A 57,671-nucleotide genomic window follows, 5' to 3' on the forward strand; every position below is an offset into this window, starting at 1 on the left:
CCAGCAGCACCTCGCCCGGGCCGGGCTCGGACGGCTCGACCGGAGCCGTGTCCAACGTCCGGGCAGCCGTATAACGGACAGCAAGCGTCATCGTGATTCCCGAGTCTCTTCGGTACGGGTGAGGCGGTAGAAGGCGGTTGCGGTGCCCGCGAGAATCGCCGAGGTCTCGTCGGCGGAGCACCCGTCGATCAGTTCGTGCACAGTGGCGGCCCAAAGGTTCCAGCCGCCCGCGAGGTTCGCCACCGGCCAGTCCGAGCCGAACATCAACCGCTCGGGGCCGAAAGCGGAGAGCAGGACGTCCCACACCGGCCGGATGTCGGCGATGGTCCACCAGTCGTGGTCGGCCTCGGTGATCAGTCCGGACACCTTGCAGACCACCTGGGGATGCCCGGCCAGCCGGCGCACCCGGCTCTCCCACTCCCTCAGTTCGCCGGCGGCGATGTCCGGCTTGCCCGCGTGGTCGAGCACCTGCGGCAGGCCGGGGAAGCGCTCGGCCAGCCGGATCGCCTGGTCGAGCTGGTGGCTGCGGACGAGCACGTCGTAGCCGAGCCCGCGCTCCTCGACCGCCGCCAACCCGCGTTCGACGTCGGCCCGTTGCAGCCATTGTGGGTCCGCCTCGCCCTGCACCAGGCTGCGCAGCGACCGCAGGAAGCTGCCGCCCGGTCCGGCGAGCAGCCGGTCGAGCTCGTCACCGACCGCGGGGGACGTGAGGTCCGCCCAGCCGACCACGGCCTCGATCAGCGGCTCCTGTGCGGCGAGCGCGAGCAGGTCCTCGGTCTCGGGCACGTCCGGGATGCACTGCACGACCACCGTGCTGTGCAGCCGGCGGCCCGCCACCTCCTGGGTGGCGGTGGAGCGCAGGTCGTCCGGGGTGAAGGTGCGGCGGATCGAGGCCAGGCCAGGCTCGTCGAGCCACGATTGCGGGCGCCGGGCGAGGTCCCACAGGTGGTGGTGGGCGTCGATGAGCACGGGCGGCGGGGTGGAGGTCACGGGAGGCTCCGGGTGGGGTCGGTCTGGAGTGAGCGGGTCAGTCGGCGGTGGGCTGCTCGCCGGGTTCGCTCAGGTGCCAGACCTCGGGGAGGTTCGTCCACTGGCGGGAGTCGCCCCGGTCGGGGAAGGGCTCCTGGCAGGGGTCGGTGTGCTTCCACCACTCCTGGGTCACCGGGTCGGCCTCCAGCTCCGCGATGTCGGCGTCGAAGTCCTCGCCGTGGTACTCGAAGTACGCGAACAGCACGTCGCCGTGGAGGTGGATGCTGTAGTTGCGGATGTTCGCCCGGTGCAGGGCCGCCTCGACCCCGGGCCACACGGCGGAGTGGAGTTCCAGGTACTCCTCGCGGTGCTCGGGCCGGAGCTTGATGGTCTGAGCGAAGCGCTTCATGCGGATTCCTCCGACGTTTCGGCGTTCGGCACGTCGGCCGAGGTTCCGAAGGGCGAACGGTAGCTGGGGGTACGGGTGCGGAGCTCCAGCCGGAGCGTCATCCGGATCCGGGTGGACGCGGGCAGCCGGGCCGTCAGGTACGCGCCGTCACAGGCCGTCTCCGCCTCGCCGACCACCGGCTCGGTGTGACCGTAGTCGTACATGTCACCGATCCAGCCCTCGTCCGTACACGTCGTGTACCGGACGGAGGTGATGGTGTGCTCGGCGAGAGCACCCGCCTGAATGATAATCGTCCGATCTTTGTCTGGCGAGAGGTTGACCAGTTCGACGGTGGTCGCCTCGGGGTCGATGGAGGTGACCAGGGCGGCCACGTCCTGCGGCAGCCCCGCGCGGCGGGCCTCGGCGTCGTGGTAGCGCAGCCGGGCCTGCTGGATGCCGCCGTTGTAGAGCACCTGGGGGCCGCCCCAGGTCAGCTGGACCAGGGCCTCGGTGGCCACCGGGTTGCACTGCTGCCACACGTGGATGTCGGCCTCGTCCACGTCCAGGTCGCGGTAACGCTCGACGCGCCGCAGGCGGTGGCGGACCTGGGCCTGCGCGGCGGCGAGGATCCGCTCGGGGTAGCCGGGGTCGTCGCCGGCGAGGAAGGCGAACCAGGCCTTCTCGTGCCCGGACTCCTCCTTGGCCCGGAACGAGCGCACGGTGCTCCAGTCGAGCGGGTCCGCCTCGCGCAGCTTCTCGATGCGGACGCGGTCCTCCTCGGAGGCGCTGTGGTGCCAGAGCGCGATCGGCACCGGCAGGGTGACGGGGTTGTAGTCGAACCAGCCCGAGTCGTTGTGCCGGAACGGGAGGTGCAGCGTCGGCTTGTCGAAGTCCCCGGCGAGTTCGACCGCCCACTTGGACGGGAGGCTGGAGTCCGCCTCGCTGTGCGACATCAGCTTGGCCCGGGAGATCATCTCGTCGAGCGTGGTCCCGACCATCGAGAGGTAGTCGTCCTCGCCGGTGGACACCGCCGCGGCGAGGGCCGCCACGCAGGCCGCGTGGCCCACGCTGTGCCAGCCGTGCGGCCAGGACCAGCCGTAGTGGCCGCCGTACCAGCGGCCTTCGAGCCGGCTGCCGACCACGCCGTCCAGGCCGACGTTGTCCGGGAGGAGGCCGCCGTTCGCCTCGGTGCGCTCCCGCCAGGCGCCGACGTACTCGACGATCCAGTCGCGGTAGCGCTGCTCGCCGGACAGGATCCAGGCGTTGAGCACCAGGCCGGCCACCGCGAGGTTGACCGCGGTGTCGCCGACGCCCATCCGCTCGCGCATCTGCGCGCCGAGCCGCGGGTCCGAGTCGAGCGGGTACGGGCCGTCCTGCGCCTCGGGGAGCCATTCGAGCGGGTAGCCGTACGTCGCCGCCTCCTTCGGCAGCCACGGGTAGACGTCGCCGTCGGACAGACCCTGCCGGTCGGGGTCACTGCCGTTGTGCGGGCGGGTGACGATGCGGGCCGAGGGGTCGTAATTGCCGTGGACCGGGTCGACGTACAGCTCGGCGAACCGCAGGGCACGCTCGGACCAGCGCTCGGGGTCGGCCATGCACAGGAAGTAGAGCAGCAGCAGGCTCTCGCCCTGGTGGAACCAGTCGTAGCCGCGCTCGTACTCGTCCTTGAGCATGTCCAGCTCGGTGAGGTGCTTGGTCACGCCCTCCCAGTGCTTCTCACTGGCGGCCAACAGGTCGTCGGCGCCGCCGAGCAGGTAGAGCTGGGGCCAGTTGAAGAAGACCTCGTAGAAGTCGTCCACACCGTCACGGGTGGTCAGTCGGCCGTTGTAGTTCAGCCGGCCGTCGGGGCCGGTGAAGTCCCGGGCGAACTTGCGCCAGCTGTGGTCGAGCAGGTCGAACAGCGCTCGCTGCGCCACCGCCCACCCGGGCGGTTCGAGCAGCGGCACCCCGGCCTGGATCTCGGGGAGGGGCGCCGTGGCGTCCCTGCCCGACGAGGGTTCGGTGGAGCTGTGAGACATGGGACGATCTCCGATCGGGGTGGAGCGAGCACTATTCCTTGGTGGCGCCGGCGAGCATGCCGCTGACCAGGAAGCGCTGGGCGAAGAGGAAGACCACGAGCACCGGGGTGATGGCGACCAGGGTCGCGAGGGCCAGCTGCGGGCGCTCGACCGCGGCCGTGCCGGCGGCCGGGTTGAACTGCGGCACGCTGCTCAGCAGGTTGCCGACGCCGACCTGGACCGGCATCTGGTCGCTCTCGGGGAGCATCACGTAGGGCAGGAAGTAGTTCGTCCAGTTGGCGACGAAGCTGAAGAAGCCCACCAGCGCGATCACCGGGGTCGCCAGCGGCAGGGCGATCAGGCGGAAGACGCCGAACTCGGAGCAGCCGTCCATCCGGGCCGCCGCCAGCAGGTCCTTCGGCACGGCGGTGGTGAAGTAGATGTACGTCAGGTAGACGCCGAAGGGGTAGAACGCGTACGGCAGGATGATCGACCACATGGTGCCGATCAGGCGCGCCGCGTTGAGCTCCAGGAACAGCGGCACCACCAGCGTGGCGGTCGGCATCAGCATGACGATCAGGGTGGTGACCAGCAGGGTCTTGCGGCCGCGGAACTCGGTCATGGCCAGCGCGTACCCGGCGGGCACCGACACGCAGAGCGTGATGACCAGGGAGACGACGGCGTACAGGGCGGAGTTGCCCAGCCAGAGCAGGATCGCGCCGTCCTGGAACCCGCTCAGCGCGTGCCAGTTGTCCGCGAGCGTGCCGAAGGAGCCGAAGGAGAGCGGGTGGTCGTGGACCAGCTGCTGGTCGGTCTTGGTCGCCGCGAGGAGCAGCCAGAGCACGGGCAGGACGAAGAACACCACGAACACCGTCAGGACCGCGCCGGCCAGCAGCCGGTAGGACGTCTGGCTCACGGACCGGGGGGCCCGCCGCGACGTCCGGGGGGCGGTTCGGCTCATGGCGCTCGGGTCCCGTTCGGTACGTGGCGCGGTGGCGGTCGGGGTGGCGGAAGTCTCAGTCGGCATCGAAGAACCTCGATCGTGCGACGAAGACGCCGGCGACCGACACGCTCACGACCAGGAGCTCCATCGAGACCGCGGCGGCGCCGTTGATGTTGTTCATCTGGAAGGCGAAGTCGTAGGTCAGCTGGTTGAGCGAGTAGTCGCGACCGGCCACGCCCACGCTGGCCAGGGAGAGCAGCTGCGGCTCGACGAAGAGCTGGGCGCCGCCCGCGAAGGCCAGGATCACCATGTAGACGATCCACTTGCGGAGCATGGGGATCTGCACGTGCCAGGCGGTCTTCCAGGCACCCGCGCCGTCGATCCGCGCGGCTTCCAGGACGTCGCCGGGGATGTTGTTCAGCGCGCCGTACATGACGACGATCCAGCCGCCCGCGCCGGTCCAGAACGCGATGACGGTGAACAGCACCGGCAGGTTGCCCGGTGCGATGACCGCGCCGAAGGTGTCGAAGCCCAGCGCCTCCAGCAGCGAACTGACCGGACTCACCGTCGGGTCGAGCATGAACAGCCACACCAGCACGCTCGCGGCGCCCGCCAGCGCCCCGGGGATGTAGTACAGGAAGCGGAGCGCCTGGCTGATCCGACCGGAGGACAGGCGGTGCAGCAGCAGCGCCAGCCCCACCACGAACACCACCAGCGAGACCAGCCAGAACAGCAGGTAGAGCGCCACGTGGCCGAGCGCGTCCAGGAAGCGGAAGTCCTGGGCGGTGGTGACGAAGTTGCTGAAGCCGGTGAACGTTCCGCCCGCGTCGGTGAACGCGAACCAGATCGCGTAGCCGATCGGGAGGACGCCGAAGGCGACCAGGAGGAGTACGTAGCCGGCGACGAAGGCCGGGCCGGCCCAGCTCCGGCCGGCGCCGCGGGGGCGCCGGCCGGAGCTGACCGCGGAGACGGTGGAGGTCACTTGGAGACCTTGTACCCGAACGACTCGGCGTGCTTGACGATCGCGTCCTGCCACGCCGGCAGCTGGGAGACGATGGTCTGCCCCTGGGTCAGGCCCGGCTTCACCGTGGCGGCCCAGATCGCCTCCTGGCTGAACTGGCCCGAGCCCCAGCCCGACCACACCTGGGAGGAGGCGTCCTTGAGAGCGCCGAGGTCACCGACGAAGTACCCGGAGGCGGCCTGCGACTTCAGCCAGTTCTCGGCGGCCGGAGCGTACGCCGGGAAGCCCGGGGCCTTCTCGCCCTGGTAGGCGTTGTCGGTGGTGACCCACTTCAGGAAGTCGGTGGCCGCCTTGAGGTGGGCGGAGTGCTGCGACAGCAGCCAGGTACCGCCGCCGACGTTGCCGGTGGACGGCGCGGTGTCGCCCTGCCACTGCGGCATCGGGGCCACGCCGATGGTCTTCTCCGGGGTCTTCAGGGTGTCCTTGAACACCGCGCCGCCGTACCACGCCGGGCCGGGCATCAGCAGGACCTTGTCGGCCTGGTTCTTGGCGAAGTCGGTGCTGAAGACACCGCTGACGGACATGGACTTGTTCTTGATCAGCCCGTCCATGAGGTTGGCCATCTTGGTGCAGTTCTCACCGCCGGTGTTCGCCGTGACGGCCTTGGGGCCGGTGATGTGGTTGGCCTCGCACTTGCTCGCCCAGAGGTAGATCTCGGGGGTGTAGGAGTCACCGGCGTCGCCCACCAGGTAGCCCGGGTGCTCTGCGGCCACCTTCGCGCCCAGCGCCTGGTACTCCTCCCAGGTCTTCGGGACGGTGTAGCCGAACTGCTTCATCAGCTTGTCGTTGTACCAGAGCACCGTCTGCGAGAGGTCGTTGCGCAGGCAGTAGACGGTGCCGTTGACGGTGCAGACGTCGTTGGCGCCCTTGGCGAACTTGCCCAGGGTGTCGGCCGGGATGAGGCCCTTGTCGAGCGGCGCGGCGAAGCCCGCGTCCACCGCCCAGGAGGTCTCGTTGTTCTGCGAGCTGAAGACGACGTCCGGCCAGCCCTTGCCGGTCCGGTTGAACAGCTGGACCTTGGTCTGGAGGTAGTTGGAGCCGTTGGCGTCACCGTCGTAGGTGACGATGTCCAGCTTCACCTCGGGGTGCAGCTCCTGGTACTGCTTCGCGGCGGGCAAGCGGGTCGCATCCACCCAGACCGTCACCGCCCCGTCGGTCTGCGCCACCTGGGCGAAGCCGTCCTTGGTGGTCTTCTCGGGAGACGAGCCGCTGCACGCGGACACGGTCATCGCCAGGGTCGCAGCGCAGGCCGCGAACAGTACCGTTCGTCTCTTGCTGGGCACGCTCATGAGTGACTCCACTGCAGTGACCCCGAACAGGGTCGGGAGGTGGGGTGGGGGTGACGCCGGCCGTCCAGGTCGCGCGTCGAGTGTTGAGTGTCGAGGACCGGCGTCCCGCTGCCGCCCTCGGGGATAAATTAGCCGCCCTATCGACAGGATCGTCAAGGGTTCAAGCATGCCGATTCGAAACAGCTTTGGGCCGATGGCCCGACTGTGAGGCGTCATTGCGTGGAGTTGGCCCTAGCTTGCCCGCTTTCATTCCACGCCTGGTGTCGCCACCTCCGGTGAAATGAGTAGCACTCATAACTCTCTGCGCTAGGATTGAGTCGGCTCCACAGCGATCAGTCGCCCTCGCGCACGTCATCCCGGAGGCAGGAACGATGAACGACACGCCCACGACCGAGGCCGCCCTGCCTGCGCAGGCCTCTCCCGCCGCCGCGGCAGCGGGGAACGGCCCAGGCGAGGAGCGCCGCGACTACCGCCCCGGCTACGAGATCGTCTCGGAGCAGATCCTCGAGTTCATCGCCGGAAAGGGCCTGGTGCCGGGCGACCGGCTGCCCACCGAGCACGATCTGGCCAAGACGCTCAACACCAGCCGGGCGGTGGTGCGGGAGGCCGTGAAGATCCTCTCGGCCCTCGGCCGGGTCCGGGCTCACAAGGGGCGCGGCCTGTTCGTCGCCGACGACGAGGGCATGCTCATCACCAGCCGCTGGGGCGGCTTCTTCCGGCCGGTCGACCTCGACCACGTCCTGATGCTGTTCGAATTCCGCAAGGTCCAGGAGACCGCTGCCGCCAGCCTCGCGGCCACCCGCGCCACCCCCGCCGAGCTGCGGACCATCGAGGTCGCCGCGCAGCAGTGCCGGCACGGGGTCGTCCACGGGCAGGTCGACGTGTTCAACCAGGCGGACGACGACTTCCACACCGCCGTGGCCACCGCCGCGCACAACGCCTTCCTGCTCAGCGCCGTCCGCGACGCCCGCCGCCTGCAGCGGCAGTCCAGCGCCATCGGCATTCACGACATGCTCGGCGCGGCCGCCGAGGCCGCGGTCGAGGAGCACGAGGCGATCTACCGTGCCATCCGCGACGGCCGCCCCGAGGACGCGGCCGCGGCCACGGTGATCCACCTCGACAGGACGCTGGGGGACTACCGGCGGGAGATCCAGCGACGCCTGTTCGGATAGAGGCGAACCGTGCCGGCGGAGGGCCGGCACGGTTCGCTCGGCACGGCCCGCCAGGTGTGGCGTCTCGGGCCTCGGTTACGCGAAGTCCTCGAAGGTGAGCTGCTGCGGGACGGCCGCGAGTGGTTCGGGCGGCTGGTCGAAGACGATCCGGCAGTCGCTTGCGGCGGTCCCGGCTGATGGGCGGTCGGCCGCCGAGCGCGGCCGCGAGTTGGACACCGCGGTCGGCTGGTGCCGGCGCACCAGGCTGGTGAGCCCCGGTGCCTGCCGGAGCCCGGCTCGTTCTCGCCGTACGTCGGGTCCACCGACCAACTGTTGGCGGGGTCCCGGTACTGACCGTGCTCCCGGAAGAAGGACCGTCCACGTCGGTGCCCTGCTGCGCCGGCCAGCCGCAGTCCCACCGGATGTCGTCGACCGCACCGTAGTCGGTGACCGGCTCCCGCACCGACCGGTGCACCTCGTTCTTCATGATCCGGGCGCTCTCGCGGTAGCCGAAGCCTGCCGGATCGGAGCCCTCGCAGTTCCACGGGTAGAGGCTGCCCGGAAGCACGCGGTCGGAGCTGAGCCCGGGTTCGGCGGCTTCGCCCCGGTCGCGTCGTAGTAGCCGGGGTAGCGCCAGTCGATCGGCGAGTAGTAGAGACCGGCCGCCCGCACCGCGTTCACGTGGGCCTTGACGAAGTCGGTACCGGCGGTGAAGGGTGCGGCGGCGGTCCAGGCGTTGGGGTGGCGGCCGGCCACAGGGCGAAGCCGTCGTGGTGACTGACCGTCAGCACCACCTCTCCGGCACGGAGGTCGCGTGCCAGCCGGGCCCAGGCGTCGGGATCGAAGGACTGCGACCGGGTCGCGAAGGAAGCGGCGTACTGCGCCCGGTAGGCGGCCGGCTTGGTATTCGAGCCGAACATGTGCCACTCGCCCTGCACCGGTGCGGAGTAGACGCCCCAGTGGATGAACATCGACAGCTTGTCGTCACGCATCCACTGGATACTGCTGTCCGGCTGCTGCCAGGCCCCCGGTCCAGGTTCCCCGGTCCAGCTTCGGGGTGCGCAGCGGAACGAGGGGCAGCGGGTCGCCCTCGGCCACCGCGGCGACGGCCGGGGCACCGCCGGTTCCGACCGCTCCGGCGACGGTCGCAACTGCCGAGCCCGTGGGAACGATTCCACGACTGACGGCTCGTGGCATGAATTGCTCCGATGGTCCTGGGACACAGGGGGATGGTCGCTGCGGTCAGTTACATGTATCGCGGCCTTGGAGTGGCGCGTCAAGAGAAGTGGCAGGGAGATGTCCGATGTTTCTCATCCGGCCAACCTTGCCCCATCCATCCCATCGGATGAGTTCGACTGCCTTCGACACCGAGCAAGTTCTTGCGCCGCCCAATAACTTGCAGGTCATTCCAGTGAAGTTCCCCTCTCCCCCGATCTCGACAGTCCACTCCGCGCTCCGATCGACATGGCGTCAATTCGTCGAACCCATACGAAAGGTGGGAGATTCATCGGATCGATCTCCGCGCGAGAAGCTTGACATGAACCCGGGCTCAGCGTTTTGCTGTACCGCGAGGGTGTTTGATCTCGATCGGTTCTGATCGGTTCCGCTCCCCTTGCACGATCAGCTCCTGGACCACCTGTCCAACCCCTGCTACGGCGCCGGCCTGCAGCTGTTGAAGATCGAGATCGGCGGCCGGCACCAGCCTTCCGATGAACCGCCGTGCGGCTCCACACGTGGTTCGCCGCAGCGGTGACCCGTCCGGTACGCCCGCCTTCAGGCCCACTTGATGCCCCGCACGTCTGCCGGCAACCGGTCGTGACGTGCCGCTGCAACACGTCCTCGTAGGAGAGGTGAAACCTTGTCCCCCGGTCCTTCACGCGACAGCCGGCCGGTCAGCCTGTGGCGAACCGCACTCGCCGGGCTTCTCGCCCTGCTCGGTGCTTTCGGGACGGTGCTGCTGCCCGCCGCACAGGCCCACGCGGCCTCCGTGGCATTCACCCTGGGAGCCACCCGAACCGACCAGAACGGCAACGCACTCCAGCTGCACGGGCTGGGCATCGTCAAGGTGGGGAGCACCTGGTACGGCTTCGGCGAGGACAAGACCGGCGAGACGTCGGCGAACACCTCGTTCCAGGACATCCCCTGCTACACCTCCGGCGATCTCGGCACCTGGACCTACCGAGGCGTGGCACTGGCCAAGCAGAGCAGCGGCGATCTGGGGCCGAACCGGATCGTCGAGCGGCCGAAGGTCATCTACAACGCATCGACCAATACGTACGTGATGTACCTGCACATCGACAACGCCGACTACTCCGACGCGAAGGCCGGTGTGGCCACCAGCAGCACCCCCTGCGGCCCGTACGACTACCGGGGCAGCTTCCGGCCGCTGGGCAACGTCAGCCGTGACCTGGGGCTGTTCCAGGAGAGCGACGGCACCGGCTACCTGCTGACCGAGGACCGCAACAACGGCGGCCTGCGGATCGACAGGCTCTCCGCCGACTACCTCTCGGTGGACAGCTCGGTCGCGCTCCTGGGCGGCGGCAGCATCGAGTCCCCGGCCATGGTGAAGGTCGGCGGCACCTACTACATGCTCGGCTCGCACCTGTCGGGCTGGTGGCCCAACGACAACGTCTACGCCACCGCCACCTCGCTGAGCGGACCGTGGTCGGCCTGGCGCGACCTGGCCGCCCCCGGCACCAACACCTACCAGAGCCAGACGGCCAACATCATCACCGTCCAGGGCTCCTCCGGCACCACGTACATCTACACGGGCGACCGCTGGAACACCGGCGACCTCGGCAATTCCCAGCTGATCTGGCTCCCGCTGACCATCCGGGGGACGACGGTGAACCTCGGCCAGTACCCCAACTGGTCCCTCGACACGGCCGCGGGCACCTGGTCGGCCGGCAGCGGCATCCCCTCCCCCGGCACCTACACCCTGACCAACGCGGCCAGTTCGATGCTGCTGGACGTGTCCGGCGCCTCCACCTCCAACGGAGGCGGGGTCATCCAATGGCCGTCCACCGGCGGCGCCAACCAGAAGTGGACGCTCACCAGGGTGGCGGACAACATCTACACCCTGACCGGCGTCAACAGCGGACTGTGCCTGGACGTCCCCGGCTACTCCACCAGCACCGGCCTGCAGTTGCAGCAGTGGACCTGCAACGGAGGCACCAACCAGCAGTGGGCGCTGGACCTCACCGGCAGCCTCACGGGCAGCAAGTACGTGCTGGTCAACGTCGCCAACGGCCTGACCCTGGGCACGGGCGGCTCGACCACGCAGGGAGTGGCCGTCGACCAGGAGACCGGCGGCAGCTCGAGCGCCGCCAGCGAGAGCTGGACCCTGTCCTGACCCCGGCTGACAGCCGCCAGTCCCACCCCCACCCATTGTTCAACGTCGAACAGAAGGACTCACGGTGCCAGATTCCATCTCGCGCAGGTCGGTTCTCGCCGGCATCGCGGCCATGACGGTCGCCGGCACGATCGGCTCCGTCGCCATGACAACGCCCGCCTACGCCGCGGCGGCCGCCGAACCGCTGCCGCTCCCTCCGCTGCGGATCCCGCAGACCGACCTGGGCCTCGAGCAGCAGCCCGACTCCAAGATCCAGTGGCTGATGGACGCCAAGCTCGGCATGTTCATCCACTGGGGGCCGTACGCGGGCCCGGCCAAGGGCGAGTGGTACATGCACAGCGCCGCGGTCACCCCGGCGAACTACCGGAAGTACGTCACCGACGCGACCAGCGAGCAGTTCACCGCCGACGCCTACAACCCGGCGGCCTGGGCCCAGTTGGCCAAGGACTTCGGCGCGAAGTACGCGACGCTCACCACCCGGCACCACGACGGCTTCGCGCTGTGGCCGCTGAACCACCCCAACGCCTGGTCCTCCGGTCAGGCACCGCTCAACCGCGACTTCGTCAAGGACTATGTCGCGGCGGTGCGCGCGGCCGGGCTGAAGGTCGGCCTGTACTACTCGCCGATCGACTGGCGCTACCCCGGCTACTACGACGTCAACGGCACCAACTGCGCGACCAACCCTTGGGGTTACACCACCGATCCGGCGCACAAGGAGAACGCGCGGATCATGAAGACCGAGGTGTACCAGTCCGTCAAGGAGCTGGTCACCCAGTACGGCGTGATCGACGACCTGTGGTGGGACGGCGGCTGGATCGCGGAGCAGGGCAGCGACGCGGACGGCGCGTTCTTCTGGGAGCCCGGCCGGTTCCGCGACAGCGCCAACCAGTGGCAGGTGGACGCCGCGTACGGCGAGACCGACGCCAACGGCAAGCCGCTGGGCTTGATGGGCATGGTCCGCAAGCACCAGCCCGACATCATCGCCACCTCGCGCTCCGGCTGGAAGGGCGACTACGAGAGCCAGGAGGGCTCGTACGTCCCGAGCGGGCCCGTCCGGAGCCAGCTGACCGAGAAGGTGTTCTCCGTCGGCAGCGCGTGGGGCTACACCAACGGCCCGACCATGAGCTACAGCGACGCGATGAACGTCCTGGTCAACTGCTGGGTGCGGAACATGACCGTGATGGTCAACGTCGGCCCGGACCGGCACGGTACGGTCCCCACCGCCCAGGCCAACCTGCTGCGCCAGATCGGCGCCTTCATGACCACCTGCGGCCAGTCGATCTACAGCACCCGCGGCGGCCCGTGGAACCCGGTCGAAGGCCAGTACGGCTTCACGTACAAGGACAACACCTTCTACGTCCACCTGCTGTCCGGCTACAGCGGCACCTCGTTCACCACCCCGGCGATCGGCGACGCCCAGGTCACCCGGGTCTTCGACGTGCGCTCCGGTGCCAACCTCTCCTTCAGCGTCGGCGGCGGCAAGGTCACCGTCACCGGCATCGACCGCACCACGCACCCCCAGGACAGTGTCATCGGCGTCGTCCTCGACCGGAGCGTGCAGCCCGGAGACATCGCCACCGGCAGGACCGCGACCTCCGACAGCGAGGAGAGCTCCAAGGGCAACACCGCGGCCAAGGCGGTCGACGGGGCCACCTCCACCCGCTGGTGCGCGGCCGACGGGAGCACCGGCCACTGGCTGAAGGTCGACCTCGGCTCGACCCGCTCGCTGACCGGCACCCGGATCGCCTGGGAGCTGGACAACACCAACTACCGCTACAAAATCGAGGGTTCCACCGACAACAGCGCGTGGACCACCTTGGCGGACCTCACCGCGACGACCGCCACCAGCCAGGTCCAGGTCGCCCAGTTCCGCACCCGGGCACGGTACGTGCGCGTCACCGTCACCGGGCTGCCGGACGGTGTGTGGGCGTCCATCCGCAACCTGGAGGTCTACGACCGGCCCTTCGGCGCGGACCTGGGCACCTTCAGGCTGGTCAACCGCAAGAGCGGCAAGGTGATGGACGTCAGCGACGCCTCCACCGCCGACGGCGCCGTTGTCATCCAGTGGCCCTGGACCGGTGGCACCAACCAGCAGTGGAAGCTGCTGCCGAACTCCGACGGCTCCTACCGGCTGTCCAACGTCAAGAGCGGCAAGGTCCTCGACAGCCCCGGCAGCTCCGCCCAGGGCGCGAACCTCGACCAGTGGACCGCCGACACCGGCGACAACCAGTCGTGGCAGCTCGTCCCCTCCGCGACCAGCGGCTACTACCGGCTCGTCAACGTCCGCAACGGCTGGTGCGCCGACGTGTCCGGCGCCTCGACCGCCGACGGCGCCAACGTCGTCCAGTGGCCCATCACCGGCGGCGCCAACCAGGACTGGCAGATCCTGCCCGTCTGACCAGGACCGCAGGGTCGATCAGGAGCGCGCGGATCTCCTGCTCGACCCCGCACGGATGCCGGGAACCCGGCGCGCGGGCGGCGGGCGGCGGACCCGCCGTCCGATCAGCGCCGGGTCAGCCGGAGCGAGAGGCCCGCCCCGGTGCTGACCGGGACGGCCCGGTAGCCCTCGGCGTCGACCGTCACGCTCGCGAACTCACCACGGATCGGACCGCCGCCGATGACCGGCACCAGCACCTCGCGTCCGAGCCCGCGGATGTCGGCCAGCCGGACCGAGAGCCGCGCGCCCTGTCCCAGGGTCACCCGCCCCCGGACGTCGAGCGCCGAAGCGTGCAGGTGGTGGATCGTCACCTCCAGCTCGGACGTGCCCGACTGCAGGTAGTCGCCGCACACCCGGGCCCCGCCCACGGGTGCGTCCACGTGCAACCTGCCGCCACGGACCTCGACGTCGCCGCGCCCCAGGGCGTCGCGCGAGGCGGCGGTGAGCACACCCTCCGCCACCACGGTGCCGCCCTCGTAGCGGTTGGTGCCGCTGAGGGCCAGCGCCCCGGTGCCCCGCTTGGTCAGGCTGCCGCAACCGTCGATGTCGTGGCGCCAGGCGTCGGCCGCCGCGAAGCCGCCGTCCGCGGCGTTCATGACGACGCACACGTCCTCGTCGAACGCGCCGTAACCGTCCGCCGCGGCGAAGAGGTTCAGCCGCCCCCACATCTCCGGGCCGTCCAGCAGGACGTAACCCGACGGCAGCGCGGTGGTGCGCAGCACCTCGCGGCGCTGCGCGGCGTCGAGGTAGGGCAGACGGCGAGTCGGCAGTCGTTCCACCGCACCCGCTCGAAGTCGTCGTCGCCGTAAGCCCGTCCGGAGAGGGTGTTGAGGCCGCTGCCGATGCCCGCGCCGCCGCTGGTCGCGGTGTGGTGGGGATGCGAGTCGGCGGCGTAGAGGGCGGCGTGGTGGTTGAAGTCCTCCTGGACGTGCACCAGGTCGTACGGCGTGAGCCGCCGACCGATCGCGGTCGTGCTCGTCTGCCGGTCGGTGGAGGCACTGGACAGCACCTGGGGCAGCCCGGCCACGTTGTACGTCAGCACCGAGAGCGACCCGCCGGACGCGGTCGGGGCGGTCGGCGCGGCATGCGCGGGCACGACCCCGAGGAGGCAGGCCGCGGCGGCCGCGGTGAGGGCCCGGCGAATCGGGTACCGACAGGACGGCGGAAGCGGTGCTCGTTCATCGAGCTCCGATCAGGAGGCGCGCATGGACCCGGCGCCCGGAGCGTACGAGCGCCAAATGTCCACGTCAACATCGCCGTCGAGCCGCCACCACCCTTGTGAGCTGCGGGTTTTCCGCAGAAGACCTTGCGATCACAGAAGCTTCTGTGAGCGTTAACAGAATGTTCTGGACGACGTGTCGCCGAGCGGCGATTCCGTCCCGACCGGGCGGGTCTGATTCGATGAGGGCCTGATCGTTGCACGTCGAGAAGGGATCGGGTCCTGAGTACGTCGTTCGCCGAGGCGCTGTCCGTCGGCCTGCTGGTGGTGGTGCTGGTCTGCGCGGTGGTGCGCCCGTTCGGCTGGCCGGAAGCGGTGGTCGCGGTCCCGGCCGCAGGGCTGGTGATCGGCACCGGCGCGATCTCCCTCGACCACGCGGCCGAGGAGGTGGCGCGCCTCGGCCCGGTGATCGGCTTCCTCGCTGCGGTACTGGTCCTCGCCCGACTGTGCGACGACGAGGGTCTGTTCCAGGCCTGCGGGGCGTGGATGGCCCGTACGTCGGCGGGTCGGCCGGAGCGGCTGCTGGTGCAGGTGTTCGCCGCCGCCTCGGTGATCACCGCGGTGCTGAGCCTGGACGCCACGGTGGTGCTGCTGACCCCCGTGGTGTTCGCCACGGCGGCGCGTCTCGGGGCTCGTCCGAAGCCGCACGTCTACGCCTGCACCCACCTGTCGAACACCGCGTCCCTCCTGCTGCCGGTCTCCAACCTGACGAATCTGCTGGCGCTTGCGGCCAGCGGGCTGAGCTTCACCCGCTTCGCGGCGTTGATGGCCCTGCCCTGGGTGGTGGCGATCGGCGTCGAGTACGCGGTCTTCCGCCGTTTCTTCGCCGCCGACCTGGACGCGGGCGCCACGGCGGAGGGTGCCGCGGCGGAACCGGAGATGCCGCTGTTCGCGCTGCTGACGATCGTGGGCACCCTGGCGGGCTTCGTACTCACCTCGGTCATCGGGATCGACCCGGCCTGGGCGGCGCTGGCCGGCGCGCTGGTGCTCGGCATCCGTGCGCTGGCCCGGCACCGCACCACCCCTCGGGCGGTCCTGCGGTCGGCGAGCGTGCCGTTCCTCGCGTTCGTCCTGGCGCTCGGCGTGGTCGTCCGGGCGGTCGTCGACAACGGCCTCTCCGACGCGCTCGGCGACCTGGTGCCGACCGGCCACGGCCTGGCGGCGCTGCTCGGCATCGCCGCGCTGGCCACCGTGCTCGCCAACGTCATCAACAACCTGCCGGCCACCCTCGTGCTGCTCCCGCTCACCGCGCCGGCCGGCCCGGGCGCGGTCCTGGCCGTGCTGCTCGGGGTCAACATCGGCCCCAACCTCACGTACGCGGGCTCGCTCGCGACCCTGCTGTGGCGACGCATCGTCCACGCGCACGACAGCGAGGTCGGCCTCGGGGAGTTCACCCGGCTCGGTCTGCTGACCGTGCCTGCTTCCCTGCTCCTGGCCGTGGTGGCACTGTGGGGATCACTTCACGCATTCGGAGTGTGACACCGTGACGGTCGTCGTGTGGATCACCGAGGGCACCTGGCCGGCCTGCGTCGACGCGGCCCGCACCCGCGTCCCGCAGGACGCGGAGATCGTCCTGCTGTACGTCGCGGGCGCGGAGGCCCCGGGCGCCGCGCACGGGGCGTTCGCCGGGCTGCTCGGCCGCGGCCACCCCGGCCCTCGGCACCCGGGCGCCGGCTGGGGCAGCGATCCCGGCGACCGGATGGAGGAACTCGCGTCCGCGACCGGCGAGGACCTGCTGCGGGCCGCCGCCGAACGCCTGGCCCGGCCGTGCACGGTCCGGGTGGCCCACGGCCGGGTCGAACGGGAGGTGGTCGCCGCCGCGGAGGGCGCCGACCTGCTCGTCCTCGCCCGCGACGGCTCCCGCACCCACCGCGGACCGCACAGCCTCGGCCCCGCCGCCCGCTACGTGCTCGACCACGCCCCCTGCCCCGTCCTCCTCCTCTGGCCCGACCGGGTGCCGGAACGTTAGGCGGAGGTCTCAGTCCTGCTTCTCGCCGGAAGCGAAGCGGGAGATGATCAGCCCGACGATGATGATCGCGCCGTTGAGGAACTGGTTCCACAGCGGCGGCACGCCGGCCAGGGTCTCGTTGCCGGTGGCGCGGCCGACCGCCCGGTGGAAGGCCGCGTCGTGCCGGTTCAGCAGCTCGACGTCGTCCCGTGCCGCGCGCATCGCCTCCAGGCGCCGTTCCACCTCGGCGAGGTCAGCGTCGGTGATCCGGGTCGCGGCCGGCGCGGTCGCGACCGGCTCGAAGAGCCTGCGCACCTCGGTGAGTTCGAGGACCGTGTCGCCTGGAGCAGGTCGACCGCGCCGCCGAGGCCCTCCAGCAGCAGGCCCGGCACCAGGCTGGTGACATGGGTGCCGTCGCCCCGCCGGATCTCAGGACCCGGGCGACGACGAGTGCCTTGACCGCCTCCCGCATCGGGTTCCGCGAGAGCCCGAGTTCGGCCGCGAGCTGCTCCGGGGGGCAGTTTGGTCCCCGGGAGCAGCTCAGCGTCCTGGATCGGCCGGCGAATCCGGGCGATGGCCTTGTCGGTCAGTGACACGGCGACGAACCAACAGGGAATCCGATGGATCTGCCTGCCCGGTCAGCCGGTGCACGCCGTCGCCGGAGTGGTTCGTCTTCGCAGGCTTCGTCGCCTTCATGTGCTTTCGCCCGGCACGCCACGAAGCGGAGGCAGCCGCGGACCGCGCCCCGGGCATCGGCCTGGTTCACAGCCCTTCGAGTCAGCGGGCCATGGCCGCCGAGACGGTGGGCAGGCCCGGCCGGGACTCGGACGTCCGGCGTCGACCCGCAGGCACAAGCGCAGCGCAGACGTCCTTCGGGGTCAGCGGTGCGTTCCGATGTCCCCTTCTGGTGGCGTTCCTGGACTCGGCGGCCGCGTTCACCGGGAGCCCCGGGATCTCAGGGCTCCCGCATGAGCGGCTGTGCGTGGCGTCAGCGTGCGAACTTCTCGATGGCCGCCGGGGTGACCGGGGTGAAGAAGTTGACGAGGTTGCCGTCGGGGTCGCGGAACAGCAGCGACCGGTTGCCCCAGGGCATCGTGGTGGGCTCGGTGACGAAGTCGGTGACGAAGCCGGTCAGGTTCTGGTGAACGCGGTCCACGTCGTCGACGAGGAACTCGGTGATCACGCTGTGGTTGTCCGCCGGGCGGGCAGAGCCCGGGGCGAACAGCGGGACGGTGCGGGTGCCGGCGATCGCGAGGGTGGCGCCCGAGGTCTTGAGTTCGGCGAAGTCCTCGGTGGCCCACGTCGCCCGCGCCCCTGTGGCCCGCTCGTAGAACTCGACGAGGCGCGCTACGTCGCTGGTGATGATGCGGATCGAGACGAAGTCCATGGGGATCTCCTTGGCTGTGCTGAAGGCGTGCACGTCGCAGGCTAGGAGAAATAGTGGACAGAATCGGTCCTGTATTCGCGTTAGGCTGCGGACATGTCTCGACCCACCGGCCGCGTGCTGACACTCCTGGAGCTGCTGCAGTCGGGCGGCACCCGGACGGTGGCCGAACTCGCCGACCGGCTCGGCGTCGAAGGGCGCACCGTGCGGCGGTACGTGGACCAGCTGATCGACCTGGACGTGCCCGTGGAATCGGTGCGCGGCCGCTACGGCGGGTACCGGCTCGCCCCCGGGTACCGCTTGCCTCCGCTCATGCTCGGCGACGACGAGGCGCTGGCCGTGCTGCTCGGCCTGGTCGCCGGTCGCCGAGCAGGGTTGACGACGACGGAGCGCACGGCGAGCGAGACGGCATCGGCGAAGATCAGGCGAGTGCTGCCCCAGCGCATCGCCCGCCGGCTCGACACGCTCATGGAGGCTCTCGCCTTCACGGATCAGCCCGATGATTTCGACACCCCGGACGCCGAGGTCCTGCTCACCGTCGCCGATGCGGTGCGCCACCACCGACCGGTCTCGATCCGCTACACCGACCGCGACGGACGGCGCAGCGAACGCACGCTGCACGCGTACGGGATCGTCGCCCATGCGGGCCGGTGGTACGTCACGGGCAAGGACGCCCGGATCGACGCGGACCGAACCTTCCGGCTCGATCGCATCGCAGACGCGCGGACCCTGCCCGGCTCATTCGAAGCGCCCGTGGGTCCCGATCCGGCACAGCGCGTGTTGTCAGGATTCGCCACGGCCGAGTACCGGCACGAGGTGACCCTGCGGATCCACGGGACGGTCGAGCAGATCCGCGCCCACCTGCCCGCCAGCATCGCGAACCTGGAGGAGTACGCGCCCGTGGCAGGCGAGGACCGGGCGACCGAGCGCTGGCTGCGCGTCGAGCTGCGGGCGGAGCGGCTCGACTGGTTGCCTCCGGTACTCGCCTCACTCGACCGGCCGTTCGTCATCGAGCGCCCCGATGAACTGCGCGACCTCGTCATCGCGCTCGCCGATCGCCTCGCGTCCTACGCCGCCGAGCCTGACCGCGAGGAACCAATGTCATGAGATGGCACAGCCAGGCGAAGATCAAGTAGTTCCCGGGCCCGGCTCGCACGGAACAGGCCGAGCTGTCCCTCGGCTCCCGCCGGGAGAGACGCCTCGAACAGTTCGGTCGATGATGTCCTCCACTCGCACCTCGGACGCCATTTCCCCAGGTCATCGCTCGCGCCTCCGCGGTTTCAGCGAAGCGGGGGCAACTCCGGGGCCTGCAGGCGGTCACCGGCGTAGCCGTGCACCTCGCCGAACCGGGTGCCGGCCTGCCAGACCTCGCGGGCCTCGGCGATCTCCTCGGCGGTGCGGCCGACGAAGTTCCACCACATACCACGTGGCTGGCGTTTCGTCCCAGCTCAGGGGCTTGATCGACCATCCCGAGTCAGCAAACCGTCAGCAATGCACTCGGGAGTCACACCGACCATGGCAGCCACGGGCACCACCCGCGGCATGGGTACCTTCTTCAAGAACTGCGAGCACCCGGAATCCCGATGGACCAGGTGCCCCCACGAGTACAGGATCCGCTACCGCAACGCAGCCGGGAAGCAGACCCAGGTGTGGGCAGTGCTCGAGGAATGTCGAGCGGCAACTGGTTCACAAATACCTTCGAGTAGCCCTCATCTCCCAGCGTCCGGAGGGCGCGGCGAATTGGGCTGCCCGGGTAGGTGCCGAAAGGACGGTCACTGCCCGAAACGGATGGCGCAGAGCGGACGGTCACCCGTTCTGGTTGACGGCGAGGATCGCCGCCTCAAGCCAGTTGTTAATGAGGAAGGAGCTGCGAGCGACGATCCGGGTCGCATCCTGCCCGGCCACCTGGGACGGGCGGTCCGGCCGGGCCAGTCCGAGGCCTGCAACCAGATCGGTGGTACCCCAGCGATCGGCGACGACGGTGACGTGAACCGAACCGGAAGCGTGAGTGTGCGTCAACCACGCGAGAGATCGCCCAGTCACCGACACGGCAGGGGTGCTCTCGGCCACCCTCATCCGTACACCGGCCCCAGCCTTTCGTCTTATGGCTGGATGTTGTTGCTCAGGTGGGTGACGAGGTGGTCGAGGCCAGCGTCGTGGAGTGCCTGGCGGACGGCAGGGCCAGCCCCGCGGACGGTGACGGGCACGTGGTCACGGGTGGCTTTGCGGGCGGTGGCGATCAGAGGGGCGGTGCCGGCGCGGGAGACGTTGATGACGCGGGTGAGGTCGATGGTCAGGCCGCTGGCGGTGGCAGCCTTGAGTGCGGTGTCGAGGTAGCGGGCGGTACGGTCGGCGGTGCGGGCGTCCAGGCTGCCGCGGAGTTTGACGACGACGGGCCGTCGGCGGGCGGCGAGGCTGAAGCGCCGCCACAGTTGCTGCAAGGTGATCCGGATCTCCAGGGCGGCCTGTCGCAGGGCGAACGGGATGGCGATCAGCACGGCGTACTGGAACCGGCGGTCGTCGGCGTAGCGGACGCCGATCCACGTCGTGGTGAGGGTGACGGCGCCGAACGCGACAGCGAACGCGGCCTTCTCGGTGCGGGTCCTCATCGCGCGGCCGGATTCGGGTCGGCCCCGGCCTGGGTCTTCTTCCGTCGACTGTCGGCAATGAACAGGACGATCAGGCCCGCGAGCATGCAGGGGCCGGCTGCCGCGGTGCACAGCAGCACGATGCCGGGTGCGGCGCCGGTCGCGCGGGGGATCGCGTTGAGCGCCATGGCGAGGTAGGACGCGAGCAGGAACCAGCCGCGGGCGCGGACGGGCTCCAGCCGCCGGCGCAGGCGGCGAGGCGCCCGGCCTGCGGTCAGGACGAGGCCCGGAAGCAGGAACAGGACGGTGGCCGAGGCCAGGAGGATCCACTGGAGGTTCACCGGTGCACCGTCACCGGGGCGGTGCGGGCGGGGTGGTGGTGCTGGTGCACGGGGCGGCTCCTGGGAAGGGGAGGGTCACGTGCCGACCAGACTTCCCGGCTCACCTGCGCCGATCGTAGCGGTAGACGGCGCCGGAGTCTGCCCTGTGCGTCCGTACGGGGAGAAGCCCCCTCGGTGGTCGACCCGCCAGGGACTGTCAAGAGACCGTAAACGTCGTATAAAGTCGGTGGCGGAGTGCCGGGAAGCCTGGTCGGCGAACAAGGGACATTTCTCTTCGTCGCCGGGGGTTTCCATGGTGCTCGTTGCTGTTTTCGGGGCCTCGTTGCTGGTCGCGGTCCTGTTGTCGGGTCTGGCCGCCCGCACCGTGCTGTCCACGTCGCTGCTGTTCCTGGCCGCAGGGGCGCTGGCCGGCGACGGCTTCCTCGGCCTGGTCCACATCGACGCCCACGACCCGATCGTGACCGCCACGGCCGACCTCGCCCTGTTCACCGTGCTGTTCACCGACGGCATGCACCTGGCCTTCCCCGCACTGCGGGCCGCCTGGCGTCACCCGGCGCGGGCCCTCGGGCTGGGCATGCCGCTGGCGTTCGCCGGCATGGCCGTGGTCACCCACTACCTGGTCGGCCTCGACTGGACGACCTCGTTCCTCGTCGGCGCCGTCCTCGCCCCCACCGACCCGGTCTTCGCCTCGGCGATCGTGGGCCGCAAGGAGGTTCCGGCCCGGCTGCGGCAGCTGCTGAACGTCGAGTCCGGACTCAACGACGGCCTGGCGCTGCCCGTCGTGCTGGTCCTGATCGCCGCCGCCGGGCCGACCGCCGCCGGCACCGAGTCCTCCCTCCCGGTGATCGGTGCCGAGCTGGCCGGCGGCCTGCTGCTGGGCCTGGCCGTCCCGCTGCTCCTGAACCTGCTGCTGCGGCTGCCGGGTCTGGGCGCGGAGGCGAAGCTGCAGCCGCTGCTGCCGCTCGCCGCCGGGACCGTCCTGTACGCCGCCTGCCACCTCACCGGTGCCAACCCCTACCTGGCGGCGTTCTCCGCCGGCGCCGTCCTGGCCGCGGTCGCCCCCGAGCCGAAGCGGGCCTTCGAGCCGCTCGGCGAGGCGCTCGCGGAACTCGCCAAGTTCGCCGCGCTGCTGGTCTTCGGCGCGCTGCTCACCCCGCAGCTGTTCGGTGACCTGTCCGTCGGCGGGTACGCGGCGGTGGTGCTGGCGATCGTCCTGATCCGGCCCGCTTCCCTGTTGCTGTCCCTGGTGCGCTCCCGGATCGACCGGCGCGAGCAGCTGGTCGCCGCGTGGTTCGGCCCGAAGGGCTTCGCGTCCGTGGTATACGGGCTGCTGGTGCTGCAGGCCGGCATCCCGCAGGGCGAGCAGGCGTACACCCTGATCGCGGTGTGCATCGCCGTCTCGATCGTGGTGCACTCCAGCTCGGACGTGCCCGTCGCCCGCCTCTTCCACATCGACGAGCCGGCCGCCGCCACCGCCGGGAACGTTCCCGCGCCGGTTTGCGACGGAGCAGACGCCGACCGTGCTGCGGTCCCGCCGGTCGGCACTCCCGCAGCCCTCGCCGACAACTGAACCACCAACCTTGCCGGTCGTCCGACAAAGCCCGGCGAGCCGCCCCTTCCCCACGACCGAGGAGACCTCCGTTGCGTGCCCGCGACCTCGCAGAGCCCTACCCGACCATCGCCCTGGACGACCAGGCTCTGGATGCGGCCCGGCTGCTGGCCGAGCGCCGCCTGCCCGGGGTGCTGGTCGTCGACGGCGACGGCCTGCCGAAGGCCGTACTGCCCGCCTCGCAACTGGTGCGCCTGCTCGTCCCGGGCTACGTACTGGAGGACCCGTCGCTGGCGGCGGTGATCGACGAGGCGCACGCCGACCGGATGTGCGCGGCACTGGAGGGCCTGCGGGTGCGCGAGTGCCTGCCCAAGGACGTCCCGCTCCCGGTTCTCGCCGATGCGGACGACACCACCGTCGAGGTCGCCGCCCTGATGGCGAGCAGCCGCACCCCGCTGGTCGCCGTCCTGGAACGCCCCCGCGACCGCCGTACGGCGGGCACACCCCGCCTGCTCGGCGCAATCACTGCTGCCAACCTCCTCCAGCACCTGCTGGAGGCCGCCCGATGAGCAACTGGCAGGCCTGGGCGGCCCTGGCGGTCTTCGCCGCCGTCTACGTCCTGATCGTCACCGAGTGGGTCCATCGGGTCGCCGCCGCCCTCGGCGGCGCCGCCCTCATGCTGGCCATCGGCGCGACCGACGACGAGGCCGCGTTCTTCTCCACCGACACCGGCATCGACTGGAACGTCGTCTTCCTGCTGCTCGGCATGATGATGATCGTCGGCGTGCTCCGCCGCACCGGCGTCTTCGAGTACCTGGCAATCTGGTCCGTCAAACGGGCCCGCGCGAAGCCGTTCCGGGTGATGGCGATGCTGGTGGTCATCACCGCGGTCGCCTCCGCCCTGCTCGACAACGTCACCACCGTGCTGCTGGTCGCCCCGGTCACCCTGCTGGTCTGCGACCGGCTCGCGCTCAAGGCCGCCCCGTTCCTGATCGCCGAGGTGTTCGCCTCCAACATCGGCGGCACCGCCACCCTCGTCGGCGACCCGCCGAACATCATCATCGCCAGCCGCGCCGGCCTCACCTTCAACGACTTCCTGGTCCACCTCGCCCCGCTCGCAGCCCTGCTGACCGTCGTGCTGCTGGCGATGTGCCGGTTCCTGTTCCGCGACGCCTTCCGCTACGACGAGGACCGCGCGGCCGAGGTCATGGCCCTCGACGAACGCGAGGCGATCCGCGACCCGCGCCTGCTCGCCCAAGGCCTCGCCGTCCTCGCCCTGGTCGTCGCCGGGTTCGTCCTCCACCCCGTCGTGCACTACGCCCCGTCCGTGGTCGCCCTGCTCGGCGCCGGCCTGCTCGTCGCCGTCTCCAAGGTCGAGGCCAAGGACGCCCTCGCCGACGTCGAATGGCCCACCCTCGCCTTCTTCGCCGGCCTGTTCGTCATGGTCGGCGCCCTCATCGAGACCGGTGTCATCGAAACCGTCTCCCAGGCGCTCGCCGACGCCACCGGCGGCAACCCGCTCGCCGCCACCATGACCATGCTCGGCGCTTCCACCGTGCTGTCGGCGATCGTCGACAACATCCCCTACGTCGCCACCATGGCCCCCATCACCGCCGACCTCGTCCATACCGTCGGCGAACCCCACGGCCAGGTCCTGTGGTGGGCCCTCGCGCTCGGCGCCGACCTCGGCGGCAACGCCACCGCGATCGGCGCCTCCGCCAACGTCGTCGTCCTCGGCATCGCCGAACGCAACCGCCAACCCATCTCCTTCTGGACCTTCACCCGCTACGGCATCCCCGTCACCGCCGTCACCATCGCCATCTCCGCCCTCTACCTGTGGATCCGCTACTTCGCCCTGGCTTGACCGTGCCGTGGCCCACAAGGGCGCACTCCGGGACGGTCACGCACGGTCTGCCCATACACGGTCCGGTCAGGCCCCACCTCTCCACCGCCCGTCGGGGCCTCCACCTTCCGGACGGACAGCCGCAATGACACCTCCCACCGGGCATCTGGTGCACGCCTGTGCCCACGCTGCCGGAATACCGGTCCCGGCCATCGCCCCCGTCGGGCCCGGCCGGCCGCAGCCCGTTCGCGCCCACCGCGCCGCCGATGGCACCTGGCGGTTGTTCGTGCGTCAGGGCGTGCCGACCGCCGACACCCACACCCAGGGCTTCCTGCTCGCCCGGGAGATCGCAGCGATCCGAGCCGCCCGGCCGCGCAAGCCGGCGCACCATTGGACGAACATCGCCGGCGTCCTGATCGTGGCCCTGCTGTTCGTCGCAGGCGCCGTCGTGGTGGCCGGCGACCTGTTCGACCTTCATCTGCTTCCCGCTCCGGCGCAGTCCTCGGCCCGTGCCGCGCTGAGCCTGGCAGGCCCGGCAAGCGTCGTGTACCAGGGGCTCTCCGCCGTACGGGAACGGCGCCGCGCCTACCACTTGGACACCGAGGCCGTACAACTGCTGTGCGACATCGACCTGCCGGGGCTGCTGTGTGCCCAGGCGGCCCTCGGCCCCGCAAACCAGGCCCCCGCCACCCGCCTGCTGCAGGCCGAACGGGTGAGCCTGCCCGCCCCGGCCCGCCGCCTGGCCCGCCTCACCAGCCGATCCGCCGCGTACCCGACCCCCTGATGCCCATCTGCCCCGCACAAGGACCGCGAACTCAACGTCAGAGCATGACGGGCTTGCCACGATCTTCGGGAAGACCCCTCCATCTACAGCATCGCCCCGCGCCGGACCGCGAGCACACCGCAGTGGCACCACGTCCGGAGCATCCACCGCCCATCCCCGACCCGCATCCCTGCAACCCTCACCGGCAGGTTCACCGGCCTGTCCTGCCAGCCCTTCCCGGAGCTGCCCGATGCCCACCCGACCCCGCTATGCCCTTGCCAGCCTCGGCCTCTTCATTACCGCCCTCGGCGCGGCCTTCCTCCGTCCGTGGGCCGAAGACCACGACCTGGGATGGCTGGAGGACCTGACGGTCTTCGGCGTCGGATTCCCCCTGGGCATCGGACTCGTGATGGCGGCCCGAGCCGTTCTCCCGGACCGCTGGCGCGCCCATGCCTTCCCACAGGGCCGGCTCCCTCATCAGCCCCAGATCCCGCCTACTCCAGTCGAAAGCGAAGCCGTATGCGCAACGACCGGCGACACCATTCCCGCCCCGCGGTGACCATGAGGGAAGCGGGCAGCCCGAAAGATCACAGCACCGGAAGCCTGGTGCTGTCCACGATCATCCTGCAGGGCATCGCACTTTCCCTGTGGGCCGTGATCGCCCTGGCAGCGTGGCCCTTCGGGCTGTGGCCCGGATATACCCCGGCCGCCATGACGACCGTGATGTTCGGCGGCCACCCGAGCGCCGAGCTTTACCGAGCGGCCCCGCCGCGGCGCAGGCCGGCTGCCGTCCTCGCCCTGGCCGTGCTGGTGGCAAGCGGCGTGCTCACAAGCACAGTGACAGAGCTGCTTCTTCCCGGCCGGTATGACGCGGAGGAGCTGGGCCACCTCATCGGCTTCCTGGTGGGCACCCCCGTCGGTGCCGCGGTGTTCTCCTGGACGACCCAGCAGCCCCCCGTGCCCGGCCCCGTGCGCGGACCGGACGAATGACCGCACAAGACCTGCGGCCGAAGACATCCAGCGGGAACGCACGCCCGCCTCCCCGTTCGAAAGGACCTCCTGTGCATCACGAGACCCTGCCTCGGTCCGCGGGCACTCGGCTGCGTCAGTGGTGGCACCACACCTGGACCCTCGGCGCTGCTCTGCTGGGCCTGGCCATGCTCGGCGGCAGCGTCCTCACCGCCGGCTTCCTACCGGAAACCCTCGCTCGGGAGCGCGCCTTCCGCGCCGCCCGGCCCTGCCCCGCCGACGCCGCGCCCCAGGCCGACTGCCTGCACACCCTGCACGCCCGGGTCCGCGGCACCGTGGTCGACACCCGCCCCAAACAGCAGCAGTACACCCTCCGTCTCCAAGGACCACCGCCGGTACCCGCCGAGATCGACTTCCAGAGCCCCACCCCGCTGCTTCAACACCTCCGGCCAGGTGACGAGGTGACGCTCACCCAATGGCGCTCCTACACCGTTACGGCCAGCCGCGCCGGGACCGCCCAGCACAGCACCGACACCCCCGTCGACGAACCCGAACTGGTCACCGGTCTCTCCCTGATCCTGCTCACCCTGGGCTCGTACACCCTGCACGCCGCCGTCCTGTGCCGCCGACCACGCCCGATCGGCACCGGACTGCCGCCCGTCCTGGCCTACCGGGGCAAAGCCGCCATGGCCGCTGCCGCCTGGGTGCTCCCTGCCGGCTTCCTGGGCGCCACCTGGGGCGGCCCACCCGTCGTGCTCCTCACCTGGGCCGCCGTCCTGCCCGGCCTCCGCTGGTGGCTGCGCCGCCGCGGGAAGCGCGCCCCTGCCTCGCGCCACCGGTCCTCCTGAGGGCGGTAGCGGCGACCACGACCAGCCCGGCCGCCGGCGCGGCAAGGCCTCATGAACCCCGACGGGCAGGCCCGGGCCGGACGTACATGACGGTCCCCGCACGGTGCCAAGAAGGATGACCCGCAAGGCCGTTGGGCCTTGGGCGAGGACGGAAGCCGGGAGGGCAACGGGCCCGGCCACGCCGGCGGGCGATGCAGCAGGTATTGTGTAAAGAGATAGTCAAGAGAAGTGGGGTGCGCCGGGAAGTCTGGTCGGCGTCGAAGGGGCCCTGTGCCCGCGTGTCGATGTCCCGGAGGTCCCGGATGCGTGCCGACCGTCGTGAGCGATCCGTCTTCCTGGGCTTGCTGCCGTGGCCGGAGCGGGTGCAGGTGGCCCGGGCTCTGCGCACGGAGACGGTCGGTGGACTGGTGCTGCTGGCGGCGGCCGTGGTGGCGCTGGTGTGGGCGAACACCCCGTGGAGCACAGCGTACGAGGGCGTACGCGATTTCCACCTCGGGATACCCGTGCTCGGCCTGGATCTGTCGGTGGGTCACTGGACCGCGGAGGGCCTGCTGGCCGTCTTCTTCCTGGTCGCCGGGATCGAGCTGAAGCGCGAGCTGGTCGTCGGCGAGCTGAGAGCCCCGCGCACTGCGGTTCTGCCCGTCGTCGCCGCCGTCTGCGGCATGGCGGTGCCGGCTGCTCTCTACCTGGCCACCACCGCGCTCGGCGGCGGCAGTCCGCAGGGCTGGGCGGTGCCCATGGCCACCGACATCGCCTTCGCGCTCGCCGTCCTCGCGGTACTCTCCACCCACCTGCCCTCGGCCCTGCGGGCGTTCCTGCTGACCCTGGCGGTGGTCGACGACCTGGGCGCGATCCTGATCATCGCGATCTTCTTCACCGCCGACCTGAATCCGGTCGCACTCGCCGGGGCACTGGTCGGGCTGTTCCTCTTCCACCTGCTCCAGCGGTTCAGAGTGCGCGGCTGGTGGTGGTACGTGCCGCTCGGGGTGGCGATCTGGGCACTGATGTACAACGGCGGGGTGCACGCCACGGTGGCCGGCGTGGCGATGGGCCTGATCCTGCGCGCCACCGGCGACGAGGGTGAGGACATGTCTCCCGGGGAGCGGACCGAGCATCTGCTGCGGCCCGTCTCGGCCGGTGTGGCGGTGCCGCTGTTCGCCCTGTTCGCCGCCGGAGTGGGTGTCTCGGCCGCTGCGGTGGGCGAGGTGTTCACCCGCCCGGAGCCGTTGGCGGTGGTGCTGGGGCTCGTGGTGGGCAAAGCGGCGGGGATCTTCGCCGGCACCTACCTGGCGGCACGGTTCACCCGAGCCCGACTCAACCCCGACCTGGCCTGGGCGGACGTGTTCGCCCTGGCGGTACTGGCCGGGATCGGCTTCACCGTGGCCCTGCTGATCGGCGAGCTCGCCTTCCCCGACCCGGCCCGGGCCGAGCACATCAAGGCCGCCGTCCTGCTCGGCTCGCTGATCGCCGCAGCCCTGGCCGCCGTCCTGATCAGGCGTCGCAACGGGATCTACCGCGGTCTGTGGGAGGCCGAGATACGCGATGACGACGCCGACGGCGTCCCCGACGTCCACCAACTGACCGGCCCCGGGCGCGGTCGCGCCGGGGGCGAAGACTGAAGGAGGCCCGGCCATGCGCGCACGGGATCTCGCCGAGCCCCACCCCTTCGCGACCACGGACGACAACGCTGCCGACGCGGCCCGCATGCTGGCCGAACAGTCACTGCCCGCCGTGCTGGTCCTCGACTCCGACGGCCGACCGAACGCCATCGTGCCCGGATACCAGCTCATCCGGCAGCTCGTCCCCGACTACATCGCCGAAGACCGGCTGCTCGCCGGCGTCGCAGGCGAGCGGCACGACGGCGAACTCGCCGAACGCCTCGTCGCGCTCTCCGTGGCCGAATGGGTGCCGTGCCACCTGCACCCGGTGCCCGTACTCGGGCCCGACGCGCACCCCATGGAGATAGCGGCCCTGATGGCCCGCGCCCGCAGTCCCCTTGTCGCCGTCATCGAACGCGACGGCACTCGGGTGACGCTTCTCGGCACCGTAACCTCTGCCCGCCTCATGCAACACTTCTTGACTTCCTCCCCGAGCTAAAGCGCGGGGATTCCGGCCGCGCGTGCCGCGCGGAGACTTCGCCCCGTGCGTGTGCGCGTTGCCGGTGGTTGACGCTTCACAGACCGGGCAACCCCGAGGTCTCCACGCCCTGACACCGCATGCCCTGCGGCGTTGAGGATGTTCTTCGCGGCGTTCACGTCGGCGTGATCCTTGTGCCCGCAGGCGGTGCACGCGAAGACCGCTTGGCTCTCGCGGTTCTTCGGGTCCACATGCGTGCAGGCGTGGCAGGTCTGCGACGTGTACGCCGGGTCGACCAGCACGATCGTCGTGCCGGTGGTGCGCGCCGCGTTGCGGAGCGCGAGTTCGAGCATGTGCCATCCCTTGTCCAGGACGGCACGGTTGAGTCCGGCCTTGGCACGGACGTTGCGGCCGGGCCGCTCGATGGTGCCGGCCGCCGAAGCGGTCATGTTCTTCGTGCGGAGGTCTTCCAGCACCACCACCGCATGGCGGGTGGCCAGGATGTGGGCGGTCTGCGCGCAGAAGTCCGCGCGGCGGTCGCGGACGCGACCGGTGATGGCGTTGATCTTCGCCAGCACAGCCCTGCGCCGGTTGCTGCCGCGCTTGCACCGGGCGAGCTGCTGCTGCAGGCGGCGCAGCCGGGCCGTCTCGCCCACGGTGGCGTAGGGCCGGTCGTGGAAAACTCCCTCGCTGGTGGTCGCAGCGACCTTCACGCCACGGTCGACACCGACCGCCGTGTTCGGCATGGCGTGACACTCGGGGGTCTTCTTGCCGTCCTCCACCAGGAACGACACGAACCAGTGTCGCCCCTGCCGGGTGACGCTCGCCGAGCGGACAGCGCCGTCGAGCGGGCGCGACCACCGGAAACGGACCCAGCCGAGCTTCGGCAGCTTCACCCGTCCCCACTTGCGGCCGACCCGCTCCACGACGATCAGGTCTCCCGCCGGGAACCGGAACGACGGAGACCACCGCGCCTTCGATCGCCACCGGACCTTGAACGTGCCATGCGTCCGGCATGCCTTGTCCAGGTCGCGCAGGGTCTGTTGCAACACGTGCGACGGGGCCTCGGCCAGCCACGGGAACTCCCGCTTCGCCTCCGCCAGCTCGGCGGCCTGCGGCACGTAGTTCATCCACGCCCCGCGCCGCCGGTACTCCCGGCGCTGCTCAAGAGCAATGTTCCATACAGCGCGGCAGATGCTGCCGAATCTTTCGCATAACTCGGCCTGCGCCGAGTCGAGTTCAAGCCGATACCGGCGGCCGGACAGCACCGCGGAACACCCCCTTCGGTTGCCGCCACCAACATAGAGCAGCTCACTGACAACGCAGCGACCTGCGCCGCTTCGCGGCTCCGGACCAGGGATCGCCTTGTCCCCGGCCTGAAGGCCGGGGTTTGTGGCGAAGAGTTACCGGATCACAATGGTGACGTGAACACCGGGTTCCGGGGGAAACCGCCTCGGGGCCGTCATCGAGGTGTGAACAACGGCGCCCGGCCAAGGCGACGGCCCTGAGACCCGCGGCCTGTTCCTCAACTCGCCGGGCCACCCGTCTACCGTCCGGAGCTACGGGATCGCCGCAGGAAATCCGGTCGGGAGCACGGGTGATGGCCGGCACGGTTGTGCAGCCCTGAACGAACGGCCGAGGCAGCCGACGGGAAGTCGGCGGCCTACGGTGTACCGGCTCGGGCGGCCGCAACGGTCGGCCCGTCACCCGCCCCAGGTGGGTTGGTGGCGGTTCGGGACGCGTGAACGTGTTTCATCCGGACTCCGACGAAAGTTCGGCGAAGCTTTCGACGGCCTGGGTGAGACCGGTGACGATGATGATGTCCCCGGCTTCGACGACGGTCTCGGCGGTGGCGTGCGTGAAGCCCTGGCCGGGGCGCTTGATGCCGACCACGGTCACCCCGTAACGGGTGCGGACCTGGGACTGCCCGAGGGGGAGGCCGGTGGCGACGGCGGGGGCGACGGTCTTGATGAGGGCGTAGTCGTCGTCGAACTCGATGAAGTCGAGCATGCGGCCGGTGACCAGGTGGGCGACGCGCTCCCCCATCTCGTGCTCCGGCAGGACGACGTGGTGGGCGCCGACCCGCTGCAGGATCTGGCCGTGCTGGCGGCTGACGGCCTTGGCCCAGATCTTGGGCACACCGGCGTCGGCGAGGTTGGAAGTGGCCAGAATGCTGGCCTCGAGGTCGGTTCCGATGCCGACCACGGCGCGGGAGAACTCGTTGACGCCGAGTTGGGCGAGGGCATCGGGGTCGGTGCAGTCGGCGAGCACGGTGTGGGTGAGGTCGTCGGTGAGCTTCTGCACGCGGCGCGGGTCGGAGTCGATGCCGAGGACGTCCCAGCCCCGGCGCATCAGCTCGCGGGCGAGCGAGCTGCCGAATCGGCCCAGCCCGAGCACGGCGACACGACCGTGCTCGGGCTGGCGCGGTACACCGGGAAGGGTCCGGCGCCGGCCACGCAGCTTGGGTCGGTTACTGCTAGCCAATGACGGGTCTCTCCTCGGGCAGCTGGTACAGGCGGGCGCGCTCTCGCAGGGCGAGGGCGGAGGCAAGGGTGACCGGCCCCAGCCGGCCGACGAACATCAGGGCGATGAGGATCAACTGTCCGACAGCGGGCAGGTCCGGTGTGATGCCGGTGGACAGGCCGACGGTGGCGAAGGCGGAGACAGCCTCGAACAGCACTGCCTCCATCGGGGCCTCGACCAGGGTCAGCAGCGCCAGGGTGGAGACCATGACCAGGCCGACGCCGAGAAGGGCGACGGTCAGTGCCTGGCGCAGCGCGGAGGCGGCCACCCGCCGGCCGAGCACGTTGACGGCCGGGTCGCCGCGGACCTCGGCGAGGATGGCGACCGCCAGGACGGCGAAGGTGGTGACCTTGATGCCACCGGCGGTGCCGGCACTGCCGCCGCCGATGAACATCAGCACGCAGGTGGCCAGAAGGGTGGACGGCTCCAGTTCGCCGATGCTGAGGCTGTTGAATCCGGCCGTGCGGGTCATGGCGGAGTGGAAGAAGCCGTTGAGGATCTTCTCGCCGAAGCCCATCGGGCCGAGGGTGCCGGGGTTGGTCCACTCCAGCAGCCAGGTCAGTGCGCTGCCGGCAGCGAGCAGGACCGCGGTGGTGATGACGGTCAGCCGGGTGTGCAGCGACCAGGGCTTGCGCAGTCGGCGGCCCGCGGGGCGGCGGCCGCGCATCAGCTCCAACAGCACGGGGAAGCCGATACCGCCCAGGATCACCGCGGCGGAGATCGGCAGCAGCACCCACGGGTCCTCGGTGAAGCCGACCAGATTGTCGACCCGCAGGCCGAAGCCGGCGTTGTTGAACGCCGACACCGCATGGAAGTAGCCGTGGTAGACCGCCTGCCACGCCGGCTGGTCGTAGCCGAGGGCGAAACGCAGCGCCAGCACGGTACCGATCACGAACTCCACCGCGAGCGTGGTCGCCGCGACGCCGAGCAGCACCCGGCGGACATTGCCGATGCCGAGACTCTTCGTCTCCGCCACCGCCGTCAGCTGGAGGCGCAGCCGCAGCCGCCCGGAGACCAGCAGGCCGAGCAGCGAGGCCAGCGTCATGATGCCGAAGCCGCCGACCTGGATCAGCACCATGATCACGGCCTCGCCGAAGCCGCTCCAGTACGTGCCGGTGTCCACCACCACCAAGCCGGTCACGCACACCGCCGAGGTCGACGTGAACAGCGCGGTCAACGGGTCCGCGGCCTGGCCGCTCTCACTGGCCACCGGCAGCATCAGCAGCAGCGCACCCGCTGCGATGGCCGTCGCGAAGGCCACGGACACCGCCCTGGCCGGATGCGCGCCGAGCGCCGACCACCACCGCCGTCCCACCGTGTGCACCGCCCCTCGTCCGAATCCCGCGCGTGCGGGCGGCCCGCCTCTTCGCCTCCACGTCACAGTCCCGCACCACGGTCGCGCCCGGGCATTCCTCAATATCACACGGTCAGCAGGACCTCGGCGCTCCCGGCGCCCGGACCGTCGCCGGCGCGGCCGCCCACCCCGGTCCGTACCCGGGCACGGGCTTCAGACGCCCCCGCACCACGGCGCTGCGGACACGCCCGTCGGATCGCCTGTGACCACTCGGCCGTCACATCCGGAAACCTGGGAACGTCCGGGTGGAGGGAACGGGGAGACAGATGCGCTGGCTGCTCAACGTCGCGGGTGCGGTCCTGGTGCTCGCGGCCCTGCGGGACGTGTTCCACACGCTGTGGCACCCCACCCGGCACGGCGGCCTCAGCAGGCTGGTGATGGCCAGCCTGTGGCGGCTGTCCGGCGCTCTGCCGGGACGGCGCCGATCCGCCGGACTCGCCGGACCGCTCGCCATGGTGGCCGTGGTCGGGATCTGGGCTCTGGCCGTGGTCCTGGGCTGGGCATTGATCTACTGGCCGCACATGCCCGACGCGTTCACCTACGCCGCAGGCCTGCGGCCCGCCGAACACGCCGAATTCGTGGACGCGCTCTACCTCTCCCTGGTCCACCTCACCACCCTCGGCCTCGGCGACATCGCGCCCGCCGAGGGCTGGCTGCGCATCCTCACTCCGCTGGAGGCCCTCGTGGGATTCGCCCTCCTGACCGCAACCGTCTCGTGGACCCTCGGCATCTACCCCGCACTGGCCCGCCGCCGCGCACTGGCACTGCGCCTGTCCCACCTCTCGCGTACGTACCCCACCGCGGCACGGGTCGACGCGGACGCGGACGCGGACGCGGCGATCCTCGAGGCCCTGGCCGCCGAGACCGCGGTGATCTCCGTCGACCTCATGCAGTACGCCGAGTCCTACTACTTCTACGACGGCGACGACCGGACGTCCCTGGCACGCCACATCGCGTACGCCCAGGACCTGGCCGAGCGCGCGGTACGGGCCCGCCACCCCGATGTCCGGCCGGCGGCCGCCGCGTTCCGCGCAGCGCTGGAGGATCTCGCGATCATCCTCGACCAGCGTTTCCTGCGTACCGGGGGAACCACGCGAGAGATCTTCGACGCCTTCGCCCGCGACCACGGACGGCACCACGGCCACTGACGCCGCCGGGCCGGCACCGTCCCGGACATCCACACCCACCGCCAGGCCGGGGATTGTCCCCGGGCTTGCCTCGGGAGAGGGCCTCGGCGATGCCCGGTCGCGGACGAGAAGGCGAAGCCGTAGAACCCGGGCCGGTAGGACCGGGCCCTGGGTGTCCGGTCGACGGACACGGAGCGGATGGCTGCGGGAGGGGGCGTTGACGTCACGGCCATACTGGAGTTAGCGTCTAACAAAAGTTAGTGAATAACGTAAAGGTGGTGCGGGCATGTCGACCGTGGTGGTTGCGGGGGCCGGCCCCACCGGGCTCGCCCTGGCGTGCGGGTTGCGGGCCGGCGGGATACCGGTCCGCGTGGTGGACAGAGCCCCGGGACCCGCGACGACCTCGCGGGCGCTGGGACTGCAGCCGCGCGGCTCGGAAGTCCTGGACCGGCTCGGCGCCCTCGGTGACCTCCCGCAGCGGTCGGTGCCCGTCCGGCAGGTGATCACCCATGTCGGGGGTGAGCCGGTGGCCCGGTTGAAGGTCGGCCAGCGCACCAAGCTGGTGACCCGGCCCGGGCTGCTCATGTCGCAGGCCGAGGTGGAGGCCCGTCTCCGGCACCGGCTCGCCGAGCTGGGAGGCGAGGTCGAGTGGGGTCAGGAACTGCTGGCCGCCGACCAGGACGCCGGGGGTGTGACTGTCCGTCTCACCGGCGGCCAGCTGCGGGCCGACTGGCTGGTGGGGTGCGACGGCGCGCACAGCCGGGTGCGCAGGACGGCGGGCATCGACTTCCCCGGCGTGGCCGTCATCGAGCGTTTCCTGCTCGCGGACGTGAGGGCCGACCTGCCGCTGCCCCGGGACGCGGTGTCGGTGTGGCTGCACGTCGACCGGATGGTCGGTGTCTTTCCCCTGCCCGGCACGGACCTGTGGCGGCTGATGGCCCCGGCGCCTGCGGACACCGCCGAGGATCTCGATACCGACGCCGTGCTGACCGCACTGACCGGGGTGTTGCGGGACGAAGCAGGTCTGGCTGCTGCGGTGCGAGAGGCACTGTGGACTTCCGCGTTCCGCATCCACCGCCGCCTGGCGTCCACCTACCGGAACGGGCGCATCCTGCTCGGTGGGGACGCCGCGCACATCCACAGCCCGTTCGGGGGGCAGGGCCTGAACACCGGCCTGGGCGACGCCGAGAATCTGGCCTGGAAGCTCGCCCTCGTCGCCACCGGCCGCGCCCATCAGGCGCTGCTGGACACCTACCAGGCCGAGCGGCGACCCGTCGCGCAGGAAGTCCTGGAGTCCACCAGCGCCATGACCCGCATGGTCGTCGGCCGGAGCCCGCTGGCCCGGGCAGTGCGCGACCACGTGTTCGTGCCGCTGATGAACCGGCCGCTCGTCCAGCGGCTGATCTGGGAGAAGTCCTCGCAGCTGAAGGTCAGCTACCGCCGCGGCCCGCTGGCCGGCCGGCCGCTTCCCGCCCTGCCGGCCCCGGACCCGCACACCGGTGACCGCGTCCCCGACCTGGAGTGCGCACGACGGGACGGCACCACAACCCGCCTGCACGCCGAACTCGGATGGCGATGGGCCCTGCTGGCACCGGCCACACGGACGGATGTCGAGGCCGTCGTCCATCGCCACCTGGGAGAAGAGCACACGACTGCACTGGCCTCAGCCACCCACGGGGAAAAGGTGCTGCTGGTGCGGCCCGACGGCCATCTGGCATGGGCGGGCACCTCCCCTGCCATGCTGGACCGGTGGCTGACCCGGATGCTCGGCAACGGCCGCACCTGGTGAACCCCGACCACATCCCGCGAGAGGCATCACGGCCATGAAGGCGTCCCCGACCCCGCCGTCGGGCCTGCGCGCCCGCAAGAAGGCCCAGACCCGCCGCACCATCCAGGAACAGGCCCTCAGGCTCTTCCTGAGCCAGGGATACGAGAACACCACCGTCGAGGAGATCGCCGCCGCCGCCGGGGTGTCCCACATGACGTTCTTCCGGCACTTCCCCACCAAGGAAGCCGTCGTCGAAACCGACGACTACGACCCGATGATCATCCAGCTCATCGAACAGCGTCCCCCGGACGAGGATGCGCTCACCGCCCTGCACCGGGCGCTGGCGCAGGGGCTGGAGAGGATCTACGCCGACGACAAGGAAGCGCTCCTGATCCGCACCAGGCTCGTCCTCAGGACACCGGCTCTCCGCGCCAGGGTCTGGGAGAACCAGTACGCCACCGAGCGGCTGTTCGCCCAAGCACTCGCCGCCCGCCAGCCGGAAGCCGGAACCCTGCGCACGCGTGTTCTCGCCGCCGCCGCACTGGCCGCGCTGACCACCGCCCTGACCGTCTGGGTGGACAGCCAGGGCGCCGAAGACCTGCCCGCCCTGGTGGACCAGGCGTTCCAAGCCCTGCACGGCTGAGCCCGCCACCCGGCCGGAACATGCCGACCGGGTCGGCCCACCTGGGTTGATCGCGACGAAGAGGCGCCTGCACGAGCTGTCGGGAAACACCATCGGGCCGCCGGTGAGCGGCTGTGGCCATTCTGGCCATGCTCGGCGTGGCCCGTGGCAGCACGCCTGTCGGCTGTCCCCGGGCACCTGTCAAGAACGCGTATGGATGCGTATGAAGTGCGTCAAGGCTGGTCGCCAGCCGCCTGTTCGATGAACTTGACTGGGCGTCGGCGACGGGCGCCGAAGTTCCGGTGACTCGGTTGCGCCGACTTGCCGGGGTGGCACTGCCGATCGCACGAGCCGCCCGGTGTCTGCTACAGACAGCCGGTTCAAGACGTCCGAGGAGGCCGCCGGTGAGGCTCTACCGCAAGCGCCCTGGCGGCCGCCGGTACTATCCGGTGGCGCCCCGGGTGAGTGTCGGTATTTCTACCGCACTCGCTCTGGTTGGTGGCGGCGTCCTTGTGCCGGCCCTCGACTGGATCGGAGAGGGAGAGTTGGACGGCGGGTGGTTCGCCCTCGGGACGTACACGGCGCTCGCTGCCGTGCTCGGCGCCGTCTCGCGCGCGATGGCGGCGCCGCTGATCGCGCTCGCCTGCTGGCTGTTCTTCGACGGCTTCGCCGTCCACCGCCACGCGGAAATCGGCTGGGACGGCGGCAGCGACGTGCTGCGTCTCAGCCTGCTTGTCGGGGCCGCGCTTGCCACGTCACTGTCCGGCACGCTGCCCCGACGCAGGATCCGGGTCCGGACCATCACCGCGCCCTCCCGCGTGCGCAGCAGCCGCCGTTGACGTTGTATCAGGGTTTTTTTGTCACCCGGCAGTAGACCATGTCCAAGCGCGCACGCAACGAGAAGATCCGCCGCAAGACGAGGCCAACCACGGCTGCAGGCCGGCTAGGAGGCTGGCCCGGTCCCACCCGCTGTCGCCTGCCACCGGCGCTGGGGGACGAGCCGTCCGGCGGCAGCACGACACGGAGCCTCGAGCCAGGTCGCAATGCCGCAAGCAGGACGCAATAGCCTGAATGGCCCATTTGCCGGACTTGACCGGGAAGTATTGACGAATCCTTAACACCTCCCCCAAAACGGCCTCGAAACGGGCCCTCGACGCGACCATCAACCGCTCTGACCTGCGCAAACGCGACGCCCTGCTGGCGAGGAGCGCCGACGCCGCACCGCGGACAGTCCCATTGCCCTCATGGCGCGGCCGAATACGCTCCCCCTGTGTTCAACGTGCCCCAGGCGCTCAAGCGCCTCGTGATCGGCAAGGCCATGCGCAGCGAGGAGCTGGGCGAGACGCTGCTCCCCAAGCGGCTGGCGCTGCCGATCTTCGCTTCCGACCCGCTCTCCTCCGTCGCGTACGCGACCGGCGAGATCCTGCTGGTGCTCACCGTCGGTGGCACCGCCTTCCTCTACCTGACCCCGTGGATCGCGGCGGCCGTCGTCGCCCTGATGGCGGTCGTGGTGATGTCGTACCGCCAGGTGGTGCACGCCTACCCGAGCGGCGGCGGCTCGTACGAGGTGGTGTCCCGGAACCTCGGAGCCAACGCGGGTCTGGTGGTGGCGGCGTCGCTGCTGGTCGACTACGTGATGACGGTCGCGGTGTCGGTGGCCTCGGGTGTGGACAACATCATCTCCGCCTTCAACGGGCTGGCCGACTACCGGGTGCCGCTGGCGATCGGCTTCGTGGTGCTGCTGACGGCGATGAACCTGCGCGGTGTGCGTGAGTCGGGGCGGGCGTTCGCGGCACCGACGTATCTGTTCATCGGCGGCATCCTGCTGATGGTGATCACCGGCCTGATCCGGGTGATCTTCGGTGACAACCCGCAGGCCCCGAGCGCCGCGTTCGGCATCAATCCGGAGGACGGCAAGGACACGCTCAAGGGCCTGGGCCTGCTGCTGCTGGCCCTGCGGGCGTTCGCGTCCGGTTGTACGGCGCTGACCGGCGTGGAGGCGATCTCCAACGGCGTGCCGGCGTTCCGCAAGCCCAAGGCGAAGAACGCGGCGACCACGATGGCCGTGATGGGCCTGACGGCCGTGGTGATGTTCGTCGGTGTCACGGTGCTGGCGATGACCTCGCACGTGCACTACGTGGACGACGCCTGCCAGCTGGTCGGCATCACGGGGGACTGCGCCAACTACACGCAGCAGACGGTCATCGCCCAGCTGGCCTCGACCTTCCTGGGCGGCGACAACAGCATCCTGTTCTACTTCATCCAGGCCGTCACCGCGCTGGTCCTGATCCTGGCCGCGAACACCGCGTTCAACGGCTTCCCGCTGCTCGCCTCGATCCTGGCCGAGCACCGCTACCTGCCGCGCCAGCTGCACACCCGGGGCGACCGCCTCGCCTTCTCCAACGGCATCATCGCGCTCGCGGTGGTGGCCGGCGCCCTGCTGTGGGGCTACCGGGCGGACGTCACCAGCCTGATCCACCTGTACATCCTGGGCGTGTTCACGTCCTTCACCCTGTCGCAGTTCGGCATGGTGAAGCACTGGAACGAGGTCCTGGGCAGCGAGAGTGACCCGGCGGTGCGTGGCGCGGCCCAGCGCTCGCGCGTCATCAACGCCTTCGGCGGCGTGTTCACGGCGCTGGTGCTGGTGATCGTGCTGATCACCAAGTTCACCCAGGGCGCCTGGCTGGCGGTGCTGGCCGCGGTCGTGCTGTGGGTGATGATGCGCGGCATCCGCCGCCACTACGACGCAGTCTCAAACGAGCTGGCGATCCAGGACCCGCGCGAGGAGTCGGTGCGCCCGTCGAAGGTGCACGGGATCGTGCTGGTCTCCAAGCTGCACAAGCCCACCCTGCGCGCCCTCGGCTATGCGCAGGCGTTCCGCCCCGACACCCTGGAAGCTGTTTCCGTCGCGGTGGAGAAGGACACCACCGACGAGCTGAAGGCGCAGTGGGACACGTACGAGATCCAGGTGCCGCTGAAGGTGCTGGACTCGCCGTTCCGCGAGATCACCAAGCCGGTCGTCCAGTACGTGCGCGAGTACCGGCGCACCAGTCCGCGGGACGCGGTGGCGGTGTTCATCCCGGAGTACGTGGTCGGGCACTGGTGGGAGAACCTGCTGCACAACCAGTCCGCGCTGTGGCTGAAGAGCCGCCTGCTCTTCACGCCGGGCGTGATGGTGATCAGCGTGCCCTGGCAGCTGGCCTCTGCGCCGCTCGCCGACCGGCCGGCCCGCCGCGCGCCCGGCTCGATGCGGCGTGGCGAGCCGGCCCCCATGGCCGACGTACCGGAGCCCAACAGACTCTGACATGTGCGGCACTTGGTCGGCCCCGGACAGCCACGCTGTCCGGGGCCGTGCCGCTGGCACCATATGTCGGAGGTCAGTACCGGATCTGCCGGTTCTGTGGCTGGACCGGGTGGTGCTGGTGGGCCAAGAGCCGGCCGAGGCCTTCGCGGGTGGCGGCGATGACGACACGACGGCCGCTGGGGAGCATACGGGTCGGTGGCGGTCCCACAGGATTTCGGGATCGGTGACGTAGGCGGAGAGGTCGCTGTCGACGCACACGACGGGGTGCCCGGTTGCCACAGGCGTTCGTGCACGCCGCTGCCGACCCGGCCGAGGATCTCCAGGACGGCCAGCCGGCTCAGCGCGGTGAACACGGCGAGCCCGCGCAGGCGTGGTGCGGAACCGTCCCGGCAGGGCACCCGGGCACAACGCGGACACGTCCCATCGGGGCGCGTACGGAAAGCGTCAACGGTTACGGGTCCTGGTTGCGCGAGGCCCGGCTGGTGCTACACCGGTGTTCGGAGGAGGTGCGCCGATGCGCCGTTTCGTTGCACGAGTTCCGCTCTCGCTCGTCGTGGCGGCGGTGGTCCCGTTGCTGCTCAGCGTGGTGCTGCTGCCGTTCAGAGGGGGCCTGGCGAATACCAACGTCGCCCTGATGCTGGTTGTGGCAGTGGTTGCCGTGGCGGCGCTGGGGCATCGGCTTGCAGGGCGGTGGCCGCGCTGAGCACGGCCTTGTGGTTCGACTTCTTCTTCACCCATCCGTACCAGCAGCTCACGATCAGCAATTCGGCAGACATCACGACGGCCGTGCTCCTCCTGCTCGTCGGACTCGCGGTCTCCCAGCTGGCCGCCCGCGCGCGTCGCTTCGAGGTCGTCGCCGTCACGGACGCCGGCTACCTGTCCCGGATCCACGACGTGGCGGTACACGCCGGCTCGGCGAACTCCGCGATCGCCGTGGTCGACCAGGTACGGGACGCGCTGATCGAGGTACTCGACCTGCGGGCGTGCCACTTCGAGTTCGGCTCGCTGCTGGGCCACCCGCCGCGTCTGGAGCACGACGGATCCGTCGTGCTCGGGCGCCGGGAGTGGGATGCCGATCGGCTCGGCCTGCCGGAGGAGGAGGTCGAGCTTCGTGTGTTCAGCAGCGGCCGCTACGTCGGGCGTTTCATGCTGGAGCCCAAGCCCGGCACCATCCCCTCCCGGCAGGCTCGCATTGTGGCCGTGACCCTGGCCGACCAGGCGGGTGTGGCGCTGGATGCCCTGCACCGCCCGTCCAAGGTCGCCTGACCTCAGCGGGCACCAACTACCGGCTGGCCCGGGTGGTCGTTCACGGGTGTCGTTTCAGCGATACTCGCGGAGGCGGGGCCGCATACCGATCGCCGTGGCGGAGAGGATACCGCGAGCCAATGCGCCCGCTGCCGCGGTGGTCGTGTCGAGGTCGTTGTCCGCTCCTGCGGGACGGGTTACGGGTCGTAGCGGTAGCCGATGCCCGGTTCGGTGATCAGGTAGCGGGGCCGGGTGGGGTCGGGTTCGAGCTTGCGGCGCAGCCCGGCGAAGTAGACCCGCAGGTAGTTGTTGTGCTGCTCGGCGTCGGGGCCCCAGACTTCGCGCAGGAGGTGTTTGCCGGGCACGAGTCGGCCGGGGTTGGCGAGCAGGAGTGTGAGGATCTTCCACTCGGTGGGGGTCAGCCGCGCGTGGCCGTCCGGCCCGGTGACGGTCCCGGCGCTCACGTCGATCTCGTTCACGCCGATCCGGGCCCTGGCGCCCGGTGCCGTGCGGGTGGGCCTGCGCAGGACGGCCCGCAGTCGGGCGAACAGCTCGTCCATGTCGAACGGTTTGGTGAGGTAGTCGTCGGCCCCGGCGTCGAGGGCTCGGATCTTCTCCTCGGTGTCCGCGCGGCCGGAGAGCACGATGATCGGCACGTCGAGCGAGCCGCGCAGGCCTCGGATCACATCGACGCCGTCGAAGTCCGGCAGGCCGAGGTCGAGCACGACCGCCTCGGGTCGCTCCCGGCCGGCCGTATCGAGCGCTTCCTGTCCGGTGCTCGCGGTGACGACGCTGTAGCGGCGGGCGCGGAAGTTGATCCGCAGGGCCCGGAGCATCTGCGGTTCGTCGTCCACGAGAAGGACGCGGCTCACTTCTCCTCCTCCTGCACGTGCACATCGTTGCCGGCCGGTGCCGATTCCGACGTGCTGCCGGCCTCGTCGACCACGGGGGATCCCGACTCCGATTCGTCCGTACCGTCCGACCAGGTGGGATGGACGGCGGGCAGGACGAGCAGCATGGTGGTGCCGCCGCCGGGGGTGTCCTCCACTTCCAGGGTGCCGCCCATGGCCTCGGCGAGGCCGCGGGAGAGGGCGAGGCCGAGGCCGACGCCGGTGGTGTTGTCGTTGTCGCCGAGGCGCTGGAACGGCAGGAAGACCCGGTCGCGGTCCTCGGGCGGGATGCCGGGGCCGCGGTCGACGATGCGGATTTCGACCTGGCCCCCGTGGCCGCTCGCGGTGACCAGGACCGGTGCGCCGGGTGCGTTGTGTCGCAGGGCGTTGGCGATGAGGTTGGCCAGCACCCGCTCCAGCAGCGGCGGATCGGCCAGCACCGGCGGTGCCTGGCCGAGGTCCAGGGGTTGGACGGCGGCGTCCGGGTCGGCGAGGGAGTCCATCGCGCGTGGCAGCAGCTCGTCGAGATGGGCCGCCTCCAGATGAAGGGTGAGAGCGCCGGCTTGGAGGCGGCTCATGTCGAGCAGGTTGTCGACCAGCCCGGTGAGCCTCAGCAGCGATTCGTTGGCCATGGCGAGGAGTTCGGCCCGGTCCTCGTCGGAGAACTCGACGTCGGGGCTGAGCAGCGAGCCGGTGGTGGCGAGTGCGGTGGCCAGCGGGGTGCGCAGGTCGTGGCTGACGGCGGCGAGCAGGGCGGTGCGCATCTTGTCGGCGGCCTTGATCGGTTCGATCTCGGCGGCGACGGTGGCGAGCCGGTCGCGTTCCAGTGCGGCGGTGATGTGTGCGGTGAATGCGGTGAGCACGCGTTGGTCGGCGGCGGGCAGTCGGCGTCCGGCGAGGATCAGCAGTGCGTCCGGGCCGGCCGGCAGCTCGGTGACCGTCCGGCCGGGGGCTGGTTCGCCGTCGGAGTCGCTGCGGGCGATGGCGCCGCCACTGCGGTCGAGCAGGGCGACCGAGTCGAGGCCGAAGGCGGTGCGGGTCTTCTCCAACAGAGCGGGGAGTGCGTCGGCGCCGCGCAGTACGCTGCCGGCGAGGGTGGAGAGGGTCTCGGCCTCGGCGGTGGCCCTGGCGGCCCGGGCGGTGAGGCGGGCGGCGTGGTCGACCACCGTGGAGACGGTGAGTGCGACGGCCGCGAACACCGCCAGGGCGATGAAGTTGTTGGTCTCGCCGATGGTGAAGGTGTGGACCGGCGGGATGAAGTAGTAGTTCAGAAGCAGTGAGGCCACCAGCGAGGCGAGCAGTGCCGAGACCGCGCCGCCGAACAGCGCCACGCCCACCACGCCGAGCTGGAAGATGAGGGCGACGGTCGTCAGATTCAAGCCGCTGTCCATCTGGGAGAGCAGCAGGGTCAGGACCGCCGGCACCGCGAGCCCGGCCAGATAGCCGGCCAGCGTTCTGCGCGGGGAGTTGCGGCGGCCGAGGGAGGGCAGCCGGCCGCGGCCGGTGAACTCGTGGGTGACCATGTGGACGTCGATGTCCTCGGAGGCGTCGACGGTGGTCTCGCCGATGCCCGGCCCGGTGAGGAACCGGTTGATCCGGCCGCGGCGGCTGGTTCCCAGGACCAGCTGGGTGGCGTGGTGCGCGCGGGCGAAGGCCAGCAGGGCGGTGGGTACGTCGTCGCCCACGACCACGTGGTAGGTGCCGCCGAGGTCCTCGACGAGCTGCCGCTGCTGGGCGAGGGCTCCGGGCGAGGCGCCGGCGAGGCCGTCGCTGCGGCTGATGTGGACGGCGAGGAGTTCCCCGCCCGCGGTGCGGTCCGCGATCCGGGCGGCGCGGCGGATGATGGTCTCGCCCTCGGGGCCGCCGGTCAGGGCCACGACGACGCGCTCCCTGGTCTCCCAGACCCGGTCGATGTTGTGGGTGGCACGGTAGTCGCGCAGGCCCTCGTCGACCCGGCCCGCGACCCACAGCAGGGCGAGTTCCCGAAGGGCCGTCAGGTTGCCGACCCGGAAGTAGTTGGAGAGCGCGGCGTCCACCTTCTCGGCCTTGTAGACGTTGCCGTGCGCCATGCGGCGGCGCAGGGCCTGCGGGGCCATGTCGACGAGTTCGATCTGGTCGGCGCGGCGGACCACCTCGTCGGGGACGGTCTCGCGCTGCGGGATGCCGGTGATCTTCTGGACGACGTCGTTGAGCGACTCCAGGTGCTGGACGTTGACGGTGGTGATCACGTCGATGCCGGCGTCGAGGAGTTCCTCGATGTCCTGCCAGCGCTTGGCGTTGCGTCCGCCCGGGATGTTGGTGTGGGCGAGTTCGTCGACGAGGGCCACAGAGGGCCGACGGGCCAGGAGCGCGTGGAGGTCCATCTCCTCGAAGTCGGTGTCCCGGTAGTGCCGGCGGATGCGGGGGACGACCTCGAGCCCGTCGAGCATTCCCGCGGTGTACTTGCGTCCGTGGGTCTCGATGTAGCCGACGACCACGTCCGCGCCGCGCTGCTGTCTGCGGTGGGCCTCGTCCAGCATCCGGTAGGTCTTGCCGACGCCGGGGGCCGATCCGAGGTAGACCCTCAGCCGGCCGCGGCGGTGAGCGGTGCCGGGGGTGAGGTCACGGGACATGGGTGCTGCGCTTTCTGACGAAGGCGGCCGAGTACGGGGTGGAGCACTGTCCGGGAGCGGGGCGGTCGGGCCTGTTCCACTGAGTGGCCACGGAACGCGGGGCGACCGGCCCGGACGCGGTTGGATTCCTCCGCGCCCGGGCCGGTCCGGACTATCGTCGGGACAAGGGGGTCACTTCGTCTCGCTCACGGCTTTGTTGAGGAGCACGACGTTGACGCCGTCCTGGCCGAGGAAGCCGAGCGCACGGGTGTCGGTGTACTGGTCGATCAACCGGTTCAGCGTCTCGGCGGAGATGCCGCGCTCCTTCGCGACACGGTTGACCTGCTCCTTCGCGTAGGCCACGGAGATGTGCGGGTCGAGGCCGGAGCCGGAGGAGGTGACCGCGTCCGCCGGGACGGAGGCCGCATCGACGCCGTCGAAGGCGGCGATCGCTGCGCGGCGGTCCTGGATCGCCTTGGTCAGCTCCTCGTCGTTGGGGCCCAGATTGGTGGCGCCGGAGGACTTCGGGTCGAAGTTCCCGGCGGAGAACCGGGGCTGGAACCACTTCGGGTCCGGCTTCGCCTGCTCGTCCGGGTCGTCGGGATTCTGCTTGGGAAGGTCGTAGCTCTGGCCGAGCAGGCTGGAGCCGATCTCCTTGCCGTCGGCCTTCACGATGGAGCCGTTGGCCTTGGCCGGGAAGGCGACCTGGCTGATGCCGGTGACGAGCAGCGGGTAGGCGAGGCCGACGATCACGGTCATCACCAGCAGCATCCGCAGCGCCGTGAGATGGGTGCGCACGAGGGTGGGCAGGGGCTTGGACATTCCGGTCTCTCCTTTCTCAGCTCAGGCCGGGGACGAACTGCACGATCAGGTCGATCAGCTTGATGCCGACGAACGGCACGACCAGGCCGCCGAAACCGTAGACCCCGATGTTCCTGCGCAGCAGTGATGAGGCGTCGGACGGCCGGTACTTCACGCCGCGCAGGGCGAGCGGGATCAGGCCGACGATGACCAGGGCGTTGAAGACGACCGCGGAGATGATCGCGGATTCGGGGCTGTGCAGGCTCATGATGTTGAGGTGGCGCAGGCCCGGGTACACGCCCGCGAACATCGCCGGGATGATCGCGAAGTACTTGGCGACGTCGTTGGCGATCGAGAAGGTCGTCAATGCGCCGCGGGTGATGAGCAGTTGCTTGCCGATCTCGACGATCTCGATCAGCTTGGTGGGGTTGGAGTCCAGGTCGACCATGTTGCCGGCCTCCTTGGCCGCCATGGTGCCGGTGTTCATCGCGACGCCGACGTCGGCCTGGGCGAGAGCGGGGGCGTCGTTGGTGCCGTCGCCGGTCATCGCGACGAGCTTGCCGCCGGCCTGCTCCTTCTTGATCAGGGCCATCTTGTCCTCGGGGGTGGCCTCCGCGAGGAAGTCGTCGACGCCGGCCTCCTCCGCGATCGCCTTCGCGGTCAGCGGGTTGTCACCGGTGATCATGACGGTCTTGATGCCCATCCGGCGCAGCTCGTCGAAGCGTTCGCGCATGCCCTCCTTGACCACGTCCTTGAGGTGGATGACACCGAGGACCCGCGCGGGTGCGTCGCCGATCTTCGCCGCGACGACCAGCGGGGTGCCGCCGGCGGCGGAGATGCCGTCCACCAGCTGGCTGACGTCGCTGCCGACCGTGCCGCCGTTGGCGGTGACCCAGTTGGCGACCGCGCCGGCAGCGCCCTTGCGGACCTGGTGCACGCCGTCGGCCTCGTCGAGGTCGACGCCCGACATGCGGGTCTGCGCGGTGAACGGCACCCAGGTGGCGTGGGCGAGCTCGCCCTGGGCGCGGGCCCGCAGGCCGTACTCGGTCTTCGCGAGGACGACGATCGAGCGGCCCTCGGGGGTCTCGTCCGCGAGCGAGGACAGCTGGGCCGCACTGGCCAACTCGTCCGTCCCGACACCGGGTGCGGGGAGGAACTCGGCGGCCTGGCGGTTGCCGAGGGTGATGGTGCCGGTCTTGTCGAGCAGCAGGGTGTTGACGTCGCCGGCGGCCTCGACGGCGCGGCCGGACATGGCGAGGACGTTGCGCTGCACCAGGCGGTCCATGCCCGCGATGCCGATCGCGGACAGCAGCGCGCCGATGGTGGTCGGAATGAGGGCGACGATCAGCGCGACCAGGACGATCATCGACTGCGGGGCGCCCGCGTAGGTCGCGAGCGGCTGGAGCGTGACCACGGCGATCAGGAAGACGATCGTCAGCGACGCCAGCAGGATGTTCAGCGCGATCTCGTTCGGGGTCTTCTGTCTTGCCGCGCCCTCGACCAGAGCGATCATCCGGTCGATGAAGGTCTTGCCCGGCTCGGAGGTGATCTTGACGACGATCCGGTCGGAGAGCACCTTGGTGCCGCCGGTCACGGCGCTGCGGTCACCGCCGGACTCGCGGATCACCGGGGCGGACTCGCCGGTGATCGCCGATTCGTCCACCGAGGCGACGCCCTCGACGACGTCCCCGTCACCGGGGATGGTCTGCCCGGCCTCGACCACCACCAGGTCGCCGAGCCGCAGGGCGGTGCCCGGGACCTCCTCCTCGGTCTGCAAGGCGGGCCAGTCGGTCAGGCGCCGGGCCATGGCCTCCGTCTTCGCGCGGCGCAGGGTGTCGGCCTGGGCCTTGCCGCGGCCCTCGGCGACGGCCTCGGCCAGGTTCGCGAAGACCACGGTCAGCCACAGCCAGGCGGTGATCGACCACGCGAACACCGACGGGTCGGCGACCGCGGAGACGGTGGTGACGACCGAGCCGACCTCGACCACGAACATCACCGGGTTCTTGACCATGACCCGGGGGTCGAGCTTTCTCACCGCGTCCGGCAGGGACTTCGCGATCAGCTTCGGGTCGAGAAGGCCTCCGGAGACTCGGTGTGGAGCGTGACTGTGGTCCACGGTCTCGCTGCTGGGGGTAACGGTGGTGGACATCAGTGGAGACCTTCCGCGATCGGCCCGAGAGCGAGAGCCGGGAAGTAGGTGAGGCCGACGACGATCAGGACGACGCCCGACAGCAGGCCGACGAACAGCGGCTTGTGGGTGGGCAGGGTGCCCGGGGTGGCCGGGACCGGCTGCTGCTGCGCCAGCGAGCCGGCCAGTGCGAGGACGAACACCATCGGCAGGAAGCGGCCGAGGACCATGCACAGACCGAGCGCCGTGTCATACCAAGGGGTGCTGACGGTGATGCCGGCGAACGCGGAGCCGTTGTTGTTGCTGGCGGAGGTGAAGGCGTACAGCACCTCGGAAAAGCCGTGCGCGCCCGTGTTCAGCATCCCGGCCCGCTCGCCGGGCAGGGCCATCGCGATGCCGGTGCCGACCAGCACCAGTACCGGCGTGGTGAGGATGTACAGGGAGGCGAACTTCATCTCCCGGCCGCCGAGCTTCTTGCCCAGGTACTCCGGGGTCCGCCCGACCATCAGGCCCGCGACGAACACTGCGACGATCGCCAGGATCAGCATGCCGTACAGACCCGAGCCCACACCGCCGGGCGCGATCTCGCCCAGCATCATGTTGAAGATCGCGATGCCACCGCCGAACGGCGTGAACGAGTCGTGGAAGGAGTTCACCGCACCGGTCGAGGTCAGCGTCGTCGACGCCGCGAACAGAGTCGAGGCGGCGATGCCGAAGCGCTGCTCCTTGCCCTCCATCGCCCCGCCGGCCGTCTGCAGCGCGCTGCCGCCGTGGTGCGACTCGGCGACCGTCATGAGGGCGGCGGAGGCGATCCAGAACAGGGCCATCACGGAGACGATGGCGTAGCCCTGGCGGTTGTCGCCGACCATCTTGCCGAAGGTGCGCGGGAGCGAGAAGGAGATCACCAGCAGCAGGAAGACCTCCAGCCAGTTGGTGAAGCCGTTGGGGTTCTCGAACGGGTGCGCGGAGTTGGCGTTGAAGAAGCCGCCGCCGTTGGTGCCCAGCTCCTTGATGGCCTCCTGTGAGGCCACCGGGCCACCCGGGACGGCCTGGGGATCACCGGCGAGGGTGGTCAGCTCGTGGAAGCCGTGGAAGTTCTGGATCGCGCCGTTCGCCACCAGGACCAGTGCCATGACGATCGAGATCGGCAGCAGCAGGCGCAGCACGATGCGGGTGAGGTCGACCCAGAAGTTGCCCACCCGGTCGGTGCGGTTGCGGGTGAAGCCGCGGATCAGTGCGGCGACGACGGCGATGCCGACGGCGGCGGAGACGAAGTTCTGCACCGCGAGACCCGTCATCTGCACCAGGTGGCCGAGCGCGGACTCACCCGAGTAGGACTGCCAGTTGGTGTTGGTGGTGAAGGAGATCGCAGTGTTCCACGCCTGGTGGGCCTCCATCTCCGGTACGCCGAGGCTCAGCAGCAGGTGCGTCTGGAGCCGGATCAGGCCGTACAGGAACAGCACGGAGACGGCCGAGAAGGCCAGCACCGAACGCAGGTAGACCGGCCAGCGCTGGTCGGCGTCACCGTCCACGCCGATGACCTTGTAGAGGCCGCGTTCGACTCTCAGGTGCTTGGCGGAGGTGAGGAGCTTGGCGATGTAGTCGCCGAGCGGGCGGTAGCACAGGGCCAGGGCGCCCACCAGGGCCAGGGCCTGCAGCCACCCGGCAAGAGTGGAGCTCATGGTCAGAACTTCTCCGGGTAGATCAGCGCGACGACGAGATAGCCGACGAGCAGGGCGGCGACGATGAGACCTGCGATGTTCTCTGCGGTCACAGCTTCTCCACCCCTCGCGCGATCAGGGCGATGACGGCGAACACGGCGACCGTCACACCGACGAAGAGGAGATCGAGCATGGCTCCACCAAGGGTTTCAGGGTGTACCCGCGAGCGCCCCCGACGCTTTCTTCTCGCGGCACCGGCGGCCGGCCGGCGAGAAGCAGCCAACCAGCCCCTTCCGCTGCATTGCGGATTCCTGACGCCCTCCATACGGGCGGATCTGAAATCTTGACGCGCCCTTGACGCCCACCTTCCCGACCGGCCGCAACCGGCCGCGAGTCACCGGCGGACTGCTGGTCGGTGGCGACGGCGATGCGATCAGCCGCTCCCACGGCAGGCCGCTCCCCCAGGATGTTCGCGCAGCACGTCCGGGGCTGAACGTGCCGCGCGCCGAGGCGGGCGTGAACGACGATGGAGGAGGGAGGGTGCCGGGTCTCCTCGCGGGCCATGGGTCTCCTGACGCTGGACCGGCACCCGCAAAGGAGCGGATAGTGGCGCGCGGCAGACTGCGGGTCTACCTCGGAGCGGCCCCCGGGGTAGGCAAGACGTACGACATGCTCGCCGAAGGACAGCGCCGCGCCGAGCGGGGCACCGATGTGGTCATCGGGTTCATGGAGGACTACGGGCGGCCGCTGACCCGGAAGATGGCCGAGGGCCTTCCGACGGTGCCGCGCAAGAACATGCCTTACCGCGGTACCGCCTTCACCGAGATGGACCTCGACGCCGTCCTCGCCCGCCGCCCCCAGGTCGCCCTGGTGGACGAACTGGCCCACACCAACGTCCCCGGCTCCCGCAACGACAAGCGGTGGCGGGACATCGAGGAGCTGCTGGAGGCGGGCACCGATGTCATCACCACCGTCAACATCCAGCACCTCGAATCGCTCAACGACGTCGTCGAGCAGATCACCGGGGTCCGGCAGCGGGAGACGGTGCCCGACGAAGTGGTCCGCCGTGCCGACCAGATCGAGCTGGTGGACATGTCGGCGGAGGCGCTGCGGCGGCGGATGGCCCACGGCAACATCTACCCGCCCGACAAGATCGAGGCGGCGCTGTCGCACTTCTTCCGGCCAGGGAATCTCTCCGCACTGCGGGAGATCGCCATGCTCTGGGTGGCCGACCGCGTCGAGGAGGCCCTCCTGCGCTACCGCGGGCAACACGGCATCCAAAAACCGTGGGCCACCCGGGAACGCGTGCTGGTCGCCCTGTCCGGCGGCCCCGAGAGCGACACACTCATCCGGCGCGGCAAACGGACCGCCTCCCGCGGGGCGGGCGGCGAACTGCTCGCCGTCCACGTCCGGCGCGACGACGGACTGGCCACCGGCAACGCGAACCTCCTGGCCCACCACCGTGCCTTGGTGGAGAGCCTCGGCGGCAGCTTCCACACCATGGCCGGCGACGACCCCGCCGAGGCCGTCCTGGCCTTCGCCCGGAAGATCAACGCCACCCAGATCGTCATCGGCGCCACCCGCCGCAGCCGCCTCAAGAACCTCCTCGGCCGAGGAACGGGAGAAGCCATCATCGAAGGCTCCGGCGACGACATCGACGTCTACGTCGTCACCCACGACGAAGCAGCCCACGGCAGACTCCTGCGACGCCACCGCGTCCAGTCCCAGAGCACCGACGACACGCCGTGACCGCCCACGCGCCTCGCCCACACGCGGCGGCGCGGGACACACCAGAGTGGTGGACCAGCCCCGCCCGCCATGGGCCCGTTCCGGGCCGCCGTGCTCCCGGGCATCCGCTGGTGGCTGCGCCGCGGCGAGGGCATGGTGCGCCGAGCGCGCGGTAGGCGCTCCGGGGCTGCACGTCAGCCGGCTTCGGCCCGGCTCTCGACGTCCTCGATGCCGCTCGGGCGCCCGGCGCGGGCCCAGCGCAGGTAGAGGGCGCCGCCGATGGCGAGGGTGGCGACGAGGGAGAGCACCGGCCAGCCGCGCAGCAGGTTCACGGCCAGCGTGAACGCGACGGCGACGGCAGCCCCCGCGTTGACCAGCGCCAGCAGGGGCTTGCGCTCGGACCGGGCGAAGCGGGCCATGGCCAGCAGTCCCACCAGGAAGCTGACGAACACCGACACGGCGTAGAACAGCACCAGCTCCTGCTCCTGCCCGGCCGCCGCAACGATGATCACGGCGGCGGCGCCCAGGTACACCACGACCGACCAGTACGGGGTGTGGTGCTTGTTGGTGCGGCCCAGGAAGGCCGGCAGGACACCCGGCCGCCGGGCGGTCCCGGCGAGCGCCTTGAGCAGTCCGGGGCCGGCCTGGAAGGACGAGCTCGCGGCGGCGAGCAGCAGCAGGGAGCTGGAGAGCTGGAAGGTGCCGTAGAGCCAGCCGGGGCCGGCGGAGGCCCGGGCGATGTCGGCGATCTGGGTGGAGTCCGTGCCCGGCAGGCCGATGCCGAGTTTCACCGCGAGGCCGGCCAGGGCCAGGGTGAGGCCGCCCACGATGACCAGGAGCAGGGCCAGGGTGCCGCGGCCGAAGCGGCGGCGGTCGCGGTCGTCGAGCTGACCGAGCTGGGCGATCGCGGTCGACGGCGCCTCGACGCCGGTCGCGAGGGCCATGGCCACCGGGAACGCCATCACCACGGCGAGCACGGCGGGACGCCCGGGGTCTGCGGCGGCGGGGGCACTGCCGGCAGCGTGCGGGGCGAGGAAGCCGAGAACCAGCACGGCCCCGGCCGTGACGACGAAGACGACCGTCATCGCTGCGAACAGCAGCCGCCCGCCGTGGCCGAACCAGGTCAGTGCGGCCACGACGAGCAGCAGGACGAGGGCGAGCGGGATCCGGATCGGTGCGAGGGCCGGGGCGAGCGCGATGACGGCGCTGGACGCGGCGGCGATGGAGATCCCGATCGTCAGGACGAAGTCGACGACCAGTGCGCCGATCGGCAGGAAGGTCCACTTGGCGCCGAAGGCCCGCGCCGCGGCGGCGGCCGCACCGCCACCCTTCGGGAAGCGCCGCACCAGCTGCCAGTAGTTGGCGGTGACCACCACGACCAGGCCGACGACCAGGGCCATGGTGGGCAGCAGCAGGGCGAGGTCGCCGTGCAGGGCGTGCAACGCGGCCTCGATGGCGTACGCGACCGAGGACACCGGGTCGGCGATCACGGCGAACGCGAAGGCGAAGAACAGCACCGACCGGCGCGGCCCACGCCGCGCGGGGGCGGACGGTGCGGAAATACTGGTGGCAGCGGGGGAGGACATGGCGGTCACGCTCCGGGTCGGGACGTTTTCAAAACGTTCAGTACGTCGCCGACCAGGCTTCCCGGCACACCAGGCGAAAAGACTACGCCAGGAACCCGTCATCGAAGTGTCAAGGAAGCATCAAGGAAGCGTCAAAACCCTTGGCTTCCCCACGTCCGGCGCCGGCGGACCGGTGGGCGCCCGTCTCCGGAGTGCGCGGCCCTGTGCTCGGTCCGTCATGCGGTGACCGGCCGTCAACCACCGGCCAGGGGAGGGGGTTTTCTGCTCCTGGCAGTCGGATCGAACGGCAGACTGGCCCTCATGGCCACGACACCCGCCGACCGCCCCGGCCTGCATACCCCCGCTCTGCGGCCGCATCTGCCGAGGCAGCAGGCGGCGCCCGCGCCGCAGCCCCGCAACCACATGATCGTCTGCGGGGACGACGCGCTCGCCCACCGCCTGGCTGTCGAGCTGGCCACCCTCTACGGGCAGCGCGTCACCGTCGTCCTGCCCTCGCTGCGCGGCGGCCACGGCCCGCAGATCGCGGCACTGGCCGCCGAGCACACTGCGGTGGGCGTCGTCGAGGCCGAACAGCTCGATCTGGCGACCCTGCGCGCGGTCGGCGTGGACGGCGCGGTGGCCCTCGCGCTGACCTCGGACGACGACAAGGCCAACCTGCACGCCGGGCTGCGCGCCCGGCGGCTCAATCCCGGGCTGCGGCTGGTGCTGCGGATCTACAACCGCCGCCTCGGCCGCCGCGTCGAGCAGCTGCTGGACCGGGCCGCGATCGCCCGCGACCCCCATCTCACCGCGGCCGCCCTCCAGGCCTCCACCACCGTGCTGTCCACCTCCGCCACCGCCGCCCCGGCCCTGGTCGCGGCCGCCGTCTCCGGCCGCAGCCACGTCGTGCACGTCGACGGCCGTCTGCTGCGCGCGGTGGAAGCGGGACCCGCCCGGCAACCGGGCCATGAGATCGCCACGCTCACCAGCACGGAGCAGGACGGCAGGGGCGAGCTCGTCCTTCCCGATCCCGCGCGCGTGCCGGACGGCGCCGAGCGGGTCGTCCTGGAACTCCTCGGCCCCGCACAGCCCATCGGCCGCACCCGGCGGCTGCCGGGACTGACCGGCCTGCCCTTCGCAGCCCTGTTCTCGCCGCGCCTGCGGTGGGCACTGGCCGGTCTGGCGGCACTGATCGGGGTGCTCGCCGCGCTCACCACCGCCCTCGCCGGCCAGCCCCCGCTGCACGCCCTGTGGCTGACCGTGCTGGACGTTCTCGGCACCGCCGACCCCGCCGACGACGGCAACCCCGCCCGCAAGACCCTGCAGATCCTCACGGCCGTGGCCGGCCTGCTGCTGATGCCACTGCTGACCGCCCTCGTCCTGGAAGCCCTCGGCACCTTCCGCACCGTCTCGGCCTTGCGGCGCCCACCGCGCGGCCTGTCCGGGCACATCGTGCTGGTCGGACTCGGCCGCGTCGGCAGCCGCGTACTGGAACGCCTGTGGGAGCTGGAGGTGCCCGTCGTGTGCGTGGAGAGCGACCCCGCCGCCCGCGGCGTGGCAAGGGCCCGCGCCTACGGCGTCCCCGTCGTCATCGGCGACGCCACCCAGGACGGCGTCCTGGAGACCGCGCACATCACCCGCAGCCAGGCCCTGATCACCCTCACCAGCGACGACAGCACCAACCTCGAGACCGCCCTGCACGCCCGCGAATGCCACCCCGGGCTCAGGGTCGTCCTGCGCCTGTTCGACGACGACTTCGCCGGCGACATCTACAGCGCCCTGCGCGACTCCTACCCCCGGGCCGAGACCCGCAGCCGCAGCGTCTCCTTCCTCGCCGCCCCGTCCTTCGCCTCCGCCATGATGGGCCGCCAGGTCATCGGCGCCCTCGCCGTCGGCGGCCAGGTCCTGCTCGTCGCCGCCGTCGACGTGGCCCGCAACCCCCGACTCACCGGGCACACCGTCGCCGCGGCACACCGCCCGGGCCACTGGAGGATCCTGGCCGTCGACCTCGCCGAACCCGGCGAACGCAGCCCCGACCTCGCCCACCCCTACACCACCGCCCCCGAGCTGCTCTGGAACCCACCACCCACCCGCATGCTCAGCGACGGCGACCTGGTCGTCGTCGCCGCAACCCCCGAAGGACTCGGGCAGCTGCTGCGCCCGCCCGCGGGTCCGGCCTGACACCCGGGACGGGCCGCTGCCGAGCTCTCCTGTTCGCGGGAGCGCCCGCGTTCCGCAGGACAATGGCAGGAGACGGAGAACGGGCCCGGCGTACAGGAAAACCTGCAACGGACGGGACCGGGCGGCCGTGCCCTGCACGGTCCCGGGCCGCCTTGCAACCGGAGGTGGGACGACATGCACGGTCTGGACATCGTGGAGGAGCTCGTCGTCGACCACCGGGAGGTGGAGGCGCTGTTCGACCAGATCCGGGTGCTCCCGCCGGCGGACGCCCGCCGCAAGCACCGCGCCGACGACCTCACGATCGCCCTGGTGCGGCACATCGTCGCGGAGGAGGAGTACCTGCGCCCCGCTGTGCGCGAGCGGGTGATGGGCGGGACGGCGCTCACCGAGGCGGCGACGGCCCGGGACGGCCGGATCGAGGAGACGCTGCGGGAGCTGGAGCACCACCAGGCCCACGACCCGGGCTTCGACGACCTCGTGGACCGCCTTGCGGCCGGGGTCTCCGCCCACGTCGAGGCCCAAGAGCACCAGGTCTTCCCCGCGCTCCGCAGCTCCTGCACCACCGACGAGCTGCAGGAGCTGGGCCGCAAGGTGCGCCACGCGAAGAAGCTCGCGCCCACCCGGCCCCACCCCTCCGAACCCACGAACAAGCTCCTGGTACCCGCGGTCGGCCTGGTCGACCGGCTCCGCGACCTGCTGTCCGGGCGCGGCCACACCGTGTGAACCGAAGCCGCCGACCTGGCAGCCCCCATTACCTTCTTGGTGGCTCCGTGTCCCGTGGGCGAGCGGTCCCCTGGCACTTCCGGTCGAGGCCTGGCCGGGGCCGGGCGGCCGGATGCCGGCTGCACCCTGCGGCGCACGGAACTGGACGAACTGCACGCCCTGGGCGAGCATGCCAGCGAGGCTGGCCACGGGCACCGCCAGCTCGTCTCCCGCCTCCTCGCCGACCGCGGCCCCGCTGATCGTGGCCCGCTTCACCAGGAGCCAGTGCCGGCCCTGCCCGGTTCGGGCCAAGTGCACCACCTCCCGCGACTCAGCGCGCACCGTGGGCTTCCCGCCGCGCGAGCTGCTCGAACTGCAACGACGCAACCGCGCCGAGCAGCAGGACCCGGACTGGCACAAGCGCTACGCGGTCCGCTCCGGCATCGAGGGCACCATCTGCGAGTTCGCCCACGGCCACGGCATGCGCCACTGCCGCTACCGCGGACAGGCAAAGGCCCACCTGCAGCACGTCCTCACCGCCATCGCCGTCAACATCGAACGCCTCAGCCGACAGCCTTCCGGCAAGACCGCGCCCCCACGACCACCGACGGCCTTCCAGGACCACCTCGACCGGCAGAGCATCCCGCGCCTACGTTCCTGGCGAGCCGCCGGCTGACACGGCAGCGACCAAGATCCCCGACAGAGTCAAGCTCAGGGCTGGTTCTCCCGCCGTGGCTGATGGGTTGCGCCGAGCCCGACGGCGCCGAGGACGGAGCCCGCAGTCATCACCGTGCGGAGGCCGTGACGGTCGATGATGCGGCCGACGGGGATGCCAGCCAGGCCGACAGCAGAAGGACAGCGGTGGTCCGGCCGAGTGCTCCAGCCGGCGTCGGCGGTGATGTGCGGGGCGGTGCACTCGGGTGGACGACACTGATCCCACGGCACAACGGGCGGTAGGCGTGCAACGCTCCGCCCCGAACGGCGGCGAGGGCAGTGGGCCAGTCGGAAACTCGGGCCGTGACTGTACGCCGGTTTCCTGTCAACGATCCGTCAAGATAGAGGCCCCGGGATCAAGGAGTCGTCAGGATCGGACCGGGTGCCCGACGGGCGGGAATAGCCTCTCGGCACGGCTGCCTCTGCATCCATACCGCGGCCCGGGGATTCCGCCCCCGGACGCCCTCCGTCTGCTCCGACGCAGGCCCTGACACCCATGAGGAGTGGCACATGAGTGCCGACACCGCAGCCGGTCTCCTGGTCGCCGCCGCACTCACCGTCTACCTGATTCTGGCCCGGAAGTACCCGGACAAGTTCTGAAGCCGACCGCCGGGCCCTGCGGACAGGGCGCGGCGGCTCATCGGAGCACCGTCTCGAAGGGATCGTTCGGGGCCTGCGGCAGCGCGGGACCGATGGGACCGGCCCCGGCCGGGCCACCGGCACCGGGGCTGTCGGCCGCGAGGTGGTCGACATCGCCGGCATCGGGGAAGCGGATGCTTCGAACGGTCCGGACGAACAGGCGGGAGTACAGCTGCTGCTACCCGTCCGGGTCGGGGGTGGCGAGTTCGACGATAAGAACGCCCCGGAGAGCGGGCGGCATCGGCAGGTACGCCTTGGCGGACAGCAGTGGGACACGGGTGCCGGGTGCAAGCTCCCGGCGTTGCCCGGCCGGGTCTTCGGCGGCGGCTTCGGCGGCGCGCTGGAGGTCCTCGCCCGCCTGGGTGCGGCGCTGCTCGTAGGTGTCCAGGGTCTGCCTGCGCAGGGCGAGGTAGTCGGGGTCCGCGCCGATCAGCAGGAGGTTCGCCGCCTGGGCGTCCATGTCGCTGAGGGCGAAGTAGAGGTCGGCGGCGCGGACGGCCTGCGGGGCGGCCCGGTGTCCGATGGTGTCGATGCCGTCCCGCGCACCGGCGAGCACCGAGGCGACGGCCCCGCCGAGGCCGAGCACGCAGGCCAGGCACAGCGCGGTGAACGCCCGGACCAGGCGCGGGGTGGTCCAGGAGGACCGGCCGACGCGTCGGCGGGCGGCCGAGGCCGCGGCAAGGGGAGCGCGCGGCCCGGGCGGTCCAGCAACCACCCCGGGGCCCGCCACCGCCGGCGAGCCCGTCCTCTTGGTACCGGTCGTCGTATCCAGCGCACCCGGTGCCATGACCGCGCGTCCCCCTCCCCCTGCCAGTGGGCCGCCGAAGACCCTCCCCCGGTGGTCCGTCCGGAGCCGGGCCCCGGCACGGCCCCGCGCTCCTTCCTCACGAAGGGACGCGGGGTCGTTCGGCACGGACGACGGTATGAGTCCCGGACCCCCGCAGAGCGTTCCCTGACGTTCCCATGACGACTGCTGCGGCGTTCCTGACGGATCATTGACGGCGGAGCCGTTCCGGCCGAGCGTCGTCAACCCGTGGCCCGCCCGGCGCCCAG

Annotated in this window: 50 protein-coding genes and 5 pseudogenes; 27 read left to right on the plus strand and 28 right to left on the minus strand. The window is 70.7% G+C overall.

Translation table 11 applies throughout. From position 1 onward, the window contains the following. Positions 1–87: 87 nt before the first annotated feature. Genes AB0M03_RS26980 through AB0M03_RS27005 form a run of 6 tightly spaced genes read right to left on the minus strand, consistent with a single transcriptional unit; the run spans position 88 to position 6,607 of the window. Complete coding sequence (locus AB0M03_RS26980) at positions 88–990, minus strand: amidohydrolase family protein (RefSeq protein ID WP_363495241.1); 903 nt, start codon at positions 988–990, stop codon at positions 88–90. Between the two features lie 37 nt (positions 991–1,027). Then, positions 1,028–1,378, minus strand: coding sequence for an L-rhamnose mutarotase (locus AB0M03_RS26985; RefSeq protein WP_363495244.1), 351 nt, complete (start codon positions 1,376–1,378; stop codon positions 1,028–1,030). Next, positions 1,375–3,375, minus strand: coding sequence for a hypothetical protein (locus AB0M03_RS26990; protein WP_363495247.1), 2,001 nt, complete (start codon positions 3,373–3,375; stop codon positions 1,375–1,377). Before AB0M03_RS26990 ends, AB0M03_RS26985 begins: the two co-directional genes overlap by 4 nt. Before the next feature lie 31 nt (positions 3,376–3,406). Continuing rightward, positions 3,407–4,315, minus strand: a complete 909-nt coding sequence (locus AB0M03_RS26995) for a carbohydrate ABC transporter permease (protein ID WP_363495415.1) — start codon at positions 4,313–4,315, stop codon at positions 3,407–3,409. Positions 4,316–4,370: 55 nt separating this feature from the next. Continuing rightward, positions 4,371–5,279 carry a sugar ABC transporter permease gene (locus tag AB0M03_RS27000; protein WP_363495250.1) on the minus strand — a complete coding sequence of 303 codons (909 nt, stop codon included), beginning with the start codon at positions 5,277–5,279 and terminating at the stop codon, positions 4,371–4,373. Further along, complete coding sequence (locus tag AB0M03_RS27005; RefSeq protein ID WP_363495253.1) at positions 5,276–6,607, minus strand: ABC transporter substrate-binding protein; 1,332 nt, start codon at positions 6,605–6,607, stop codon at positions 5,276–5,278. The genes AB0M03_RS27000 and AB0M03_RS27005 overlap by 4 nt, the downstream gene beginning before the upstream one ends. Before the next feature lie 371 nt (positions 6,608–6,978). On the opposite strand from AB0M03_RS27005, the gene AB0M03_RS27010 reads away from it, so the two are divergent. After that, the gene (locus AB0M03_RS27010; RefSeq protein ID WP_363495256.1) at positions 6,979–7,779 is read left to right on the plus strand and encodes an FCD domain-containing protein; all 801 of its coding nucleotides are present in this window, start codon (positions 6,979–6,981) and stop codon (positions 7,777–7,779) included. A gap of 75 nt (positions 7,780–7,854) precedes the next feature. Here AB0M03_RS27010 and AB0M03_RS27015 read toward each other — a convergent pair whose 3' ends face one another. Continuing rightward, positions 7,855–8,019, minus strand: a complete 165-nt coding sequence (locus tag AB0M03_RS27015) for a hypothetical protein (protein WP_363495259.1) — start codon at positions 8,017–8,019, stop codon at positions 7,855–7,857. Positions 8,020–8,435: 416 nt separating this feature from the next. After that, a complete protein-coding gene (locus AB0M03_RS27020; protein ID WP_363495262.1) occupies positions 8,436–8,750 on the minus strand; it encodes an alpha-L-fucosidase in 315 nt (104 codons plus the stop codon). 866 nt (positions 8,751–9,616) lie between these two features. Here AB0M03_RS27020 and AB0M03_RS27025 point away from each other — a divergent pair. Both AB0M03_RS27025 and AB0M03_RS27030 read left to right on the plus strand, forming a co-directional pair. Then, on the plus strand, positions 9,617–11,110 hold the full coding sequence (locus tag AB0M03_RS27025) for an RICIN domain-containing protein (RefSeq protein ID WP_363495265.1): 1,494 nt from the start codon (positions 9,617–9,619) through the stop codon (positions 11,108–11,110). A gap of 64 nt (positions 11,111–11,174) precedes the next feature. Beyond that, entirely contained in the window at positions 11,175–13,508 is a 2,334-nt protein-coding gene (locus tag AB0M03_RS27030; protein WP_363495267.1) for an alpha-L-fucosidase, read from the plus strand. Positions 13,509–13,612: 104 nt separating this feature from the next. Here the strand turns inward: AB0M03_RS27030 and AB0M03_RS27035 are convergent, their stop codons facing one another. Further along, the gene (locus AB0M03_RS27035; protein WP_363495270.1) at positions 13,613–14,269 is read right to left on the minus strand and encodes an autotransporter-associated beta strand repeat-containing protein; all 657 of its coding nucleotides are present in this window, start codon (positions 14,267–14,269) and stop codon (positions 13,613–13,615) included. A gap of 41 nt (positions 14,270–14,310) precedes the next feature. Beyond that, positions 14,311–14,691 (minus strand): annotated as a pseudogene (locus AB0M03_RS27040) (endonuclease); the annotation flags it as partial. Between the two features lie 297 nt (positions 14,692–14,988). Here AB0M03_RS27040 and AB0M03_RS27045 point away from each other — a divergent pair. Both AB0M03_RS27045 and AB0M03_RS27050 read left to right on the plus strand, forming a co-directional pair. Next, a complete protein-coding gene (locus tag AB0M03_RS27045; protein ID WP_363495418.1) occupies positions 14,989–16,245 on the plus strand; it encodes an arsenic transporter in 1,257 nt (418 codons plus the stop codon). A 4-nt stretch (positions 16,246–16,249) separates the two neighbouring features. Then, positions 16,250–16,735: a universal stress protein gene (locus AB0M03_RS27050; protein WP_363495273.1), complete on the plus strand. Its 486-nt coding sequence runs from the start codon at positions 16,250–16,252 to the stop codon at positions 16,733–16,735. Positions 16,736–16,744: 9 nt separating this feature from the next. On the opposite strand, the pseudogene AB0M03_RS27055 reads toward AB0M03_RS27050, so the two are convergent. After that, positions 16,745–16,849 (minus strand): annotated as a pseudogene (locus AB0M03_RS27055) (ABC transporter permease); the annotation flags it as partial. Next, a pseudogene (locus AB0M03_RS27060) lies at positions 16,844–17,310 on the minus strand (GntR family transcriptional regulator); the annotation flags it as partial. The pseudogenes AB0M03_RS27060 and AB0M03_RS27055, both read right to left, overlap by 6 nt. A gap of 59 nt (positions 17,311–17,369) precedes the next feature. Between AB0M03_RS27060 and AB0M03_RS27065 the strand changes: the two are divergent. Further along, positions 17,370–17,468, plus strand: a pseudogene (locus tag AB0M03_RS27065) (SURF1 family protein); the annotation flags it as partial. 234 nt (positions 17,469–17,702) lie between these two features. On the opposite strand, the gene AB0M03_RS27070 reads toward AB0M03_RS27065, so the two are convergent. Continuing rightward, entirely contained in the window at positions 17,703–18,101 is a 399-nt protein-coding gene (locus tag AB0M03_RS27070) for a VOC family protein (protein WP_363495276.1), read from the minus strand. A gap of 93 nt (positions 18,102–18,194) precedes the next feature. On the opposite strand from AB0M03_RS27070, the gene AB0M03_RS27075 reads away from it, so the two are divergent. Then, entirely contained in the window at positions 18,195–19,205 is a 1,011-nt protein-coding gene (locus AB0M03_RS27075; RefSeq protein ID WP_363495279.1) for a YafY family protein, read from the plus strand. Between the two features lie 150 nt (positions 19,206–19,355). On the opposite strand, the pseudogene AB0M03_RS27080 reads toward AB0M03_RS27075, so the two are convergent. The 4 genes and pseudogenes from AB0M03_RS27080 to AB0M03_RS27095 form a co-directional block, all read right to left on the minus strand. Next, positions 19,356–19,519, minus strand: a pseudogene (locus tag AB0M03_RS27080) (pirin family protein); the annotation flags it as partial. A gap of 385 nt (positions 19,520–19,904) precedes the next feature. Next, positions 19,905–20,168: a hypothetical protein gene (locus AB0M03_RS27085; RefSeq protein ID WP_363495282.1), complete on the minus strand. Its 264-nt coding sequence runs from the start codon at positions 20,166–20,168 to the stop codon at positions 19,905–19,907. A 32-nt stretch (positions 20,169–20,200) separates the two neighbouring features. After that, complete coding sequence (locus AB0M03_RS27090; RefSeq protein WP_363495284.1) at positions 20,201–20,707, minus strand: STAS domain-containing protein; 507 nt, start codon at positions 20,705–20,707, stop codon at positions 20,201–20,203. Beyond that, complete coding sequence (locus tag AB0M03_RS27095; protein ID WP_363495287.1) at positions 20,704–21,027, minus strand: hypothetical protein; 324 nt, start codon at positions 21,025–21,027, stop codon at positions 20,704–20,706. The genes AB0M03_RS27090 and AB0M03_RS27095 overlap by 4 nt, the downstream gene beginning before the upstream one ends. A gap of 292 nt (positions 21,028–21,319) precedes the next feature. Here AB0M03_RS27095 and AB0M03_RS27100 point away from each other — a divergent pair, with 292 nt between their 5' ends. From AB0M03_RS27100 to AB0M03_RS27135, 8 genes are all read left to right on the plus strand, one after another. Next, positions 21,320–22,597: a cation:proton antiporter gene (locus AB0M03_RS27100; RefSeq protein WP_363495290.1), complete on the plus strand. Its 1,278-nt coding sequence runs from the start codon at positions 21,320–21,322 to the stop codon at positions 22,595–22,597. A gap of 71 nt (positions 22,598–22,668) precedes the next feature. Continuing rightward, entirely contained in the window at positions 22,669–23,145 is a 477-nt protein-coding gene (locus AB0M03_RS27105; RefSeq protein ID WP_363495293.1) for a CBS domain-containing protein, read from the plus strand. Then, the gene (locus AB0M03_RS27110; protein ID WP_363495296.1) at positions 23,142–24,440 is read left to right on the plus strand and encodes an ArsB/NhaD family transporter; all 1,299 of its coding nucleotides are present in this window, start codon (positions 23,142–23,144) and stop codon (positions 24,438–24,440) included. Before AB0M03_RS27105 ends, AB0M03_RS27110 begins: the two co-directional genes overlap by 4 nt. 259 nt (positions 24,441–24,699) lie before the next feature. Continuing rightward, positions 24,700–25,203: a hypothetical protein gene (locus AB0M03_RS27115; protein WP_363495299.1), complete on the plus strand. Its 504-nt coding sequence runs from the start codon at positions 24,700–24,702 to the stop codon at positions 25,201–25,203. Between the two features lie 498 nt (positions 25,204–25,701). Next, positions 25,702–26,172 (plus strand): hypothetical protein, encoded by a 471-nt coding sequence (locus AB0M03_RS27120; protein WP_363495302.1) that lies wholly within the window; start codon positions 25,702–25,704, stop codon positions 26,170–26,172. A 71-nt stretch (positions 26,173–26,243) separates the two neighbouring features. Then, complete coding sequence (locus tag AB0M03_RS27125) at positions 26,244–26,999, plus strand: hypothetical protein (protein ID WP_363495305.1); 756 nt, start codon at positions 26,244–26,246, stop codon at positions 26,997–26,999. A gap of 302 nt (positions 27,000–27,301) precedes the next feature. Continuing rightward, positions 27,302–28,618, plus strand: coding sequence for a Na+/H+ antiporter NhaA (nhaA, locus tag AB0M03_RS27130; RefSeq protein ID WP_363495308.1), 1,317 nt, complete (start codon positions 27,302–27,304; stop codon positions 28,616–28,618). Between the two features lie 13 nt (positions 28,619–28,631). After that, a complete protein-coding gene (locus AB0M03_RS27135; protein ID WP_363495311.1) occupies positions 28,632–29,096 on the plus strand; it encodes a CBS domain-containing protein in 465 nt (154 codons plus the stop codon). Here the strand turns inward: AB0M03_RS27135 and AB0M03_RS27140 are convergent. The 3 genes from AB0M03_RS27140 to AB0M03_RS27150 form a co-directional block, all read right to left on the minus strand. Beyond that, positions 29,093–30,343: a transposase gene (locus AB0M03_RS27140; RefSeq protein WP_363495313.1), complete on the minus strand. Its 1,251-nt coding sequence runs from the start codon at positions 30,341–30,343 to the stop codon at positions 29,093–29,095. The two genes, AB0M03_RS27135 and AB0M03_RS27140, sit on opposite strands and share 4 nt — an antisense overlap. Positions 30,344–30,827: 484 nt before the next feature. After that, positions 30,828–31,559 (minus strand): TrkA family potassium uptake protein, encoded by a 732-nt coding sequence (locus AB0M03_RS27145; protein ID WP_363495316.1) that lies wholly within the window; start codon positions 31,557–31,559, stop codon positions 30,828–30,830. Continuing rightward, on the minus strand, positions 31,552–32,859 hold the full coding sequence (locus AB0M03_RS27150; RefSeq protein WP_363495319.1) for a potassium transporter TrkG: 1,308 nt from the start codon (positions 32,857–32,859) through the stop codon (positions 31,552–31,554). Before AB0M03_RS27150 ends, AB0M03_RS27145 begins: the two co-directional genes overlap by 8 nt. Positions 32,860–33,218: 359 nt before the next feature. Here AB0M03_RS27150 and AB0M03_RS27155 point away from each other — a divergent pair, with 359 nt between their 5' ends. From AB0M03_RS27155 to AB0M03_RS27185, 7 genes are all read left to right on the plus strand, one after another. Next, positions 33,219–34,100 carry a potassium channel family protein gene (locus AB0M03_RS27155; RefSeq protein ID WP_363495322.1) on the plus strand — a complete coding sequence of 294 codons (882 nt, stop codon included), beginning with the start codon at positions 33,219–33,221 and terminating at the stop codon, positions 34,098–34,100. Positions 34,101–34,365: 265 nt separating this feature from the next. Next, a complete protein-coding gene (locus AB0M03_RS27160; protein WP_363495325.1) occupies positions 34,366–35,868 on the plus strand; it encodes an FAD-dependent monooxygenase in 1,503 nt (500 codons plus the stop codon). A gap of 34 nt (positions 35,869–35,902) precedes the next feature. Next, complete coding sequence (locus AB0M03_RS27165; protein ID WP_363495327.1) at positions 35,903–36,490, plus strand: helix-turn-helix domain-containing protein; 588 nt, start codon at positions 35,903–35,905, stop codon at positions 36,488–36,490. Between the two features lie 383 nt (positions 36,491–36,873). After that, positions 36,874–37,308, plus strand: a complete 435-nt coding sequence (locus tag AB0M03_RS27170; RefSeq protein WP_363495330.1) for a hypothetical protein — start codon at positions 36,874–36,876, stop codon at positions 37,306–37,308. Between the two features lie 479 nt (positions 37,309–37,787). Then, positions 37,788–39,773: an APC family permease gene (locus AB0M03_RS27175; RefSeq protein WP_363495421.1), complete on the plus strand. Its 1,986-nt coding sequence runs from the start codon at positions 37,788–37,790 to the stop codon at positions 39,771–39,773. A gap of 514 nt (positions 39,774–40,287) precedes the next feature. Continuing rightward, the gene (locus AB0M03_RS27180) at positions 40,288–40,476 is read left to right on the plus strand and encodes a hypothetical protein (protein WP_363495332.1); all 189 of its coding nucleotides are present in this window, start codon (positions 40,288–40,290) and stop codon (positions 40,474–40,476) included. Then, complete coding sequence (locus AB0M03_RS27185) at positions 40,464–41,039, plus strand: DUF4118 domain-containing protein (RefSeq protein WP_363495335.1); 576 nt, start codon at positions 40,464–40,466, stop codon at positions 41,037–41,039. Before AB0M03_RS27180 ends, AB0M03_RS27185 begins: the two co-directional genes overlap by 13 nt. A 176-nt stretch (positions 41,040–41,215) precedes the next feature. On the opposite strand, the gene AB0M03_RS27190 is transcribed toward AB0M03_RS27185, so the two are convergent. The 6 genes from AB0M03_RS27190 to kdpF form a co-directional block, all read right to left on the minus strand. Then, entirely contained in the window at positions 41,216–41,890 is a 675-nt protein-coding gene (locus tag AB0M03_RS27190) for a response regulator (protein ID WP_363495338.1), read from the minus strand. After that, positions 41,887–44,520 (minus strand): ATP-binding protein, encoded by a 2,634-nt coding sequence (locus AB0M03_RS27195; RefSeq protein ID WP_363495341.1) that lies wholly within the window; start codon positions 44,518–44,520, stop codon positions 41,887–41,889. The genes AB0M03_RS27190 and AB0M03_RS27195 overlap by 4 nt, the downstream gene beginning before the upstream one ends. Positions 44,521–44,691: 171 nt before the next feature. Beyond that, on the minus strand, positions 44,692–45,321 hold the full coding sequence (gene kdpC / locus AB0M03_RS27200; RefSeq protein ID WP_363495344.1) for a K(+)-transporting ATPase subunit C: 630 nt from the start codon (positions 45,319–45,321) through the stop codon (positions 44,692–44,694). A 16-nt stretch (positions 45,322–45,337) separates the two neighbouring features. Then, positions 45,338–47,449, minus strand: a complete 2,112-nt coding sequence (kdpB, locus tag AB0M03_RS27205) for a potassium-transporting ATPase subunit KdpB (protein ID WP_363495347.1) — start codon at positions 47,447–47,449, stop codon at positions 45,338–45,340. Further along, positions 47,449–49,110, minus strand: a complete 1,662-nt coding sequence (gene kdpA, locus AB0M03_RS27210; protein WP_363495351.1) for a potassium-transporting ATPase subunit KdpA — start codon at positions 49,108–49,110, stop codon at positions 47,449–47,451. Before kdpA ends, kdpB begins: the two co-directional genes overlap by 1 nt. Before the next feature lie 2 nt (positions 49,111–49,112). Next, positions 49,113–49,202: a K(+)-transporting ATPase subunit F gene (kdpF, locus tag AB0M03_RS27215; RefSeq protein ID WP_363495354.1), complete on the minus strand. Its 90-nt coding sequence runs from the start codon at positions 49,200–49,202 to the stop codon at positions 49,113–49,115. Between the two features lie 493 nt (positions 49,203–49,695). Here kdpF and AB0M03_RS27220 point away from each other — a divergent pair, with 493 nt between their 5' ends. After that, entirely contained in the window at positions 49,696–50,838 is a 1,143-nt protein-coding gene (locus tag AB0M03_RS27220; protein WP_363495357.1) for a universal stress protein, read from the plus strand. 173 nt (positions 50,839–51,011) lie between these two features. Here AB0M03_RS27220 and AB0M03_RS27225 read toward each other — a convergent pair whose 3' ends face one another. Then, a complete protein-coding gene (locus AB0M03_RS27225; protein ID WP_363495359.1) occupies positions 51,012–52,334 on the minus strand; it encodes an amino acid permease in 1,323 nt (440 codons plus the stop codon). 369 nt (positions 52,335–52,703) lie between these two features. On the opposite strand from AB0M03_RS27225, the gene AB0M03_RS27230 reads away from it, so the two are divergent. From AB0M03_RS27230 to AB0M03_RS27245, 4 genes are all read left to right on the plus strand, one after another. Continuing rightward, positions 52,704–54,563 carry an NAD-binding protein gene (locus AB0M03_RS27230; protein WP_363495362.1) on the plus strand — a complete coding sequence of 620 codons (1,860 nt, stop codon included), beginning with the start codon at positions 52,704–52,706 and terminating at the stop codon, positions 54,561–54,563. 174 nt (positions 54,564–54,737) lie between these two features. Continuing rightward, positions 54,738–55,286 carry a hemerythrin domain-containing protein gene (locus AB0M03_RS27235; protein WP_363495365.1) on the plus strand — a complete coding sequence of 183 codons (549 nt, stop codon included), beginning with the start codon at positions 54,738–54,740 and terminating at the stop codon, positions 55,284–55,286. Between the two features lie 169 nt (positions 55,287–55,455). Beyond that, the gene (locus tag AB0M03_RS27240; protein ID WP_363495368.1) at positions 55,456–55,941 is read left to right on the plus strand and encodes a transposase; all 486 of its coding nucleotides are present in this window, start codon (positions 55,456–55,458) and stop codon (positions 55,939–55,941) included. A gap of 548 nt (positions 55,942–56,489) precedes the next feature. Next, positions 56,490–56,579, plus strand: a complete 90-nt coding sequence (locus AB0M03_RS27245) for a K(+)-transporting ATPase subunit F (RefSeq protein ID WP_363495371.1) — start codon at positions 56,490–56,492, stop codon at positions 56,577–56,579. 217 nt (positions 56,580–56,796) lie between these two features. On the opposite strand, the gene AB0M03_RS27250 is transcribed toward AB0M03_RS27245, so the two are convergent. Beyond that, the gene (locus AB0M03_RS27250) at positions 56,797–57,333 is read right to left on the minus strand and encodes a hypothetical protein (protein ID WP_363495374.1); all 537 of its coding nucleotides are present in this window, start codon (positions 57,331–57,333) and stop codon (positions 56,797–56,799) included. Positions 57,334–57,671: the final 338 nt, after the last annotated feature.

Source organism: Kitasatospora sp. NPDC051914 (assembly GCF_040680995.1).
Lineage (GTDB): Bacteria > Actinomycetota > Actinomycetes > Streptomycetales > Streptomycetaceae > Kitasatospora.

What these genes read in the sequence shown, in the direction of transcription:
- AB0M03_RS27160 (WP_363495325.1), top strand. Translation starts at nt 34,366, where the DNA reads ATGTCGACCGTGGTGGTTGCGGGGGCCGGCCCCACCGGGCTCGCCCTG.
- AB0M03_RS26990 (WP_363495247.1), bottom strand. Translation starts at nt 3,375, where the DNA reads ATGTCTCACAGCTCCACCGAACCCTCGTCGGGCAGGGACGCCACGGCG.
- AB0M03_RS27100 (WP_363495290.1), top strand. Translation starts at nt 21,320, where the DNA reads ATGGTGCTCGTTGCTGTTTTCGGGGCCTCGTTGCTGGTCGCGGTCCTG.
- AB0M03_RS26995 (WP_363495415.1), bottom strand. Translation starts at nt 4,315, where the DNA reads ATGAGCCGAACCGCCCCCCGGACGTCGCGGCGGGCCCCCCGGTCCGTG.
- AB0M03_RS27195 (WP_363495341.1), bottom strand. Translation starts at nt 44,520, where the DNA reads ATGTCCCGTGACCTCACCCCCGGCACCGCTCACCGCCGCGGCCGGCTG.
- AB0M03_RS27075 (WP_363495279.1), top strand. Translation starts at nt 18,195, where the DNA reads ATGTCTCGACCCACCGGCCGCGTGCTGACACTCCTGGAGCTGCTGCAG.
- AB0M03_RS27070 (WP_363495276.1), bottom strand. Translation starts at nt 18,101, where the DNA reads ATGGACTTCGTCTCGATCCGCATCATCACCAGCGACGTAGCGCGCCTC.
- AB0M03_RS27155 (WP_363495322.1), top strand. Translation starts at nt 33,219, where the DNA reads ATGCGCTGGCTGCTCAACGTCGCGGGTGCGGTCCTGGTGCTCGCGGCC.
- AB0M03_RS27180 (WP_363495332.1), top strand. Translation starts at nt 40,288, where the DNA reads ATGCGCCGTTTCGTTGCACGAGTTCCGCTCTCGCTCGTCGTGGCGGCG.
- AB0M03_RS27235 (WP_363495365.1), top strand. Translation starts at nt 54,738, where the DNA reads ATGCACGGTCTGGACATCGTGGAGGAGCTCGTCGTCGACCACCGGGAG.
- AB0M03_RS27005 (WP_363495253.1), bottom strand. Translation starts at nt 6,607, where the DNA reads ATGAGCGTGCCCAGCAAGAGACGAACGGTACTGTTCGCGGCCTGCGCT.
- AB0M03_RS27230 (WP_363495362.1), top strand. Translation starts at nt 52,704, where the DNA reads ATGGCCACGACACCCGCCGACCGCCCCGGCCTGCATACCCCCGCTCTG.
- AB0M03_RS27240 (WP_363495368.1), top strand. Translation starts at nt 55,456, where the DNA reads ATGCCAGCGAGGCTGGCCACGGGCACCGCCAGCTCGTCTCCCGCCTCC.
- AB0M03_RS27010 (WP_363495256.1), top strand. Translation starts at nt 6,979, where the DNA reads ATGAACGACACGCCCACGACCGAGGCCGCCCTGCCTGCGCAGGCCTCT.
- AB0M03_RS27120 (WP_363495302.1), top strand. Translation starts at nt 25,702, where the DNA reads ATGCGCAACGACCGGCGACACCATTCCCGCCCCGCGGTGACCATGAGG.
- AB0M03_RS27135 (WP_363495311.1), top strand. Translation starts at nt 28,632, where the DNA reads ATGCGCGCACGGGATCTCGCCGAGCCCCACCCCTTCGCGACCACGGAC.
- kdpA (WP_363495351.1), bottom strand. Translation starts at nt 49,110, where the DNA reads ATGAGCTCCACTCTTGCCGGGTGGCTGCAGGCCCTGGCCCTGGTGGGC.
- kdpB (WP_363495347.1), bottom strand. Translation starts at nt 47,449, where the DNA reads ATGTCCACCACCGTTACCCCCAGCAGCGAGACCGTGGACCACAGTCAC.
- nhaA (WP_363495308.1), top strand. Translation starts at nt 27,302, where the DNA reads ATGCGTGCCGACCGTCGTGAGCGATCCGTCTTCCTGGGCTTGCTGCCG.
- AB0M03_RS27090 (WP_363495284.1), bottom strand. Translation starts at nt 20,707, where the DNA reads ATGAGGACCCGCACCGAGAAGGCCGCGTTCGCTGTCGCGTTCGGCGCC.
- AB0M03_RS27245 (WP_363495371.1), top strand. Translation starts at nt 56,490, where the DNA reads ATGAGTGCCGACACCGCAGCCGGTCTCCTGGTCGCCGCCGCACTCACC.
- AB0M03_RS27020 (WP_363495262.1), bottom strand. Translation starts at nt 8,750, where the DNA reads ATGCGTGACGACAAGCTGTCGATGTTCATCCACTGGGGCGTCTACTCC.
- kdpC (WP_363495344.1), bottom strand. Translation starts at nt 45,321, where the DNA reads ATGTCCAAGCCCCTGCCCACCCTCGTGCGCACCCATCTCACGGCGCTG.
- AB0M03_RS27165 (WP_363495327.1), top strand. Translation starts at nt 35,903, where the DNA reads ATGAAGGCGTCCCCGACCCCGCCGTCGGGCCTGCGCGCCCGCAAGAAG.
- AB0M03_RS27175 (WP_363495421.1), top strand. Translation starts at nt 37,788, where the DNA reads ATGCGCAGCGAGGAGCTGGGCGAGACGCTGCTCCCCAAGCGGCTGGCG.
- AB0M03_RS26985 (WP_363495244.1), bottom strand. Translation starts at nt 1,378, where the DNA reads ATGAAGCGCTTCGCTCAGACCATCAAGCTCCGGCCCGAGCACCGCGAG.
- AB0M03_RS27110 (WP_363495296.1), top strand. Translation starts at nt 23,142, where the DNA reads ATGAGCAACTGGCAGGCCTGGGCGGCCCTGGCGGTCTTCGCCGCCGTC.